General features: G+C 68.9%; 52 protein-coding genes (1 of these 52 only partly in view). 21 read left to right on the top strand and 31 right to left on the bottom strand.

What is annotated here, in order from left to right; all coding sequences use genetic code 11:
* A protein-coding gene (locus ACWGID_RS30360; RefSeq protein ID WP_452202317.1) for a S8 family serine peptidase crosses the window boundary here: on the bottom strand, positions 1 to 2,399 show its 5' portion. Its footprint begins 1,297 nt before the window's first position; only the first 2,399 of its 3,696 coding nucleotides appear in the window; it begins with the start codon at positions 2,397 to 2,399; the stop codon falls past the left edge of the window.
* 144 nt (positions 2,400 to 2,543) lie between these two features.
* On the opposite strand from ACWGID_RS30360, the gene ACWGID_RS30355 reads away from it, so the two are divergent.
* The 3 genes from ACWGID_RS30355 to ACWGID_RS30345 all read left to right on the top strand — a co-directional run bounded on the left by ACWGID_RS30355 (position 2,544) and on the right by ACWGID_RS30345 (position 5,517).
* Entirely contained in the window at positions 2,544 to 3,527 is a 984-nt protein-coding gene (locus ACWGID_RS30355; RefSeq protein ID WP_452202315.1) for a hypothetical protein, read from the top strand.
* A 55-nt stretch (positions 3,528 to 3,582) separates the two neighbouring features.
* On the top strand, positions 3,583 to 4,209 hold the full coding sequence (locus ACWGID_RS30350; protein WP_452202313.1) for a hypothetical protein: 627 nt from the start codon (positions 3,583 to 3,585) through the stop codon (positions 4,207 to 4,209).
* Between the two features lie 129 nt (positions 4,210 to 4,338).
* Positions 4,339 to 5,517 (top strand): glycosyltransferase, encoded by a 1,179-nt coding sequence (locus ACWGID_RS30345; RefSeq protein ID WP_452202311.1) that lies wholly within the window; start codon positions 4,339 to 4,341, stop codon positions 5,515 to 5,517.
* Here ACWGID_RS30345 and ACWGID_RS30340 read toward each other — a convergent pair.
* From ACWGID_RS30340 to ACWGID_RS30320, 5 genes are all read right to left on the bottom strand, one after another.
* Complete coding sequence (locus ACWGID_RS30340) at positions 5,499 to 10,496, bottom strand: AAA domain-containing protein (RefSeq protein ID WP_452202309.1); 4,998 nt, start codon at positions 10,494 to 10,496, stop codon at positions 5,499 to 5,501. The two genes, ACWGID_RS30345 and ACWGID_RS30340, sit on opposite strands and share 19 nt — an antisense overlap.
* On the bottom strand, positions 10,493 to 11,650 hold the full coding sequence (locus ACWGID_RS30335; protein WP_452202307.1) for a M48 family metalloprotease: 1,158 nt from the start codon (positions 11,648 to 11,650) through the stop codon (positions 10,493 to 10,495). The genes ACWGID_RS30340 and ACWGID_RS30335 overlap by 4 nt, the downstream gene beginning before the upstream one ends.
* Positions 11,651 to 11,726: 76 nt before the next feature.
* Complete coding sequence (locus ACWGID_RS30330) at positions 11,727 to 12,653, bottom strand: ABC transporter ATP-binding protein (RefSeq protein ID WP_452202305.1); 927 nt, start codon at positions 12,651 to 12,653, stop codon at positions 11,727 to 11,729.
* Between the two features lies 1 nt (position 12,654).
* Positions 12,655 to 13,695, bottom strand: coding sequence for a FecCD family ABC transporter permease (locus ACWGID_RS30325; RefSeq protein ID WP_452202303.1), 1,041 nt, complete (start codon positions 13,693 to 13,695; stop codon positions 12,655 to 12,657).
* The gene (locus ACWGID_RS30320; protein ID WP_452202301.1) at positions 13,695 to 14,768 is read right to left on the bottom strand and encodes a FecCD family ABC transporter permease; all 1,074 of its coding nucleotides are present in this window, start codon (positions 14,766 to 14,768) and stop codon (positions 13,695 to 13,697) included. The genes ACWGID_RS30325 and ACWGID_RS30320 overlap by 1 nt, the downstream gene beginning before the upstream one ends.
* Positions 14,769 to 14,881: 113 nt before the next feature.
* Here ACWGID_RS30320 and ACWGID_RS30315 point away from each other — a divergent pair, with 113 nt between their 5' ends.
* Complete coding sequence (locus ACWGID_RS30315) at positions 14,882 to 15,688, top strand: siderophore-interacting protein (RefSeq protein WP_452202299.1); 807 nt, start codon at positions 14,882 to 14,884, stop codon at positions 15,686 to 15,688.
* Between the two features lie 25 nt (positions 15,689 to 15,713).
* Here the strand turns inward: ACWGID_RS30315 and ACWGID_RS30310 are convergent, their stop codons facing one another.
* Together ACWGID_RS30310 and ACWGID_RS30305 are read right to left on the bottom strand one after the other, a co-directional pair.
* Positions 15,714 to 16,910, bottom strand: coding sequence for an alginate lyase family protein (locus tag ACWGID_RS30310; protein WP_452202298.1), 1,197 nt, complete (start codon positions 16,908 to 16,910; stop codon positions 15,714 to 15,716).
* A gap of 186 nt (positions 16,911 to 17,096) precedes the next feature.
* On the bottom strand, positions 17,097 to 17,681 hold the full coding sequence (locus ACWGID_RS30305; protein ID WP_452202296.1) for a TetR/AcrR family transcriptional regulator: 585 nt from the start codon (positions 17,679 to 17,681) through the stop codon (positions 17,097 to 17,099).
* A 92-nt stretch (positions 17,682 to 17,773) separates the two neighbouring features.
* Here ACWGID_RS30305 and ACWGID_RS30300 point away from each other — a divergent pair, with 92 nt between their 5' ends.
* The gene (locus ACWGID_RS30300; RefSeq protein WP_452202294.1) at positions 17,774 to 18,478 is read left to right on the top strand and encodes an SDR family oxidoreductase; all 705 of its coding nucleotides are present in this window, start codon (positions 17,774 to 17,776) and stop codon (positions 18,476 to 18,478) included.
* 71 nt (positions 18,479 to 18,549) lie between these two features.
* On the opposite strand, the gene ACWGID_RS30295 is transcribed toward ACWGID_RS30300, so the two are convergent.
* The 3 genes from ACWGID_RS30295 to ACWGID_RS30285 all read right to left on the bottom strand — a co-directional run bounded on the left by ACWGID_RS30295 (position 18,550) and on the right by ACWGID_RS30285 (position 20,529).
* A complete protein-coding gene (locus ACWGID_RS30295) occupies positions 18,550 to 19,137 on the bottom strand; it encodes a DJ-1/PfpI family protein (RefSeq protein ID WP_452202292.1) in 588 nt (195 codons plus the stop codon).
* An 88-nt stretch (positions 19,138 to 19,225) separates the two neighbouring features.
* Positions 19,226 to 20,158, bottom strand: coding sequence for a GNAT family N-acetyltransferase (locus ACWGID_RS30290; RefSeq protein ID WP_452202290.1), 933 nt, complete (start codon positions 20,156 to 20,158; stop codon positions 19,226 to 19,228).
* Positions 20,159 to 20,196: 38 nt separating this feature from the next.
* Positions 20,197 to 20,529, bottom strand: a complete 333-nt coding sequence (locus tag ACWGID_RS30285; protein WP_452202288.1) for a DUF1330 domain-containing protein — start codon at positions 20,527 to 20,529, stop codon at positions 20,197 to 20,199.
* A gap of 90 nt (positions 20,530 to 20,619) precedes the next feature.
* On the opposite strand from ACWGID_RS30285, the gene ACWGID_RS30280 reads away from it, so the two are divergent.
* Positions 20,620 to 22,539 (top strand): serine/threonine protein kinase, encoded by a 1,920-nt coding sequence (locus ACWGID_RS30280; RefSeq protein ID WP_452202286.1) that lies wholly within the window; start codon positions 20,620 to 20,622, stop codon positions 22,537 to 22,539.
* Between the two features lie 48 nt (positions 22,540 to 22,587).
* Here the strand turns inward: ACWGID_RS30280 and ACWGID_RS30275 are convergent, their stop codons facing one another.
* On the bottom strand, positions 22,588 to 23,868 hold the full coding sequence (locus ACWGID_RS30275) for an adenylosuccinate synthase (RefSeq protein ID WP_452202284.1): 1,281 nt from the start codon (positions 23,866 to 23,868) through the stop codon (positions 22,588 to 22,590).
* Positions 23,869 to 24,183: 315 nt separating this feature from the next.
* Entirely contained in the window at positions 24,184 to 24,660 is a 477-nt protein-coding gene (locus ACWGID_RS30270) for a VOC family protein (protein WP_452202282.1), read from the bottom strand.
* A gap of 58 nt (positions 24,661 to 24,718) precedes the next feature.
* On the opposite strand from ACWGID_RS30270, the gene ACWGID_RS30265 reads away from it, so the two are divergent.
* On the top strand, positions 24,719 to 25,537 hold the full coding sequence (locus tag ACWGID_RS30265; protein WP_452202280.1) for an AraC family transcriptional regulator: 819 nt from the start codon (positions 24,719 to 24,721) through the stop codon (positions 25,535 to 25,537).
* On the opposite strand, the gene ACWGID_RS30260 is transcribed toward ACWGID_RS30265, so the two are convergent.
* The 3 genes from ACWGID_RS30260 to ACWGID_RS30250 all read right to left on the bottom strand — a co-directional run bounded on the left by ACWGID_RS30260 (position 25,524) and on the right by ACWGID_RS30250 (position 28,083).
* The gene (locus ACWGID_RS30260; RefSeq protein ID WP_452202279.1) at positions 25,524 to 26,729 is read right to left on the bottom strand and encodes an MFS transporter; all 1,206 of its coding nucleotides are present in this window, start codon (positions 26,727 to 26,729) and stop codon (positions 25,524 to 25,526) included. The two genes, ACWGID_RS30265 and ACWGID_RS30260, sit on opposite strands and share 14 nt — an antisense overlap.
* Positions 26,730 to 26,882: 153 nt before the next feature.
* Positions 26,883 to 27,632, bottom strand: coding sequence for a 2-phosphosulfolactate phosphatase (locus ACWGID_RS30255; RefSeq protein WP_452202277.1), 750 nt, complete (start codon positions 27,630 to 27,632; stop codon positions 26,883 to 26,885).
* Between the two features lie 43 nt (positions 27,633 to 27,675).
* Entirely contained in the window at positions 27,676 to 28,083 is a 408-nt protein-coding gene (locus ACWGID_RS30250; RefSeq protein WP_130388010.1) for a DUF3151 domain-containing protein, read from the bottom strand.
* A 144-nt stretch (positions 28,084 to 28,227) separates the two neighbouring features.
* Here ACWGID_RS30250 and ACWGID_RS30245 point away from each other — a divergent pair, with 144 nt between their 5' ends.
* Genes ACWGID_RS30245 through ACWGID_RS30235 form a run of 3 tightly spaced genes read left to right on the top strand, consistent with a single transcriptional unit; the run spans position 28,228 to position 30,489 of the window.
* Complete coding sequence (locus ACWGID_RS30245) at positions 28,228 to 28,677, top strand: HNH endonuclease (RefSeq protein WP_452202275.1); 450 nt, start codon at positions 28,228 to 28,230, stop codon at positions 28,675 to 28,677.
* Positions 28,678 to 28,689: 12 nt separating this feature from the next.
* Entirely contained in the window at positions 28,690 to 29,472 is a 783-nt protein-coding gene (locus ACWGID_RS30240) for an N-acetyltransferase (RefSeq protein WP_452202273.1), read from the top strand.
* Positions 29,473 to 29,517: 45 nt separating this feature from the next.
* Entirely contained in the window at positions 29,518 to 30,489 is a 972-nt protein-coding gene (locus ACWGID_RS30235) for a type IV toxin-antitoxin system AbiEi family antitoxin domain-containing protein (protein WP_452202271.1), read from the top strand.
* 9 nt (positions 30,490 to 30,498) lie between these two features.
* On the opposite strand, the gene ACWGID_RS30230 is transcribed toward ACWGID_RS30235, so the two are convergent.
* The 3 genes from ACWGID_RS30230 to ACWGID_RS30220 form a co-directional block, all read right to left on the bottom strand.
* Entirely contained in the window at positions 30,499 to 31,464 is a 966-nt protein-coding gene (locus ACWGID_RS30230) for an iron-siderophore ABC transporter substrate-binding protein (RefSeq protein WP_452202269.1), read from the bottom strand.
* Between the two features lie 118 nt (positions 31,465 to 31,582).
* On the bottom strand, positions 31,583 to 32,608 hold the full coding sequence (gene fbaA / locus ACWGID_RS30225; RefSeq protein ID WP_452202267.1) for a class II fructose-bisphosphate aldolase: 1,026 nt from the start codon (positions 32,606 to 32,608) through the stop codon (positions 31,583 to 31,585).
* A gap of 201 nt (positions 32,609 to 32,809) precedes the next feature.
* Entirely contained in the window at positions 32,810 to 33,529 is a 720-nt protein-coding gene (locus ACWGID_RS30220; protein WP_184839453.1) for a GntR family transcriptional regulator, read from the bottom strand.
* Positions 33,530 to 33,668: 139 nt separating this feature from the next.
* Here ACWGID_RS30220 and ACWGID_RS30215 point away from each other — a divergent pair, with 139 nt between their 5' ends.
* Positions 33,669 to 34,688, top strand: a complete 1,020-nt coding sequence (locus ACWGID_RS30215) for an SIS domain-containing protein (protein WP_452202265.1) — start codon at positions 33,669 to 33,671, stop codon at positions 34,686 to 34,688.
* A gap of 152 nt (positions 34,689 to 34,840) precedes the next feature.
* Positions 34,841 to 35,260: a VOC family protein gene (locus ACWGID_RS30210; RefSeq protein ID WP_452202263.1), complete on the top strand. Its 420-nt coding sequence runs from the start codon at positions 34,841 to 34,843 to the stop codon at positions 35,258 to 35,260.
* Positions 35,261 to 35,263: 3 nt separating this feature from the next.
* On the opposite strand, the gene ACWGID_RS30205 is transcribed toward ACWGID_RS30210, so the two are convergent.
* Positions 35,264 to 36,058 carry an IclR family transcriptional regulator domain-containing protein gene (locus ACWGID_RS30205; RefSeq protein ID WP_452202261.1) on the bottom strand — a complete coding sequence of 265 codons (795 nt, stop codon included), beginning with the start codon at positions 36,056 to 36,058 and terminating at the stop codon, positions 35,264 to 35,266.
* A gap of 64 nt (positions 36,059 to 36,122) precedes the next feature.
* On the opposite strand from ACWGID_RS30205, the gene ACWGID_RS30200 reads away from it, so the two are divergent.
* Genes ACWGID_RS30200 through ACWGID_RS30190 form a run of 3 tightly spaced genes read left to right on the top strand, consistent with a single transcriptional unit; the run spans position 36,123 to position 39,944 of the window.
* Positions 36,123 to 37,331: a maleylacetate reductase gene (locus ACWGID_RS30200; protein WP_452202259.1), complete on the top strand. Its 1,209-nt coding sequence runs from the start codon at positions 36,123 to 36,125 to the stop codon at positions 37,329 to 37,331.
* A gap of 13 nt (positions 37,332 to 37,344) precedes the next feature.
* Positions 37,345 to 38,217, top strand: a complete 873-nt coding sequence (locus ACWGID_RS30195) for an intradiol ring-cleavage dioxygenase (RefSeq protein ID WP_452202257.1) — start codon at positions 37,345 to 37,347, stop codon at positions 38,215 to 38,217.
* Positions 38,214 to 39,944: an FAD-dependent monooxygenase gene (locus ACWGID_RS30190; RefSeq protein ID WP_452202255.1), complete on the top strand. Its 1,731-nt coding sequence runs from the start codon at positions 38,214 to 38,216 to the stop codon at positions 39,942 to 39,944. Before ACWGID_RS30195 ends, ACWGID_RS30190 begins: the two co-directional genes overlap by 4 nt.
* Here ACWGID_RS30190 and ACWGID_RS30185 read toward each other — a convergent pair.
* From ACWGID_RS30185 to ACWGID_RS30175, 3 genes are all read right to left on the bottom strand, one after another.
* A complete protein-coding gene (locus ACWGID_RS30185) occupies positions 39,933 to 40,121 on the bottom strand; it encodes a hypothetical protein (protein WP_452202253.1) in 189 nt (62 codons plus the stop codon). The two genes, ACWGID_RS30190 and ACWGID_RS30185, sit on opposite strands and share 12 nt — an antisense overlap.
* 136 nt (positions 40,122 to 40,257) lie before the next feature.
* Positions 40,258 to 41,442 carry an alpha-amylase family protein gene (locus ACWGID_RS30180; protein WP_452202251.1) on the bottom strand — a complete coding sequence of 395 codons (1,185 nt, stop codon included), beginning with the start codon at positions 41,440 to 41,442 and terminating at the stop codon, positions 40,258 to 40,260.
* Positions 41,432 to 42,430, bottom strand: coding sequence for an FUSC family protein (locus tag ACWGID_RS30175; RefSeq protein ID WP_452202249.1), 999 nt, complete (start codon positions 42,428 to 42,430; stop codon positions 41,432 to 41,434). Before ACWGID_RS30175 ends, ACWGID_RS30180 begins: the two co-directional genes overlap by 11 nt.
* A gap of 49 nt (positions 42,431 to 42,479) precedes the next feature.
* Here ACWGID_RS30175 and ACWGID_RS30170 point away from each other — a divergent pair, with 49 nt between their 5' ends.
* The gene (locus tag ACWGID_RS30170; RefSeq protein ID WP_452202247.1) at positions 42,480 to 42,902 is read left to right on the top strand and encodes a MarR family winged helix-turn-helix transcriptional regulator; all 423 of its coding nucleotides are present in this window, start codon (positions 42,480 to 42,482) and stop codon (positions 42,900 to 42,902) included.
* On the opposite strand, the gene ACWGID_RS30165 is transcribed toward ACWGID_RS30170, so the two are convergent.
* Positions 42,884 to 43,510 (bottom strand): TrmH family RNA methyltransferase, encoded by a 627-nt coding sequence (locus ACWGID_RS30165; protein WP_452202329.1) that lies wholly within the window; start codon positions 43,508 to 43,510, stop codon positions 42,884 to 42,886. The genes ACWGID_RS30170 and ACWGID_RS30165 overlap by 19 nt on opposite strands.
* Positions 43,511 to 43,570: 60 nt before the next feature.
* Between ACWGID_RS30165 and ACWGID_RS30160 the strand changes: the two genes are divergently transcribed.
* Positions 43,571 to 44,278 carry a DedA family protein gene (locus ACWGID_RS30160; protein ID WP_452202246.1) on the top strand — a complete coding sequence of 236 codons (708 nt, stop codon included), beginning with the start codon at positions 43,571 to 43,573 and terminating at the stop codon, positions 44,276 to 44,278.
* Between the two features lie 31 nt (positions 44,279 to 44,309).
* Here the strand turns inward: ACWGID_RS30160 and ACWGID_RS30155 are convergent, their stop codons facing one another.
* The 6 genes from ACWGID_RS30155 to ACWGID_RS30130 all read right to left on the bottom strand — a co-directional run bounded on the left by ACWGID_RS30155 (position 44,310) and on the right by ACWGID_RS30130 (position 50,886).
* Positions 44,310 to 44,720 carry a hypothetical protein gene (locus tag ACWGID_RS30155; RefSeq protein ID WP_452202244.1) on the bottom strand — a complete coding sequence of 137 codons (411 nt, stop codon included), beginning with the start codon at positions 44,718 to 44,720 and terminating at the stop codon, positions 44,310 to 44,312.
* 113 nt (positions 44,721 to 44,833) lie between these two features.
* Positions 44,834 to 47,815 (bottom strand): tetratricopeptide repeat protein, encoded by a 2,982-nt coding sequence (locus ACWGID_RS30150; RefSeq protein ID WP_452202242.1) that lies wholly within the window; start codon positions 47,813 to 47,815, stop codon positions 44,834 to 44,836.
* Between the two features lie 215 nt (positions 47,816 to 48,030).
* Entirely contained in the window at positions 48,031 to 48,903 is an 873-nt protein-coding gene (locus ACWGID_RS30145) for a LemA family protein (RefSeq protein ID WP_452202240.1), read from the bottom strand.
* Between the two features lie 39 nt (positions 48,904 to 48,942).
* Positions 48,943 to 49,671 carry a hypothetical protein gene (locus ACWGID_RS30140; RefSeq protein ID WP_452202238.1) on the bottom strand — a complete coding sequence of 243 codons (729 nt, stop codon included), beginning with the start codon at positions 49,669 to 49,671 and terminating at the stop codon, positions 48,943 to 48,945.
* On the bottom strand, positions 49,671 to 50,216 hold the full coding sequence (gene pyrE / locus ACWGID_RS30135) for an orotate phosphoribosyltransferase (RefSeq protein ID WP_452202237.1): 546 nt from the start codon (positions 50,214 to 50,216) through the stop codon (positions 49,671 to 49,673). Before pyrE ends, ACWGID_RS30140 begins: the two co-directional genes overlap by 1 nt.
* A gap of 31 nt (positions 50,217 to 50,247) precedes the next feature.
* Positions 50,248 to 50,886 carry a class E sortase gene (locus tag ACWGID_RS30130; RefSeq protein ID WP_452202235.1) on the bottom strand — a complete coding sequence of 213 codons (639 nt, stop codon included), beginning with the start codon at positions 50,884 to 50,886 and terminating at the stop codon, positions 50,248 to 50,250.
* Between the two features lie 109 nt (positions 50,887 to 50,995).
* Here ACWGID_RS30130 and tdh point away from each other — a divergent pair, with 109 nt between their 5' ends.
* Together tdh and ACWGID_RS30120 are read left to right on the top strand one after the other, a co-directional pair.
* Positions 50,996 to 52,045, top strand: a complete 1,050-nt coding sequence (gene tdh / locus ACWGID_RS30125; protein ID WP_452202233.1) for an L-threonine 3-dehydrogenase — start codon at positions 50,996 to 50,998, stop codon at positions 52,043 to 52,045.
* Complete coding sequence (locus tag ACWGID_RS30120; protein ID WP_452202231.1) at positions 52,045 to 53,229, top strand: glycine C-acetyltransferase; 1,185 nt, start codon at positions 52,045 to 52,047, stop codon at positions 53,227 to 53,229. Before tdh ends, ACWGID_RS30120 begins: the two co-directional genes overlap by 1 nt.
* On the opposite strand, the gene ACWGID_RS30115 is transcribed toward ACWGID_RS30120, so the two are convergent.
* Complete coding sequence (locus ACWGID_RS30115; protein ID WP_452202229.1) at positions 53,198 to 53,734, bottom strand: hypothetical protein; 537 nt, start codon at positions 53,732 to 53,734, stop codon at positions 53,198 to 53,200. The two genes, ACWGID_RS30120 and ACWGID_RS30115, sit on opposite strands and share 32 nt — an antisense overlap.
* On the opposite strand from ACWGID_RS30115, the gene ACWGID_RS30110 reads away from it, so the two are divergent.
* Positions 53,727 to 54,047, top strand: coding sequence for a hypothetical protein (locus ACWGID_RS30110; RefSeq protein ID WP_452202228.1), 321 nt, complete (start codon positions 53,727 to 53,729; stop codon positions 54,045 to 54,047). The genes ACWGID_RS30115 and ACWGID_RS30110 overlap by 8 nt on opposite strands.
* A gap of 264 nt (positions 54,048 to 54,311) precedes the next feature.
* Complete coding sequence (locus ACWGID_RS30105; protein ID WP_452202226.1) at positions 54,312 to 55,397, top strand: winged helix DNA-binding domain-containing protein; 1,086 nt, start codon at positions 54,312 to 54,314, stop codon at positions 55,395 to 55,397.
* The last annotated feature ends 7 nt before the right edge of the window (positions 55,398 to 55,404 follow it).

Below are 55,404 nucleotides of genomic sequence, written 5' to 3'. Positions count from 1 at the left end.
GTCAGCGTCGCCTTGCCGTCCCAGCGCTTCGAGCCGCGCTGGAGGAGCGGGTGCAACTGCAAGTTGTCGACGGTCATCGACACCAACGGCGCCGTACGACGCCAGCGGGTCGAGAACTCGTAGTGGCCACCCGCCACCTGACCGGTCGGAGCGGCGTACATCTTGGTCGTCAGCGGCGTCGGCACGTACTGGCTGAGGAAGGTCGCGTACTGACCGCCGATCCCCGAGTCGTGGTACCAGCCCGGTCGGCGGTAGACGTCCTCACCCGGGCGCGACGTGCTGAGCGTGATCGGGTTCGCCGTTCGGGCGTCGAGGGTGATCTCGGTGTTCTTCCCGATCACGAGGTGCGGCGTGCCGACCAGGGCAACGCCCTCGCCGCCGTCGACCTCCAGCCACGAGGTCGCGGTGTAGACGCCGGGCTCGAGGCGCTGCGTCGAGACCGTCCCGGTAGTGGGGTCGATCTCGAGAGTGCTGACGAACTGGTCGCCGTACTTGTACAGCGTCAGGAACCCACCGGCCGGCTTGCCGTCGCGACCCGTCGCATGCACCTTCAGGTCGTACCGCTCGCCCTCCATGACCAGGCCGACCGCGGTCTGCGCGACCCGCTGACCGTCCTGCTTGGCGACGACCGTCCCCGAGTACGACGAACCCGGCGTGGCCAGGTTCGGCGTCGCGGTGACGTCGACCGTGGCGGTGCCGTTCGCGGGTACGGTGACCTGCGTCGCTCCGAGCTTGAAGAGGCCGGCCGGCGCTGCCGTCGTACCGTCGCTGGTCACGTCGGTCGACAGGTCGAGCGTGGCCGCCGTGTCACCGAGGTTCGTGTACGTGATGCTCCGCTGGACCGGCGCGTCGTCACCGTGCGGCCAGGCGTGGAACCCGAAGTCGCGGGTCGCCGTCGCGATCACCTTGCCGAACGCGGCCGCCGGTACGTCGAGCCGACCGCCCCCGACCTGGTATGCCGTCTCGCCGGCGAGCGGTTTGGCCGTGCTCACCAATGCGGACTTGATCTGCTCACCGGTCCAGTCAGGGTGCTCCTGAACGAGCAGAGCCGCCGCGCCGGCGACGTGCGGCGTCGCCATCGACGTACCGCTGAGCGACTTGTAGAAGCCGGTGCCGGACGACTTGGCCGCGCGGGCCGCGAGCACGTCGACACCCGGCGCCACGATCTCCGGCTTCACCGTCGCGTCGCCGAGCCGCGGACCCATGTCCTGGAAGTACGCCCGCTGGTCGTTGCCGTCGACCGCGCCGACGGTCAACGCCGACGCCGCGGCACCCGGCGAACCGATGCCGCTCACCCGGCCGTAGTTGCCTGCGGCAATCACGAACAGGGCGCCGGTCTCGGCACTCAGCTGGTCGACCGCGAGCGCCATCGGGTCGGTGCCGTCGCTCGGTTCGGTGCTGCCGAGACTCATGCTGACGACCTTGGCGCGGTGCGCGGCCCACTCCATCCCGTCGATGATCCAGGAGGCAGCGCCGGACCCGCCGTCGCTGAGCACCTTGCCGATCGCCAGGTGAGCGGCCGGCGCGACGCCCTTCTCGAGACCGTTCGACGCCGCGCCGGTCCCGGCGACGGTGGACGCGACGTGGGTGCCGTGCCCGTTGACATCCTCGGTGGTCTCACCGGGGACGAAGCTCTTGGTCTCGACGATCTGACCCGCCACGTCGGGGTGCGTCTGGTCGATGCCGGTGTCGAGCACCGCGACCGTCGTACCGGAGCCGTCGACGCCCTTGGCCCAGGCGTCCGGAGCACCGATCTGGGCGACGCTGTCGGCCAGGCTGGCCTTGACCTTCTCGTCGAGGAACACCTTCTGGATGCCGCCGCCGAACTGGCCGGGTGCCGCCACCGAGCGCGCGGTGTTGGCGGTGATCCCCGTCCAGAACTGGGCCGCCTCGGCCTTGTGTGCAGCCAGACCCAGGCCGCCGATGCTCTCCAGCGTGGCGCCGCGGTCGGCGTGCTGCGGAGTCGCGGCGGCGGCGCGCAGGCCCGGTCGGTACTGGACGATGAGCGGGATCGACTTCACCGCGGAGTCGTCGTACCCCTGGTCGACGAGTGCGGTGACGTTGAAGAGCTCGGGGTCGAGGCGGCCCGAGGCGAGGTACGGCAGCGCAGCGTCCGGGACCACGTGCAGGTCCTTGCCGACCTCCTGGATCTGGACGCCGGCCGTGTTGCCGGGCGCCGGCTCGACGGATGCGGTCGGCTGACCGCCGGGGGTTTCGGTGAGCGTGACCACGTCACCGGTCAAGAGCGTGACGCGGTGGCTCTGGCCAGTGGCCGGCTGAGTGGGTGGGGCGGTGCCGGGTGAGGCGACACCATCTGCCTGCGACGGCGTCGTCGTCGCCGCGGCGAGAGCCACGAGGACAGCGAGGCCGCCGGCGACGGCGCGGGCGGATCTGGACATGGGCGGGACCCTTCCTGGAATGCACCTGCGGAGCGGAATGGCATGAACATGTCACGCCGCCGTACAGTGCTCAATGGCGGGATTGCGGCATGACATCTGTCCGCCACCCCGTCCGCCCCCGCAGGACCCTCGAAGGAGCGCACGATGCTCGACGTGCTGGGACTGGATACCACCGAGGAGGGCGCCTACCGGCGGCTGATCGCGCTGCCGTCGGAGTCGCTCGAGGCGCTCGCGGCCTCGATGCAGGTCGACGTCGCGGACCTCGCTGCCGCGCTCGACGGGCTCGAGGAGAAGGGCCTCGTGGCCCGTTCGACCGCGATGCCCGGCCACTTCGTCGCATCGCCGCCGACCCTCGCGCTCGGGTCGCTGATCGTGCAGCGCCAGGAGGAGATCCGCCGGGCGCAGCTCGAGCTCGGGCGCCTGGCCGAGCAGTACCGCGGCGTGATGGCCGACCGGTCGGACACCGACGTGATCGAGGTGGTGCGCGGCGCGCAGGCAGTGGCGCAGCGGTTCGGCCAGATGCAGCGCGGCGCGTCCGAGGAGGTGCTGGCGCTGGTCAAGGCGTCGGTCGCCGTGGTGTCCGCCGACGAGAACGTGGACGAGGACGCCGCCCTGGCGCGTGGCGTGACGTACCGGGTGGTCGTCGAACGGGCGGCGTTCGCCAAGCCTGGCTTCGTCGATCTCGTGGCCGCGTCGCTCAAGGCCGGCGAGCTGATCCGGGTCACCGGCGACCTCCCGCTGCGGCTGATCGTCGCCGACCGTTCACTCGCCTTGTTGCCGTTGGCCCCTACCGCGGACAACGCGGCCGGCGGTGCGCTGCTCGTGCATCCGTCAGGGTTGCTGGACGCGCTACTGCATCTCTTCGACCTCGTCTGGGCAGGCGCCAACGAAGTACTGCCCAGCGATACGGGCACCACCGAGCTCGCCGCTGACCGTCTCGACGACATCGACGCCCGCATCCTCACCCTGCTGCTGGCCGGGCTCACCGACCAAGCGATCGGCGGCCAACTGGGGATGTCGCTACGCACCGTCCAGCGTCGCGTCAGCCAGTTGATGGACCGCGCGCACGTCGTGACACGCTTCCAGCTCGGCCACGAGGCTTCCCGCCGCGGCTGGCTCGGCGTCTGATAATCCCGTAGTAGTACTCATCCGCCTCGCCCAGCGGCTCGCTTGACTGGGAGGCATGACGACCATCGCTGCGACCACCATCCCCGGCACTCGCCCGAACTGGCTGCGGTACGCCGCCGTGGCCGCGAAGGTACTGCTCCTCGGTTTGTTGCTCTCGGCCCTGATCTGGCCGGACCTCAGCGGGATGAAGGGGAAGGCCTCGACCGCCCGCCCGATCGTGTACCCGATCGGCGCCATGGTGGTCCCAATCTGGTGGTGGGCTTACGGCCGCACGCGCAGCACGCTGCACCGCAGCTTCCCCTGGCACGCCGACCTGTTGATGACACTCCCCTGGCTGCTCGACCTGATCGGCAACCGGCTGAATCTGTTCGACACCGTCGACTGGTGGGACGACGCCATGCACTTCGTCCTCTGGATCTTCCTCACCTGCGGCGTCCTGCTCGCCTTCGCCCCGCGTGACCTCTCCCGGGCGCTGACCACGTTCGTCGCCCTCGGTTTCGGCGCCACCGCGGCGGTCGTGTGGGAACTCGGCGAGTACGTCGCGTTCGTGCGCGACTCCCCCGAACTGCAGACCGCCTACACCGACACACTCGGCGATCTCGCCCTGGGAACGCTCGGGGCCTGCGTGGCCGGACTGATCGTCTACCAGGCCCGGCGAACTCCCTCTACTTCCAACGTATAGCGGCCCGGGGGACTTGCCGCAAGCCCCGGTTCGTCTCGCAGAATTGTTGGCCGATCAGCTCACGGCGAGCTGGGGGAGCGGAGATGATCTGTGCGTTGTGTGTTGGCAAGTTGGGGTTCGCGCGGAGACGTGGAGCCGTTGGCGGGTCTCGCGGTCGCGCTGCGGGAACTCGGCGCGGAGGCTACGGTGTGCGCGCCACCGGACGAGGATTTCGAGGCGTTGCTGGCGCGGGCCGGCGTACCGATGGTGCCGCTCGGGCCGTCGGTGAAGTCGGTGATCGCGGCGCCGAAGCCACCGTCGGGGCAGGCCGCGTTCGAGCTGGCTCCACGGCTGGTCGCCGCGCGGTTCGAGACACTCGGCACCGTGGCGCAGGGTGCTGATGCGATCGTCGCGACCGGCCTGATGCCGGCCGGCGCCCGGGACGTGGCGGACAAACTCGGCATCGACTACGTCCTCGCCTGCTTCCACCTGGGCGGTATTCCGTCGCAACACTTCTCGCCGGGCGCGCGTCCGGGGACGCCGTCACCGGAGGGCGAGACCGACCGGCGGGTGCTGTGGGAACACGATGCCGAACGCGTGAACGCCTTGTACGGGCCGGCGCTCAACAGTCAGCGGGCCACGATCGGTCTACCGCCGGTCGAGAACGTGCGGGACTACGTGCTGACCGATCACCCGTGGCTCGCGGCGGATCCGACGCTTTGCCCGTCGAAGGGCATGACCGAGCTCGACGTCGTACAGACCGGTGCGTGGATCCTGCCTGACGACCGCCCGCTGCCCAGGGACGTGGAGGCGTTCCTCGAGGCCGGCGCTCCACCGGTGTACGTCGGGTTCGGCAGCATGGCCGCGTACGCGCCGAAGGGGATCGCCGAGCTGGCCATCGAGGCGTGTCGCGCGCACGGCCGGCGTGTTCTGCTGAGCCGCGGCTGGGCGGGGCTGGACCTCGCGGACGAGGGCAAGGACTGCTTCGTCGTCGGCGAGATCAACCAGCAGGCGCTGTTCCCCCGGGTCGCGGCGGTGGTGCATCACGGCGGTGCGGGTACGACGACAACGACCGGGCGGGCCGGTACGCCGCAGGTCGTCGTACCGCTGATTGCTGATCAGCCGTACTGGGCGTCGCGGATCGCCGCGCTGGGGATCGGCGCCGCACACGAGCGCTCGGCGCCGACCGTTGAGTCGTTGGCTGCTGCGCTCGGGATCGCTCTGAGTCCGGAAACACGGTCGCGGGCCGAGACGGTGGGCGGCGAGATCAAGACCGACGGAGCGACCGTGGCCGCCAAGCTGTTGATCGGTCAGTCGACAGGTCGGTGAAGGGCGTCGAGGAGATGTGAGATGACGGTCTCCGGTGAGCGGGTCCAGTCCGTGGTGAGCACATGGTGGACCCGCCAGCCGGTGGTCGTCAGAACGCTCGGGTGCGTGGTGAGCCGCTCGAGCAGCGTGTCGGCGGCGACGCGATCCGGTGTGTCGACGAGGATCGCGAGCCGATAGCCGTCGTCGTCCGGCAGCTTCAGCGCGAGATCACACCGGAACACCGACTCGCCGACGGCGGCATCCACCTCGACACCGCGCGCCTCCAGCGCCGCCGCGAGCTGATCGACCACCGCGGTCGATGTCTTCGCGCGCGCCGGCGTCTTCGTGCCGTACGACTTCGTGCTGTACGACGTCAGCGCCGATTTCGCCGCCACGCTGTCGCCGCGGGAGACCGCTGCGGCGTACGTGAGGAACCGGCGCAGCGTGTTGGCCCCGTCGTTGTAGGTGTTGGTGATCGCGTCGGGCTCGATGCTGCTGACGACCACCATGTGTTCGCGCGCCCGGCTGAAGATGACGTTCAGCCGTTTCTCGCCGCCCGAGGTGTTGATCGGGCCGAAGTTCATCAGCATCCGGCCGTCCGGACCGGCGGCGTAGCAGACGCTCATCAGGATGATGTCGCGCTCGTCGCCCTGCACGTTCTCGAGGTTCTTCACGAACAACCCGGCGTCCTGCTCGCCGTGCGTCCGCACCTGCTCCGCCTCGTACGCCGCCGCGAACGCCGGATCGCCGTCCGCGAGATCGTCGAGGGCCTGCTCGATCTCCCCCTGCTGGGCCTCGGAGAACGCCACGATCCCGAGACTCTTGCCGGTCTCCCGAGCCAGGAGGTCCCGCACCAGCGCAGCGATCCACCGGGCCTCGGCCGGGTTGGTCCGCCGGTCGTAGACCCCGTCGACGAGCCGGACCGCGGTGATGCTCCCTGCCAGCACGCTGTCGCACACCTCGGACACCGGGGAATCGGACCGCAGCGTCCACGGCGGCGCGGTGTGCGGCGGCAACCGATCGGGAACCGTCGCGAGCTTGCCCTGGTAGAAGGCCGAGTTGCTGAACGAGATCAGCGCCTCCGACCGGCTCCGGTAATGCCAGGTGAGCATCGTCGACGCCAGCCGCAGCGCACTGATCGAGAGGAAACTGTCCTCGGTCAGCGCGATGCCGACCTGCTCGGCCGCCTCGTCGTCGAGGTCGACCTCCACCTGCTCGTCCCGAACCCGGAAGTACTGCGTCGGCGGCAGCTGCATCTGATCACCGACGACGATCGTCTGCGGCGCGCGATGCAGCGCCGGGATCGCTTCCTCCACGGGGATCTGACTCGCCTCGTCGTACACCACGACGTCGAAGGACGTTGTCAGCGGCAACGTGTCGGAGACCGAGGACGGGCTCATCAGCCAGACCGGGCGCAGCACCGAGACCACCTCGCCCGGCGCGCCGGACGCCAGGTCGCGGATCGACCGGTACCGCATGACCTTGCCGAACTCGTGCTCCAGTTCGCGACGCCCGGTCGCGAACGTCTTCTTCCGCTCGCGCTCCTCCGGCGACATCCCGGTCACGCTGCGCTCGGAGTGCCCGACCTCGGCGAGGAACCGCCGGCGCACCTGCGCGACCACCACCTCGGCGTTGAGCTCGGTCAGGTCGTCGTACACCATGCTCAATTCGCCCACGATCGCGTCGACCCGCTCCGAGGACAGTTGCAGAGCCGCGGCCGACCTGGCCCGCTCCCATTCCGCAGCGCAGACGGCGTACTCGAGTTGGTCAGGCGTCGCGTCGAACCGGCGCAGCGCCGACGCCACAGCCGGCGAAGTCAACTCCCGAAGCCTGGACCCCACCGCCCGTACGACGGGGCTCGCGGAGGCCAGCCGATCGGCCAGGTCACGGAGACCGTCGACGGTCAGCGTCTCCCAGTGATCGGCGAGCAGATCCCGGGTCACCTCCGTGGCGTCGTCGACGGCGTCCGCGAGACGGGCCAGCTCGGCCGCGGCGCCGTCGCGGAGCGCGAAGCGCCAGTCGGGAATGCTCTTGCGGGCGGCGGCGAGGTCGTCGATCAGTTCACGCGGGTCGTCGGTGGCCCAGTCGTGACGGGTCTGCTCGGCATGCTGCTCGACGGCCGCGGACGCGGACTGCGCGGCGACCAGGTCGGTGAGGATCTCGGTGACGGACGGCTGCACCGAACGCGACGCACTGTCGAATCGGGAGCGGACCAGACTCTTCACCCGGCGCCAGTCACCGCTGAGGAACGAGAACGTGCCACCTTCCTTGCTTTGCGCAACCTTCAGCGCGGATCGGGCATCGGCCGGCGCCAGCGGATCCTGCCAGCCCGCGGCCTCCTTCCAAGCGGCCCGCTCGGCCGCGACCAGCTTCTTCCGCTCGGCCGCGGCAGCCGCCAGCTCGCGAGCCACGTCCGACCGCGGAACGATCGCCTCCAGGCGGTCCAGGGCCGCGAGCGGCTCGAGCAACCGCCCGAGCTGGGCGTGCGCACGGACCTCACGCACGGCTGTGGTTTCCGAATCCGTTGCGTTCGCGACGGCATCCCACCGCGCCCGGAGCTCGCGGGCCGCGCCGGACAGATCGGAGTCGTCCCAGCGCGCGAGGAACGCCAGCGGGCTCCGCGCCAGCACACCACCGGTCGACGGATCAGCCGCTGCCAACGCATGCGCGACCTCCCGCACGCCATCGTGCGCCTCCCACCACTCCGCGACGCTCGGAAGGCTGGGAGCGTCGTCGGGTGGGACCCAGGTGTGGTCGTGCAGCGCGGCCAAGCGGTTGATCAGGTCGCGGAGTCGCGGCGTACCGGCAGCCAGTTGGTCCTCGAACGCATCGACCGTTGCGAGCAGCCGGTCGACGCGAGCGATCAGGTCGGCGCGGCGGGCGGTCAACGCATCCAGGTCGTCCTCGGCCGACAGCCAGGAATCGTAGGTCTCCCGGAGCCCATGTACGAAGGCCTTCTTGTCGCCGTGCGAGTCGTGGATCAGCGCGCACAACCCGTCCAGGCGCCGGCTCGCCAACCGTGCATGGACCACGTCCAGCGCCGCTCGCTTCTGGCAGACGAACAACACCCGCTTCCCACGCGCCACGAAATCGGCGATCAGGTTCGTAATCGTCTGCGACTTCCCCGTCCCCGGCGGACCCTGGATCACGAAGCTCTCGCCGCGCCGCGCCCGTGCGATCGCGGCCACCTGCGAGCCGTCCGCGGGCACGACCAGATGCCGATCGGCGGGCGGCAGCTCAGGCAGCGAACTCCCTACGGGCCGTGGCCGGTCCGAGAACAGGTGGTCGAAGGACGCCGCGGACTCACCGGTCGTCAGCAGTTCGTCGTAGTCCCGGACCAGCCCCAACGTCCGGTAGTTGAAGTTCGCCAGCGAGACCGCACACAGGTCGACGTCCCAGGAGTACGGCCCGCCCTCGGTGTCGATCGAGTACACGTCGGTCTCGAGCGCTCCCGGCCGCCGCGGCTCCGCGCCGAGCGTGATCCCGAGCGGCAGAGTCTGCTGCGCGATCTGCGTGCGGAAGATCTGTACACCCAGCGGCTGATAGTCCGACCGCCGATAGGAGTACGGGTACTGCTTCCCGCCGAACCCCGTCGCGACGTTCCCACGCCGCCGCCGGTTGTACGTCCGCAACCGTGTCATCGCCCGCTGCCGGACCAGATCGATCCGCGGCTTCTCCCGCAGGTGCAGTTGCAACCCCGGCTCGGTCGCCTGGATCTCCTTCGCCAGCCGTTCGTGCAAGTCCCGCAACGCACCTGGCGCCGACAGGTCGACCGTCTCCGGCAGCGAGATCCCGTACAGCTGCCGCAGGCTGTGCCGCAGCGTCGGATTCACCTCCGCGATCGGATCCGTGACCCGCAGCGTGTACGAGTCCCGGACGCCGCGCTTCTTCGTCAGCTCCACCTTCGCCAGCACCAGCGGCGACGCGAGCCGGGTGTCGCGGTCGTTCTTCAGGTCGTGCCAGCGCAGGAACGCCGGCACCAGCCGCAACTGGTCCTGCCCGTAGTCCGCCCGGTCTCGGCGAGCGGTCGAGATCAGCTTGTCCAAGGTGTTTGCGGCGTACGGCGCCTCGTCGTACCGGATCCACTTGCCCAGGGGTTGCGCCTTCTTCAGGAGCTGCTCGGCGAGCTCGTCCCGCCAGGTGAACAGCTGGTCCGAGCGGATCGTTCGGACGTCGAGCATCAGCGGCACCGACACCTCGGTGACGTTCAGCGTCTGCGCGGTCGGGCGGAAGTTGATCAGCCGGTTCCGCCGCGAGAGGTCGAAGAGCCGGTCGCGCAGCGCACCGAGCACCGCCGTACGCCGGTCGGCGGCGCCGCGGACGATCGCCTCGACATCGAAGTCGAGCGGCTGGTCGCGGTAGTTCTCCAGCTGCTCGATCAGCGAGTGCAGGTCCTGCGCGCGGCGGTGCCGATCCGGCTCGGCCATCTGCGCGGCGACCGAGACGATCACCGGATGCAGGTCCGGGTCCAGGCGGTACAAGTTGCCGCGGGCATCGATCAGGGTGGCGACGTCCGCCGTCCGGGACAGATCGAGACCGCAGCCCAGCGCGAGCAGCAGCTGCCCGAGGCTGAAGATGTCGGTGAGCTGGTCGTGGTGACCGACGACGTGCTCCCAGCTCTGCCAGCCGGCCACCAGCGTCGGTGCCGTGATCGCTTCCGGAACCGGCTCGGGGACGACCGTGGCCTCGCCGCCGCCACTCTCCCCCAGGTCGTACGAGGCCTGCCGGTGCGCCACCACCTCGACCGCGGTCGGACGCTTGCCCTGACGGACATCGACCTCGTGAGTGGCGAGGGTTGGTCGGCCGGCGTCCTCGGGCGCGAAGCCGAGACGGTTCTGGTCGTCGACCGCGATCCGATCCAGCCCGCGCAACGGCGCGACCAGTCCGCGCTCGTGCACAGCGGCCGTCTCGTGGAACAGCGGCAGCACCGCCGCGAGCAACGCGTCATTGCCGAGCCCGCCCTGCGAGACGGCCAGCGCGACGAGATCCTCCGCGCTCATCCGACCACCTCCGCCGCCTGCACGAACTTCGCCCGCTGCTTGTCGCTCCACCCGAGCTCGTCGTCCGCGATCTCGACGTACCCGGTCAGGCCGGAGCGTCGCGCGATCGCGAGTGAGGCGATCAACCCGTCGTCACCCGCGTCCGGGTCGGCCGTGGCGAGGTCGAGCAGGAGATAACAGAGGTACCGCGTGGTCGCCGCCGCGAGCGGACGTGGGCGCGGCATCGGCGCACCGTCCACCGGACGCACGCTCAGCGGCTCATCGAAACGCGTCGGTCTTCCTGGGGGTGTCTCTGGCTGATCGCTGAAGCCGGCGGCTGCGGTCGCCACTGCGTCGGTTCGCAGGCCTTCGGTGTGCGCGATCGCCGCAGCGAAATCTCGGCTGAGCTCCCGCAGCAACACAGCATCAAGGAGGTCCGGTGCGTCCACGTCGAGCGGCCCGGTGACCAGCGCCTCGACATCCTCGCCGTCGACCCAGTTCTTCAGCGCCCACGCGCGCCCGACCGCCTCGGGGTGCGTGGTCCCGCGACTCCCCGACCGGAGATCCAGCGACTCCGCCTGCCGCAGGTACGCCGCGGGGTCCGCAGTACTCAGCCCCGTCTCCAGCTTCAGCAGCGCACGGATCGTCGTACTCAGATCACCACACGCCGTCAGCGCCCCTCGATCCGCGAAGAGCTCCGTGGCGAGGGACCAGCGCCGGTGCGTCTCGAGGTACTGCGACGGCGTCCGCGCATCACCCACCGCCGCGTCGAGCAGTCGGTCGACAGCGAGGTACCCGCCGTCTTCCGCCTGCCAGAGCAACCGGTGCGCGAGCTCGTGCCCGATCACGGCGGTCAACTCGTCCTCGTCGAGCCGATCGAGCAGCGCCCCTTGAAAGAGGATGACCGCCTTGCCGGCCTGATGCAGGTACGCCGCGTTCGGGTCGCCGCTCACCTGGAAGTAGTCGATGTCCTCGTCGAGCTCGAGGGCCCGCGCCGCGCGCTGCCCGGCCCGGAAGACCGCCGGGTGCGCATCGGGCTCCAAGCGGTACGCGTTCCGCAACAGGACGTCGTCGAGTGAACCCTCGGGACCGCCGCGCAATGCCGCCCAGGCAGGCTCGTCCACCCGGCGGACAACCGCCAGGACGGACCGGTGATACCCGAGCTCGGACAACATGGCGGCCACGATAGCCACCCGCACCGACGAAACCGAGCCCGATCCCCAGGACCTGTGGACAACCGGCGTACGGCAGCTAGCGGTCGGTCGGGCGGCAGATCCCGTTCGCCGCCGCGCTAGCAGCCAGCGCCGCGGCGGCGGGACTGGCCGCTGCTACACCATTCACCTCGGACGACGTTTCGGCAGCGTCCTGTGAGCGGGTTGTGTGCCGCCCGATCGGGACGACCATCGGCGTACCGGCGACCGGGTCCGGCACGACCTTGACCGCCAGCCCGAACACGTCCTGGACCACGTCCTCGGTGATCACCTCCGATGGGTTGCCCTCGGCAACGATCGCGCCGTCCTTCATCGCGATCAGGTGGTCACCGAACCGGCACGCCTGGTTCAGGTCGTGCAGCACCAGCACGATCGTCCGGTCGTCGGACCTGTTCAGGCCGACCAGCAGATCCAGCACCTCGAACTGATGGGTCAGGTCGAGGAACGTCGTCGGCTCGTCGAGCAACAGGATGTCGGTCTCCTGGGCGAGCGCCATCGCGATCCACACCCGCTGCCGCTGGCCGCCGGACAGCTCGTCGATCGGCCGGTCCGCGATCGACAGCACGTCCGTCGAGGTCATCGCCTCCGCGACCGCCATGTCGTCTTCCTTGGACCACTGCCGGATCCACCGCGTCCGTGGGTACCGCCCACGACCGACCAGGTCCGCGACCGTGATCCCCTCCGGCGCCGTCGGCGACTGCGGCAGCAGCCCGAGCTTCGTCGCGACCTCCCGGGTAGGGATCTGCTGGATGCTCTTGCCGTCCAGCAGCACCGACCCGCGCGACGGCTTCAGCAACCGCGCCAGGGTCTTCAGCAGTGTCGACTTGCCACACGCGTTGGCGCCGACGATGACCGTGATCTTCCCGGTCGGGATCCGCACCGACAGGTCGTGGATGATCTCCCGCTGGTCGTATCCGACGGCAAGACCCTCGGCGGCCAGGCTGTGCTCCACAGACTTCTCCTCCATCTCAGCCACCACTCCCGACCCGGTTCGCCCGCGCCAGCAAGAACATCAGGTACGGCGCACCCACCACACCCGTCACCACCCCGACCGGCAGCTGCGTGTCTCCGAACGCGTGCTGTGCGACGAGATCCGACAGCGCCACGACGAGCGCCCCGAGCAACCCGGAGGTGATCATCGCCGGCCCCGGTGACCGGGTCAGCCGCCGCGCGATCGGCGGTGCCACGAACGCCACGAACCCGATCGGCCCGGCCGCCGCCGTCGCCACCGCGGCCAGCAGGACGGCGATCACGATCAGCCCGAGCCGCGACGCCTCCACGCGCAGCCCCAGCCCGTACGCCGTCTCGTCCCCGAGCTGCAGGATCCGCAACTGCTGCACCAGGAACACCATGAACGGCAGTAGTACGACGAACGTGATCGCGAGCGACCGCACGTTCGACCAGTCGCGCCCGTTCAGGCTCCCGGTCATCCAGATCAGCGCCTGCTGCGCGATCTCCACCCGGGCCTTGGTCAGCAGGTACGACGTGATGCTGGTCGCGATCGCCCCGATGCCGATCCCGATCAAGATCAACCGGTAACTCGACACCCCGTGCCGCCAGGCGAGCACGTACATGATGAAAGCGGTCAGCACCGCGCCGACGATCGCCATCCCGGACACCGCGACCCCGGTGAGTCCCAGGGTGACGATCGCGAACACGGCGAACGCGCTGGCGCCGTACGTGACGCCGATGATGTCGGGGCTCGCCAGCGGGTTGCGGGCGATGCTCTGGAAGATCGCGCCGGACAGGCCCAGCGCCGTACCGACCAGCAGACCGGTGAGGGCCCGGGGCAGCCGGAGCCGGTTCACGATGAACTCGGTGGCCTTGTCGCCGCCACCGAACAGGGTCTTGACCACGTCGATCACCGGGATCTTGAAGTCACCCAGCGACAGCGAGACGCAGAAAGTCGCGAACACCACCACCGCGAGAACGATGATGACGACGGCTGTACGGGCCTGCCGCGCCGCGCGGGCGCGCGCGATGACCTGGGCTGCTTCGACGGTCGTCATCAGAGATCGGCCAGCTTCCGGCGGCGTACCAGGGCGATGAAGAACGGTGCGCCCAGGACCGCGGTCACGATGCCGACCTGCAGCTCACCGGGCAGCGCGACGACCCGGCCGATCACGTCCGACCCGAGCAGCAGGATCGGCGCGAGCAGCGCGGAGTACGGAAGGATCCACCGGTAGTCGGGGCCGGTCACCAGCCGCGCGACGTGCGGGATGGTCAGGCCGATGAACCCGATCGGGCCGGCCGCCGCAGTCGCCGCGCCACACAGCAGTACGACGACCACCGCGACGAACAACCGGGCCAGTCCGACCCGTTGGCCGAGCGACTTCGCCACCTCGTCACCGAGCGACAGCGCGTTCAGCACCCGTCCGCAGAACAGCGACAGCACGATCCCGACCAGGATGAACGGCGCCACCTGCGCCGCGATGTCCGACCCGCGACCGGCGAACGACCCCACCGACCAGAACCGGAACTGGTCGAAGGTGTCGACGTCACCGATCAGCAGCGCCGTGGTCAGCGACCCGAGCATCGCGGTCAGCGCCGCACCGGCGAGCGCGAGCTTCACCGGCGTCACGCCTTCCCGACCGAGCGACCCGAGGAAGTAGACCGCGACCGACGCCGCGGCCGCACCAAGGAAGGCCAGCCAGACGTACGACGTCAGCGTCGACAACCCGAACCAGTAGATGCCCCCGACAACGAACAGCGCAGCGCCGCCGTTGACTCCGAGGATGCCCGGATCGGCGAGCGGGTTGCGGGTCACGCCCTGCATCAACGCGCCCGACAGCCCGAGGGCCGCGCCGACCAGCAGACCGATCAGCGTCCGCGGCACGCGCAGTGACCGCACGATCACGTGGTCGGTGTTGGCCTCGTTGTAGTGGCGCAGGGCATCGATCACGGTGGGCAACGGGATCTGCTTGGACCCGATCGCGATGCTCAGCAAGCACACCAGGGCCAGCAGGACCACGCAGCCGATCAGTCCTCCGACGAGCGTCGTCCGGCGGGACCGGCGCCGCGGGCGTGCGGGGGCGGACTCGAGATCAGGCGCGGCGGAAGCGACAGTGCTGGGCGGGGGCATTGGACTTTCGGGATCCTCTTAGGTAAGGCTAACCTCTAGACGCCTCAGAGTACCCCGGCCGCCCTCGGGTCCGCATCTGAGTCCCCCTGCAGAGTTTATGGAGAAACCTCAGCATGACTACCGTGCTCGAGCGGCCGATCGTTTTCGACTCGCTCCTCGCCACCGTGGCGGCCGTTGAGGACCTGAGCCCGCATCTGCGCCGCGTGACGTTCGTCGCACCGCGGATCGCGGAGTCGGTCACCGCCGGACCGGACCAGCGGATCAAGGTCCTGCTCGCCCCGCCGAACGGCACTGCGATCAGACTGCCCTCCGGACCCGAGTGGTACGCCGAGTGGTGCGCGCAGCCGGTCGAAGAGCGGTTCATCATGCGGACCTACACCGTGCGGGCGCTCCGCCCGGAGGTGGCCGAGCTGGACGTCGAGTTCGTCCTGCACGGGGTGAACGGACCCGCGTCGGCCTGGGTGAGTGAAGCGAAGCTAGGCGACGAGGTGGGCCTGCTGCTGCCGTTCGCGGTCGACACGACCAGCACGAAGGGCCTGCTGCACTCTGGCGTCGACTACGTCCCGCCGGCGACCAGCGTGCGCCGCGTCCTCGTTGCGGACGAGACGGCGCTCCCAGCACTGGCCGGGATCCTCGAGGAGCTCCCTGCGGCGGTACAGGCCACGGTGTTCATCGCCGTACCGGATGCTGCTGACATCCGGCCGCTCGGAGGCTCTGCTGATGTGACGTGGGTGACCGATGGCTCCGTGCTGGATGCGCTGAAGTCAGCCGCGCTGCCGTTCGACCCTGACTACGCGTGGGTCGCCGGCGAGTCGTCGATGATCAAGGCGGTACGCCGGCACCTGGTGAACGCGGTGGGGATGCCGAAGGCGGCCATCTCGTTCCAGGGGTACTGGAAGCGCGGCGAGGCGCACTGCTGATCCCGGACCAGCAGTGCGCCTGCTGTCACGACGGGTTCTCTGCGTGCGTGAGCGTCTCCCACGCGACGAACAGGTTGTTGGACCCGGCCGGCCGCTTGGACTCGGTCAGCGCCTGGGTGTTCGCCATCGCGATCCCCAAGCGGGTGTGCAGCGCGTTGTAGCCGACCTCGGTGATCGGTCCGAGTCCGCGGTTCACCGAGCCCTTGCACAGCCAGGACGGCACCGGCTCCAGATTGCGTTCCCAGCGCGACTGGAAGCCCAGAGCCTGGCGGAGTCGCTCACCGAACTCGGGGTACATGTCGACGCCCTGGATGCGTGCCGTCTCCAGCACATGTGAGATCGACGAGATGCCGTAGCCGGTGTGGGTGAAGTCGCGGCAGGTCTCCTGGGTCAGACCGGATACGAACGTCCCCTGACCCTGCCAGTAGCTGACGATCTTGTCGCGGGTGTTGAGGTTCTGACTCGGCACCGTCTTCGGCAGCGCACCGTCGGACTCCAGGTACACGTACGCCGGGACGCGCAGGCGGTACAGCGCGATCGCCTTGTCGTACACGGTCTTGTCCTCGAGGAACACACCGATGCCCTGGATCGCCTCGGTCATGCTCAACTCCCAGTTCCCGTTGGAGTTCGAGCCGTTGATGATCTTCGGCAGGTAGACGGTACGGAGCATCGTGGCGAAGCGGCCGGCGTTCGGCCAGTTGCCGTACTTGTACTTGATGATCTCCGCGGCCTTCGGCCACGACGACGCGGCCCACGCGGTCTGCAGCGGGGCGTTGCTGTTGGTGTGGTCGCGGACGGTGGCCGACCACGCGTCCATCAGCTCGATGGACTTCTGTGCGTAGCGGTCGTCACGGGTGAGGTACCAGAGCAGTGCGTCCGTGTACGCCGCGATCGCGTCCTCACGCTCGTCGGTACAGCCGTAGTTCGGGTTCGAGTACGGACCGCACTCCACGGTCGCGCGGGGTTTCGGCGTACGGGAGAGCGAGGCGTACGTGCTGTTCTTCGCCTGGTTGAACGCGTTGGTCCAGGGCTGCGCGCGGGCCTGCACCTTGGCGCGCACGAAGTCGAGCTGGGCGGTGCTCACGCCGACGCCAGGATGGGTGAACGTCGCCGGCGCATCGACGGCCGCCGGCGCGTTAGGGGCGGCGAGTGCTGGACTGCCGAGTGTCCCGGCAACCAACGCAGCACATGCTGCGGCCAGGACGAGAGGGTTCTTTCGCATGGGCGGTGTCCTGTCTTCGGGGGCGGTAGGACAACTGCGCGACCCCACTAGCGCAGGGTCTTTGCGAAAGTCTGGACACGGCCGCCGAAGCCCGTCAACAGTTCATCGAGGCTTATTTCACATCGGAACAAAAGTCACTGTTGTCCCAGGTCAGTGGAACAAAGTGAGGACCTTTCCCACGGAGGCTCAGCGCAGGGCGAGCTCGCCCGACCGCACGCCGGCTGCGTCCAGCAGGGCGGCTGCGGTGGCGGCACCGATACCGCCGAGCGGCTGCGCGCGGACGACCGCCCGCGCACTCGCGCCGTCGAAGATCATCGTCAGCTGGATCGCCAGCGTCGACGGATCCTCCGCGCCGGCCGCGACCAGTTCACGGTGGAAGAAGTCGGTGAGCTGCTGCTTGAAGTGCCGCGCCACCACCGATCCCGGGTGCTCCGGGTTCTTCAGCTCCACCGCCGTACTCACGTACGGGCACCCGAGGTAGTTGCCGTCAGCCACCATCGCGTCCTGCCGCTCGAACACGGTGATGATCCGCTCGCGCGGCGACCGCTCGTCCTCCACCCCCGGCCGCAGCAACGTCTGGTACGACGGCCCGCGGCTCGCCAGGCTCTCCGCGATCAGCTCGTCCTTCGACCGGAACAACTGGTACATGGACTTCTTCGACACCCCGGCCGCCTTGCAGAGCGCGTCCACTCCGATGTTCACGCCGTCGCGGTAGAAGAGCTCGCCCGCGGCGTCCAGAAGCCGCTCACGGGGAGTTGCCGAAGTACTCATGCATCGAGAGTACCGGCTGGATTTGAAATCGGAAACCGATCGGTTTACGGTGATTGGAAACGGATCGGTTTCCATCTCAAGGAGAGTCCCCCATGACTGCACTCGAAGGCGCGGTCGTCCTGGTCACCGGTGGCCAGCGCGGCATCGGCCAGGCGATCGTCGACGACCTGCTGACCCGCGGCGTCGCGAAGGTCTACGCGACCGCCCGCAACCCACGGCCCAGCGACGACCCGCGCGTGGTCCCGCTGCCGCTGGAGATCACCGACCAGGCCTCGATCGACGCGCTGGCGAAGGCCGCGCCGGACGTCACGGTCCTGATCAACAACGCCGGCGCCGGCTCGCCGGACACCTACCTCGACGCCCCGATCGGGGAGATCCGCGCGGTGTTCGACGCGAACTTCTTCGGCCCGCTGCAACTCACCCGGGCCTTCGTCCCGATCATCGAGCGGAACGGCGGCGGCCACATCCTGAACGCCCACTCGGCGCTGTCCTGGATCGCCCGCCACGGCGCGTACTCCGCGACCAAGGCGGCGTTCTGGCTGCAGACCAACGCGATCCGCCTCGAACTGCTCGACCGCGGCATCGGCGTCACCGGCCTGCACATGGGGTACGTCGACACCGACATGACGACCGCGGTGACCGCACCGAAGTCCCGCCCCGAGGACATCGCCAAGGCCGCGCTAGACGGCATCGAGGCCGGCGCGTACGAGGTACTCGCCGACGAGACCGCCCGCGGCGCCAAGGCCGCGACCGCGCTCGACCTGACGGCGGCGTACCCGGAGCTTCGCGGACTCTAGCCACTCACCAACCCCGGGCAACGCCCGCGATGCACGCTCGGCCACGCGTGCGTCGCGGGCGTTGCCCGGGGTTAGTGAGTGCCGGCGGTCCACACGTCGCGGTCGCGGGCGTACTCCATGGCGCCCGCGATCCCGTCGGCGATGTCGGCACCGAGCTCACGCTCGACCACGTGCAGCGCCAGGTCGATCCCGCCCGCCGTGATCAGCGTCCCGTCGTCCACGACCCGGTTCGTCTTCAGGTCGGCGCCGAACGCTTCGAGCTCGGTCCAGGCGCCCCGATTCGTCGTGGCCGGACGGCCCTTCACCAGCCCGGCCTCGGCGAGCAGCATCGAGCCGGTGCAGACCGAGCCGATCCACTGCAGCGACGGCGCGAGCTCGGCGATCCGGGCCGGCATCACTCCACGCCGCGCTTCCGCCCAGGCGCCTTGCTCAGCGCGGTTCATCCAGCCACCACCGGGGACGAAGAGCGCGTCCGGCGACCCGAGACCCTCGGGTGCCTTGAACTGCAACCCGTGCAGACCGGTCACCTCGGCCGGCCCGTCCAGACCCACCAGCGCCAGGTCGAACTCCGGCCGGCGCGCCGCGTGACTCCAGACCTCGAACGGCCCCATCACGTCCATCTCGTCCACACCGTCGAACACCAAGATCTCGATTCGCATACCCCCACCCAACCTGGGCGAGCGAGAGGCAGCCAGTGGCCACAAAGCCGCTGTTCGCCAAGATCTGGCCACGGGACCAACGTGTTGATCAGAAGTCAATACGCAGTACGGCGCGGCGCTTGCCTGGTCGGCTGACCTCTACGAAACCCGCGTCGGCGAACATCGCGAGTGTGCCGACCGAGCCGCCGACGACGAAGTCCGGGTAGCCCTCGATCGCGCCGGCGCCTTGTCCAGCAGCGAAATCGGCGGACGCGCGAGCGAGCGCACTGCCGATCCCTCGTCGCCGATAACCGGCTCGGGTGACGAAGCACGTCACGGCCCAGACTGTGGGGTCGGTCTTGTCCTCGGTGCGGTCGAGCCACGGGATGCGGACGTCGCGGAGCAACCTCGCATGGTCCGCGCGCGGCGCGACGGCGCACCATCCGACAGGCTCGCCGTCGAGGTACGCGACCAGGCCGCTCGTGGCCCGTGCACTTCCGTCGCCGCAGGCCGTCTGGTCCCGGAGCCGGGCGGCGAGTTCCTCGGGACCTTCGGAGGCCCACGACTCCTTGGGCAGCATCCGGAACCGCTGGCACCAGCACCGCACGGTGTCGCCGCTCGCGCTGAACACCGCCTGCAGGTCCTGCCAAGTCGCCTGGTTGGCCGGAACGATCGTCAACTGCTCGGCGCTGACCGGCTCCCGCGATCCCCGCGGAACGGGTGCCCGTCTGGTCGGCGCCTTCCGCTCGCGAGGCGGTGCGTCGAAGGTGACCCGAACCTCGACAGGGTCGCCCTCGCCCAGTCCCGCGGGCGTACGGACCGCATCCTTCAGCGGAAGCAGGTAGCCGCCGTCCTTCGTCCAGAGCGACGTCTTCCACTCGGTGCCGTCCATCCGGGCACGGATCGGGATCGAGCCCCACCCGTAGTTGGCGGCCGCGGCCGCCTCCCGCAGCGCAAGCCCTTCCTGCTCGGGCACGGCGACGAAATAGTACGGCGCCGGACCGCGCCACTCGACGATCTCACCACCGAACTCGACATCCATGGCCCGATGCTAGAGCCCGCCCCGGACAACTTCTGGAATCACGGCAATACGTCGGTCGCCTTGTGCGTCCGATCGACGCCCTCGACGAAGATCACCACACCGTCGGAGTTCTCGGTGCGCAGCGGCAGGATCTCGCGGTAGTCCGGGGAGTCGTACCAATCCCGGAGGTGGTCGTAGTCGGGGAACTCGATCACGATCGGTGTCCCGTCCCACTCGCCCTCGACCTGTTCCGGCGTCGCGCCGTGCACGATGAAGTGACCGTCGTACGGCGCGAGTGTCTCGTCGATGCGTTCGAGGTACTCGACGATGGCGGCGCCCTTTCGGACGTGGCGTAGGGAGGCGATCGCGTAGGCCTTCGCTGGCTGGTTCATGGGTTCAGCTTCGGCGCTGCGAGGAAGTCCGGCGATTACCTCCGAGGTCATCGCGAGACGTTGGTCTGGTGCCGACGTACCGTAGATGGCATGTCAGTCACAGGGGGACCGCCTTCCACTCGCGAGGAGGAGGTGGAGGAGCGGATCGGCCCGTACCGGTTGATCCGGCGGCTCGGACAGGGTGGCATGGGGGTCGTCTACCTGGCCGAAGGACCCGAGCGCCAGGAGGTCGCGCTGAAGGTACTGCGGCCGCACGTGGCCCACGACCCGATCGCGCGGGCGCGGTTGCAGCGCGAAGCGACCACACTGCAGAAGGTGAGCCACCCTGGCGTGGCAGGCATCCTCTCTCACGACCTGGAGGGCGAACGGCCCTACCTGGTCACGCGCTTCGTCCCGGGCCGGCCGCTGGACGAGCAGGTGGACGACCGCGGCCCGCTGACCCCTCGCAAGTGGCTGCCGCTCGCCGGCTGCCTGGCCGAGTCGCTGCAGGCGATCCACGCGGCCGGAGTGATCCACCGCGACCTGAAGCCCGGCAACGTGATGATGTGCAACGGCAAGCCGGTGATGATCGACTTCGGCATCGCCCAGGCCGCCGACGACCTGCGACTCACCCAGACCGGCCTGGTGATCGGTACGCCGGGTTACCTCGCGCCTGAGCTCATCGAGGGCGAGATGGTGTCGGAGTCCGCGGACTGGTGGGGCTGGGCGGCCACTGTGGCGTTCGCCGCGACCGGACGGCGCCCGTTCGGCAAGGGACCGTTCGAGGCGGTGCTGGCCCGAGTCCACTCCGGTCAGGCCGACCTGGACGGGCTGGACCCGCGACTGAAGTCACTGCTCGCCGCAGCGCTGGCGCCGAACAAGGCGAACCGTCCGACGCAGGACGAGATCATGACGGGCCTCACCAGGTACTCCGAGGGTCGCGATGCGCTCCCGCCGCGCGAACCCGAGTCCAACGCTGAGTCCGAAGCCGATGGCGCGACCGTGGCCGCCGTACCCCCGACCAGGTTGGTGACGAAGCTCATGCCGACGGAGGCCGCTGCCGCTGGCCCCTCGCCGGCCGAGGTGGCGCAGCTGGTGCCTCCGGTGATTCCACCGCTGTCGGCGTTCGCCCCGATGCGGGACAAGATCCGGAACGCAGCGGCGAAGAAGCCGGTCGCGGAGATGCCGCCGCACCCGGCGACGTACAGCCCGGCTCCGAACGCGGCCGCACCGGCTGGGATGCCGTTGCCGTACCAGAGCGGTCCGCCGGCCCCTTACCAACCGCAGTACCCGCAGCCGTATCAGCAGGCTAGTCCGCCGGCGCCGGTACAGCCGTCGCACCCGGTCCAGCCTTCGCCGGCTCAGCCCGTCAAGGCTCCCCCGACTGGCCGCCGTACTGCGGTCATTGTCGGCTTCATGTTCGCGCTGACCGGACTGATCGCGCTGACTCCCCTGATCGGCTCAGCTGTCGCAGTAGTACTGCTGGTCCTCGCTCGGACCGTCGACCGGTCGAGCACCGCCCTGATGCGCCGCCGTCAGGTCCGTGGTCGATCCGGAAAGTCCGACGGCGTCGTGGCCGCGGCGGCCAGCCCGCTGCGGCTCGTCACGTCGGCACTCGTCACGTTGCCCTGCCTGATCCTGCCGCTGCTCACAGCGGTCGTCGTCGGGGGCATCGTCACCGCCGTGGCCGCCACGACGTACGACCTGAACTGGCAGCCACTGTCCGCCGTCGGCTTCGCGAGCGCCGCGCTGACCGCGCTCTTCTGTTGCTGGTGGGGCCCCGGCGGGAGTTCGCTGCGTCGCGGCGCGCACATCGCGGCCCGGAACACCTTCCGTCCGCACTGGCTCTCCGCCCTCGTCGCCGTCGCCCTGCTGGCGATCGGCGGCATCACGTTCTACGAGGCCACGAAGGGCGCCGGAGCGGACTGGGCGCGGACACCGATCCAGACGCCGAACATCCAGCGCCCGACGTTCGGCGACCTGCGGAACGCGCCGTTCATCCGCAACCTCCCCGTCATCGGGAACGGATGACGGGGAGGCCGGACGGCCTCAAAGCTGGACCACTCAGAGCGGGACGACTCAGAGCTGGACGATCTGGCTGCGCTCGGGACCGACGCCGATGGCGGAGATCCGCGCGCCGCTGAGCGACTCGACGGCGCGGACGTAGGTCTGCGCCTCCTTCGGCAGGTCGTCGAAGGAACGGCAGCCGGAGATGTCGTCTGACCAGCCGTCGAACTCCTCGTACACCGGGACTGCGTGGTGGAACTCGGTCTGCGTCATCGGCATCTCGTCGTGCCGGACACCGTGCACGTCGTACGCGACGCAGACCGGGATCTTCTCGCGGCCCGTCAGGGTGTCGACCTTGGTCAGCACGAAGTCGGAGACGCCGTTGACGCGCGCGGCGTACCGGGCGATGACCGAGTCGTACCAGCCACAGCGACGCGGGCGACCGGTGGTCACGCCGAACTCGCCGCCCTGGGTGCGCAGCCACTCGCCGTCGGCGTCCAGCAGCTCGGTCGGGAACGGGCCCTCACCGACGCGGGTGGTGTAAGCCTTCACGACGGCGATCACGCGGTCGATCCGGGTCGGCGGGATGCCGGTGCCGGTGCAGGCGCCGGCCGAGACCGCGTTCGACGAGGTGACGAACGGGTACGTGCCGTGGTCGACGTCGAGCAGCGTGGCCTGACCGGCCTCCATCAGCACGGTCTTGCCGCCGTCCAGGGCCTTGTTCAGCAGCAGGCTGGTGTCCGCGACCATCGGCTTCAGCCGGTCGGCGTACCCGAGCAGCTCGTCGAGGACCTCGCGGATCTCGACCGCCCGCCGGTTGTAGACCTTCACCAGCAGCTGGTTCTTCTGCTCCAGCGCGCCGGTGACCTTCTGCTCGAGGATCTTCTCGTCGTAGAGGTCCTGGACCCGGATCCCGACGCGGTTCATCTTGTCCGCGTACGTCGGTCCGATCCCGCGCCCCGTCGTACCGATCTTGCGGCTGCCGAGGAACCGCTCGGTGACCTTGTCGAGGGTCCGGTTGTACGGCGGGATCACGTGCGCGCTCGCACTGACCACCAGCCGCGACGTGTCCAACCCGCGCGCCTGCAGCGCCTCGAGCTCCTCGAACAGGACGCTGAGGTCGACCACGACCCCGTTGCCGATCACCGGTGTCACACCCGGTGTGAGGATGCCGCTCGGGAGCAGGTGCAGCGCGTACTTCTCGGACCCGATCACCACCGTGTGGCCGGCGTTGTTACCGCCGTTGAACTTCACCACGTAGTCGATGACCTCGCCCGTGTTGCCGAGCAGATCGGTCGCCTTGCCTTTGCCCTCATCGCCCCACTGGGCGCCGACGAGCACGATTGCGGGCATCTCAGCCCTCCTCTTCACGCGCCGGCCGCAGGGTGATGGCCGTCCTCACACCCCGTAGCTGCCGACGCTGGAAACGGTGAAGCCCGGAGACGTTCACCGGACATTCATCCGGCGGCGCATCCAGGCTCTTGCGACCAAAGCCTACCGGACCTGGCCGCTCACGTTTCGGGCCTGTCCACAATCACCAAGCAGTCGTTTCAACTATCTGTTTCATCAGGTGACGGGTTGCCATTTTGCGTGATCGCGTGCACACTCTTAGTCAGCGGCCCGCCGAAACTGCCGCAGGGGACGGTTCCGGCGGGCCGCTTCCTCTTGTCACACACCGCCGCTGGCGATCCATTCGTTGATCCGCCGCTCGGCCTCCTCGCGGGAGACGTCCTCGACCCGGGTCATGATCGCCCAGCGATGACCGAACGGGTCGATGATCGTGCCGAACCGGTCACCGGTCATGAACGTCTGCACCTCCTCGACCGAGGTCGCGCCCGCCTCGAGCGCCTTCGCGTACGTCGCGTCGACATCCGGCACGTAGTGCACCAGCGACGAGTGCACCCAGCCGTCGGCCGGCGCGCGCAGCCCGATCTGCGGCATCGCGTCACTCATCTGCAGCATCGAGTGACCGAACTTCAGCTCGGCGTGGGCGACCTTGCCGTCGGGCATGTCCTGCCGGCTGATCACCTCCGCCCCGAAGACCGAGGTGTAGAACTCGACGGCCTTGGGCCCGTCCGAGACGGCGAGGAACGGGGTCAGCGAGTGATAACCGTCGGGGATGGGGTTTACCGTGTTCGTCGTCATGACACCCATTCAATCCGCCGGCCGCCGACCGGTCTTGTAAGAAAGCGACAGCGGGCTTTTGAGCCACCCAGCAGACAGCGAGAAGGGCATCCTGCACCCGCGAGAGCAGGCCCGGCACCGCTCGCTCAACCGTCTCCAGCCGGGCCCCCAGGCCGGCCGGTTCGTCGAGTGGTACTGGATCGTGGAGTGGGACCTGGACGAGCCGTACACGGCCGAGGTGCTGCCGTTCCCGTCGGTGAACGTCACCTTCGAGCAGCCGGGCGGCGCCTTCGTGAACGGGGTCTGCACGCGGAAGTTCGAACGCGAGCTGTCCGGGCGTGGGTGGGCGTTCGGCGTGAAGTTCTGGGCCGGTGGCTTCGGTGCGATCACCGGCCTTGACGTGGGTTCGCTCTGCGACCGGGTGCTGCCGTTGACGGACGTGTTCCCCGACGGCGACCGGCTGGCGGACCTGATGTTCGAGGCCGAGTCCGACGTCCGCCGCCGCGCGGTCTTCGAGGCGTTCCTGCGTGACCACCTCGCGCCGCCCGATCCGTCGTACGAGCTGGTCCGGGAGATCGTCTCCACCATGGCGGCCGATCGCTCGGTGGCCCGCGTCGACGAGATCACCGCGCGCTTCGGCGTACCGATCCGGACGTTGCAACGCCTGTTCCGCCGGTACGTCGGTGTGGGTCCGAAGTGGGTGTTGCGGCGCTACCGGTTGCACGACGGTGCCGAGCTGCTGGCCCGGGGCGAAGTGGCCGAGTTGGCGGAACTGTCCGCAGCACTCGGCTACTTCGACCAGGCGCATTTCTCCAAGGAGTTCAAGCAGCAGATCGGCCTGACGCCGGCCGAGTACGCGAGCCGAGCCGCTGCCGAACGCCAGGTCACCTACCGCTGAACTTCACGTTCACCGCCATCACCAGTGCTGTCAGCGCCGCTCCGAGCGCTACAGCGAAGCCGTACTGCGCACTGTGTCCGTCGACGACCCAGCCTGCGAACGCGGAACCCAGCGCGATGCCTGCTGCGCCACCGGAGTTCAGCCAGGTGAACGCCTGGGTCAGGACAGCGGGCTCGACCGCTGACTCCGCCAAGACGGACGACAGGGTCTGGAACGGGGCAATCGCCAAGCCAGGCAGGGTTAACGCGAGCGCTGCCGCCAACGGGGTGTGCACGGCGATCAGGGGCACGCAACTCACGACAAGCCAGATGAACGCGATGACGAACTGCGTTTCCGGTGCGGTCCGCCACCGTCTGGCGCCGTACGCGAGTCCGGCGAAGAGACTGACCAGGCTGGTGATGCTGTAGAGCGGTCCGGCCAAACCCGGCGTACCTCGCGATACCGCGAACGCGGTGACAGACACCTGCATGCTGCCGAAGAACAGACCGACTCCCACGTTCGTACCGGCGAGACCCACGAATCGCTTGTGCAGCAGGCGTTTCGCGCCACCATGCTCACCGGCCATCTGAGGCGGCGGCGCCGTACCGCGTTGCATCGCCAACAGGAAACCGCCTGTCAGCACGAGACTCGTCGCGAGCACCGAACCTGCCGCTGGGGTGCCGAACGAGCTCACGACTCCAACCAGGCCGGGGCCGACCATGAAGGCCACGCCGACGCTCAGCGCCTCGAGCGCGAACGCCGACGAGAGCAGCGGCGTATCGCGCAATGCTTGGGACCAGCGCGCTGCGGTCTGTGCACCGATCTGGGGCAGCGAGCCGCCGGCCAGGACTCCGGTCCCGATGAGCACCGGCAGCGGAGCGTCCGACAGGGTCAAGGCGATCAGCAATGCCACTGCGGTCGCGTGGGCGAGCAAGGTGATCGGCAACATGCGGGTCTGACCGAAACGGTCGATCAGCCGGGCGACCTGGGGTCCGGCGACCGCTTCGGCGACGGCGAAACCGCCGGTGACGCTGCCCGCGGCGGCGTACGATCCGGTCGATCCGTGGACCAGCCAGACGATGCCGAGGCCGGTCATGGCGATCCCGATCCGGGCCGGGGCCGCCGCTAAGTAGAACTTCCACGCGCCGGGAGTACGCAGTACCTCTGCGTAGTGGTTGCTGGGCGCGCCGATCCGTCCGGTGAGAGCCGGCACGGTAGACCTTCCGCTGCCCGATGGGGCGGGGACCCGACCGTGGGCGTCCAGCTTCGCCGGTCTGTCCGTCCGCCTAGAACCGTCCATGTTCGGCAGGAAACGGGGACGCTCGTCCCCTGCCGGCACTGTCAACGGGCAGAAACCTCGAGTGCTTCAGGTTGACCCGAACAGTCTACCGTCCACCAGCACCGGCACCGATTCACTGCTGTCCACCTCCGCCGCGATCGCCACGTCCTCCGGATAGCCGTACTGCGTGAGCTCGCGTCCGCCGGCGCATTCGTGCAGAAGCCGGGGCAGGTTGTCCGCAACCGCGTCGTACGCCGCCACCGCCGCTCGCGCCTCGGGCGAGAGACTGTCGCTCCGCAGCGCACTCAGGAACCCGCCAGCACCGCAGAGATCCTCGACCGCGGGTCGCAGCGAGCCGTCCTGCCATCGCTCCCCTGCCGCAATCGCAACCACCTTGGGCCCGTTGCTCCCGACCTGCGTCTGCTTCCTGACCCAATCGGCCGCAGCACGTCGGTTACGCAACGACACCGCGATCACGGTCGCGCCGCTGTCACTGAGTTGCTTGGCGATCGTCGACCCGTTCGGCGACGGCAGCACCAGCCGGCTCACACCCTCAGCCCGCCGGATGGTCACCGGCGACAAGCTCACGTCCCCAGGGCCGGCCTCGGACCGCCCAACGGCCAACGTCGCACCGACCTGTTCGGCGTAGGCGACCGCGGTTTCATCGCGCCAGCGGTACGGATAGACGTCAATGCCACGATCCACCGCCACCGTCACGGCAGTTGTGAAGGACAAGACATCCACCACCGCGACGATGTCCCCGGCAACGATGCCGGCGCCGACCGGGCCCCACTCGAACCCGGCACTGAACCCGTCCTGCGCGTAAGGGCTGGTCACCCGGCAGATCATCCCGCCGGGCGATCAGTCCCACCAACAGTTTTCAGCTCAGTGCGTCGGCGGCAGCCGGCGACGAGTCCCGCAGGAAGGTGACGCAGCGTTCGGCCTCGTCCTTCTCGTCGATCAGCGCCGCGGCCTTGCCCAGCGCGGCCAGTGCCCGGAGGAAGCCACGGTTCGGTTCGTGCTCCCACGGGACCGGTCCGTGACCCTTCCAGCCGTTCCGCCGCAGCAGGTCCAGCGCGCGGTGGTACCCGGTGCGCGCGTACGCGTATCCCTCGATGGTCCGGCCGTCCGCGAGGGCACCCTCGGCGAGCACGGCCCAGGCCAGCGACGACGTCGGGTGCTTGGCCGCTACGTCCGCCGGAGCGGCCCCGTCGGCGAGTTCCGCCGCGGCCGGGTCGACCGGTAGTAGTGTCTCGGGTGGGCCGGAGAGCAGATTGTTCAATTCCATAAGCACATCTTCGCCGATCACGCAGCCGTACCGGCACGTGACCGTCTGACGAAATCCGTTGACCGTTCACCCACCGGCCACGGATGCTTGAGACCCTTGCTCAAACCGCCGTGGTTCCCAGCTACGGCCGGAAGGAGGCACCGGATGAGCGTCATCGTCCTGAACGCGTCGTACGAACCGCTGCACACCGTCTCGATCCAGCACGCCATCCGGATGCTGGTTCGCGAGGTCGCCGTGGTCGAAGAGGCGCACGGAGAGCGAACCATCGGCCCATTCCCGGTCCCTCGCGTCCTCCGCCTGGTTCGGTACGTCGTCACGCACTGGCGTTACGCGGCGGGCCGGATGAAGTACAGCAAACACGGCGTCCTGCGGCGGGACAGGTTCCGGTGCGCGTACTGCGGCCTGGACAACGCCGACACCATGGACCACGTCCAACCCAGATCCAGGGGCGGCCGCACCGAGTGGCTGAACGCCGTGGCCGCCCATGCCTCCTGCAACGAGCGGAAAGGCAACCGCACCCCGTCCGAGGCCGACATGCCGCTCCTCTGGCAACCCTGGGTACCAACCCGCGCAGAGCTCGTCATAGACAGATGACGGGCCTTTTTTATGCCCTTTTCCAGGCGCTGGACCCACCAGCTGCCGTCCGGGCGCACCGTCGAGATCACCACTGTCGCTGACCGGCCAGAGCTCGCCAACGCCGATATCGAGGTAGGCGAGTGGCCGGCCTTCATGCGCCACAACCGGATCTCCGAGGCGTACTTCCCACAGACAGCCGACGCCTTCGCTTCGACCTGCCTGATCGCCACATCAGAGGGCAGGCCGATCGGCGACGCCCACGCCGTTCAGCTGTTGCGTGGTGACCGTCCGGAGTTTCCGTCCGGTGGCTGGGAGCAGTCGGTCGTCTGGGCCTTCTCTGACGCACGTCGCGGCATCCGCCCGGACACGGCCTGCGCCTTGAACATCAGCGTCGCTCGAGACTTCCAGGGTGAAGGCGTCGCAGCGCTCCTCCTGGCGGCACTCCGCGACGCATCCGCCGGCCTCGGCCTAGACGTACTCGACGCGCCGGTCCGCCCGACCCACAAACACCTTGAGCCCACGAGCTCGATCCACGACTACGCGTCCCGCATGCGCCCGGACGGTCTGCCTTTCGACCCATGGCTCCGCACCCACGTCCGCGGCGGCGGCCAGATCACCGGCATCGCACCAACCTCCTGGGTAATCGCCGGATCGCTCGCCGAGTGGCGATCGTGGACCGGATTGCCCTTCGATCGCAGTGGACCCGTCGAGGTCCCGGGCGCCCTCGTGCCCGTCGAGTGTGACGTCGCCGCCGATCGCGCGGTCTACGTCGAGCCGAACGTCTGGGTGCGGCACCAGTTCTCCACAGATTGAAAAATGTGCGTCCGGACAAGGGCCGATCGCGGCACATTCTCGGGCATGAATCCTCAACTTGCTGTGATGGCGTCGATCCGTGGCGGTGTATTCACCCGAGCGGACGCGCGAGCCTGTGGTTACCCCGACGCTGACATCGACTCCTTGCTCGGCTCCGGCAGCTGGCGCCGGATCCGGCGCGGAACCTATGCCGCCCACCGTTCACTCCGCCTCGTCACCGACGAGATCCTGCACCTCCGCCGGGTGTACGCCGTCCTGCGCGCCAGCGGCCCCGGTGTCTACGCCAGCCACCAGTCCGCCGCGGCCCTACATGCCTTACCTGTCTGGGGTCTCGACCTCAGCCGAGTCCACGTCACCGCTCCCGACGGCGGCTCCGGCCGGCTCCGCGGCGTCCACCGGCACATCCGCGACCCGGTCGGGTCAGACCTCCAACTGTGGAACAAGATGCACCTGGTCTCGCCTGCCCGCGCGATCGCCGAGGTGGCCGCTTCGGCGCCGCAGGCTGCGGCGACTGTGCTCGCCGACGCCGCGTTGTACGCCGGGCTGGTCGACCACGACGCCTTGATCCACGCTGTCGGCCAACTCGACCAAGGAACGAAACGGGCCGGAAAAGTCCTCGACCACGTCACCGGCGCAGCTTCGATCGCCGAGTCCCGGCTGCGCTTCATCCTGGCCACCGCGGGCCTGCCGGCTCCCAGCCCGTCACCACCACCAGACCCCGAGCTCACCGACCCGGACGACGGTGCGGTGGAGGTCTTGTGGTTCCCGGACGAACGCACCGTGCTCGAGTTCGAGCCGCGTTTTCCCTTCTGGTGCGAGGAATTCGAGCCCTCCCCCGAGGAGCCGCTGCCCGAATCAGCCTTCGACCTCGACGGACCACAGCCCGTCGAGCACTGCTGGATCTCCTGGACCGACCTCGACGACCCGGTGACCGTGGCCGACCGCATCCGAACCACGTTCACCCGAGCAGCCCGACGGACCGGCATCCGTCACTTCGACCTTGCCCGAGTCCGGTGACGAAAGGAGTTACCCCATGCTCTTCAACGCGTTGGCGAACAGTGGGACGACCTTCTCCAAGGCGTATCCGACGGACAGCACTGTGTCCGTGGCGAACGCCGAGCTGATGGTCTTGTCGTCGAAGACCACCGCGCGACCGGCCTTCACCGACGGCACCGCGCGGTACAGCGGATCGCCGGTGATCTGGCTCGCCGGGATGCCGATCGGCGTGAGGACCGTGAGATCGGCGTTCAGCAGGCCGAGGTTCTCGCGCGAGATCGGCACCGAGAAGTCACCGGTCGCCTTCGCCTGGACGGCCGGGTTGTTGCGGAAGCCGAGGCGCTCCACGAAGTCGACCCGCCCGGTGCCGGAGACGTACGCGCCGTACCCCTCGCTGGTCCGGGCTCCGAGCGTGATGGTCTTCCCGTCGAACTCCGGGTGCTGCGACTTCACCTCGGCGAACTTGCCCTCGGTGTCGGCGATCAGCTTGCGCCCCTGCTCCACCCGCCCGAGCGCGGTGGCGATCATCTCGGTCTGCTGCTTCCAGTTGGTCTTGTACGCGTCGCCGCCGGCCGGGACGCCCACGGTCGGCGCGATCGCCTTCAACGTGTCGTACCGGTCCTGCTTGCCGCTCGACTTCACGTCGAGGATCAGGTCCGGCTTCAGCGCGGCGATCTGCTCGTACTGCGGCTCGAGCGTGTTGATCAACTGCGGCGCCTGCTGGTACTTGCCCTTCGCCCAGGGGCCGACGCCCTCGCCGCCGAACGCGAGCCAGTCGCTGGCCCCCACCGGCTGCACCCCGAGCGCCAGCGCCGTCTCCGCGTCGCCCCAGCCCAGCGCGACAACCCGCTTCGGCTCGGCCGGCACTGCCACCTCACCGAACTTGGTCGCCACCTTGATGGCCGACGGCGAGGCCTTCTCTTCGGAGCCGGATCCACAAGCGGCGAGCACCGTCAGCAACAGACAGGAGGCCGCCAGAGCGAAAGGTTTGCGCATGCGACTAAGGATAGGCTTCCCTAATCAACTCCGCGCACCGACCCACACAAATGAACAGGCCCGCCCCGGGAAACTCTCCGGAACGGGCCTGCTCGCAACAGCTCTTCGACGCGGAAGGTCAGCCGTTCAGCGAAGTACCGGTCGAGCGCAGGCTCTCGCAGGCCTCGCCGACACGCTTCGCCATACCCTCTTCGGCCGCCTTGCCCCAGGCACGCGGGTCGTAGGCCTTCTTGTTGCCGACCTCGCCGTCCACCTTCAGCACACCGTCGTAGTTGGTGAACATGTGCGCGGCCGCCGGCCGGGTGAACGCGTACTGCGTGTCGGTGTCGACGTTCATCTTGATGACGCCGTTGTCGACCGCGGCCCGGATCTCCTCGAGCGTCGAGCCGGAGCCACCGTGGAACACCAGGTCGAACGGGCGGTCCTTGCCGAGCTTCGCGCCGACCTGGTCCTGGATCTCCTTCAGGATCTCCGGACGCAGCTTGACCGCACCCGGCTTGTAGACGCCGTGCACGTTGCCGAAGGTCAGCGCGGTGATGTAGCGGCCGTTCTCACCGGTGCCGAGCGCCTCGACCGTGGCCAGGCCGTCCTCGACGGTGGTGTAGAGCTTCTCGTTGATCTCGTTCGCGACGCCGTCCTCCTCGCCACCGACGACGCCGACCTCGATCTCCAGGACGATCTTCGCCGCGGCCGTCTTGGCCAGCAGGTCCTTGGCGATCTCCAGGTTCTCGGTCAGCGGCACCGCCGAGCCGTCCCACATGTGCGACTGGAACAGCGGGTTCTCACCGCGCGCGACGCGCTCGGCCGAGATCTCCAGCAGCGGCCGGACGAAGCCGTCCAGCTTGTTCTTCGGGCAGTGGTCGGTGTGCAGCGCGATGTTCACCGGGAAGTTCTTGGCGACCTCGTGCGCGTAGGCCGCCAGCGCGACCGAGCCGGACACCATGTTCTTCACGGTGGACCCGGACAGGTACTCCGCACCGCCGGTGGAGACCTGGACGATGCCGTCCGAGCCGGCCTCGGCGAAACCGCGGATGGCTGCGATCAGCGTCTGCGAGGAGCTGACGTTGATGGCCGGGTAGGCGAAGCGGTTCTGCTTGGCCTTGTCCAGCATCTCGGCGTAGATCTCAGGGGTTGCAATAGGCATGTCTCGCGGTACTCCTCACAACACAGTTCTTGTGGGTTCGGCTCCAGTATTGCCGCCGGGTACTTCGTCGGATCCGGCGGCCCGCCTGCCGAGCCGGCCCGGTGGCCGGGGAGCGATCGGCAGGGATGCAGACCAGTTGATGAACAGGACCGATCCAGTTCGTTACGTCCGGATGTCCTCCGGACGGTGTGGTGCAGCCGGTCAGGCGGACCCGGATCGCGGGCCACGCGGAGTCAGGGCCATGTGCAGCCGGTAGCGGTCGGCGCGGTAGGCCGACCAGGACAGTTCGACGACCTTGCGGCCGGCGAAGGTGGTGCGCTCGAGGACCAGCAGGGGTGCCCGCCTGGCCACGCCGAGCACCCGGGCGACATGACCGTCGGCGTTGTCCGCCCGGACTGTCTGCTCACCGGAGGTGACGACAACGTCGTACTCACTGGCGAAAACGTCGTACAGCGTGCCGAGCTCACGGCCGAGCAGGCCGGGGAAGAGCGCGGACGGGTAGTAGCCGACCTCGTAGGCCATCGGCGAGGCGTCGGCCGTGCGGAGCCGCTCGACGCGGATCACCTTGGTGCCCTTGGCGACCCGCAGCCCCTTCGCGGTCTCGTCGGAGGCCTCGATCTCGCTGGCCGACAGCACCACGGTCCCGGGCTCGAGACCACGGGCCCGCATCTCCCGGGAGAACGAGGTGAGGTGCAGCTGCGAGTCGACCTGGGGACCGGTGACGAAGGTCCCCTTGCCGTGCACCCGCTCGAGGGCACCGGACTCGACCAGATCGCTGATCGCCTGCCGGACGGTCACCCGGGAGACGTTCAGCTTGTCCACCAGGGCACGTTCGGAAGGGATCGGGTCCCCGGGATGCAGCTCGACGTCGATCAGCCGTTCCAGCACCGATCGGACCTGGGCCCGCTTCGTCGCCACCATGGAATCTCGATCCTCCAGACCTGGGCGGGCCTCGGGGGTGCCCCGGGGCGCCGCTCACTGCTATCGTGCGCAGCATACCTGTTAAGACCAGATAGGACCAGTGATCGCAGTGGTGTCTGTCCCCGCTCAGGAAACCCGGATGGCGCGCGAGATCGCCGAGCAGCCGGCCGCGCTCGCGGCGACGTTCGAGCACGTTCTGCCGCTGCGGCACGACATCACCAGGCTGGCCGCCGGCCGCCGGCACGTAATCTTCGTGGCCCGCGGATCGTCGGACAACGCCGGTGTGTACGGCCGCTATCTGACCGAGATCCACGCCGGCCGGCAGGCGTCCCTGGCCGCACCGTCCGTGGCCACGCTGTACGGCGCCAACCTCGACCTGTCGAACTCGCTGGTCGTCGCGGTCAGCCAGTCCGGCGCCACCCAGGAGATCGTCGACACGGCCGAGTGGGCCAAGCGCAACGGCGCCGCGATCGTCGGCATCACGAACGACGGCAACAGCCCGCTGGCGTCGACCGCCGACGTCGCGCTCATCACCCAGGCCGGTCAGGAGCTCGCCGTACCGGCCACCAAGACCTACACGACCCAACTGGCGGCGATCACGGTCGCTGTAGACGCGCTCGCCCAGCGGCCTGGCACGCTCGACGCGGACATCGCGCGAGTTCCCGAAGCGGCGGCGAAGATGCTGTCGGGGTCGGTCGAAGCGGCGGCGGACCTGCTCGCCGGTGCACACGACGTCCTCGCGAGCGGTCGCGGGCTGACGTTCGGCACGACACTGGAGGTCGCGCTGAAGCTCGAGGAAACCTGCCTGCAGCCCGTTCGCGGTCTCTCGTACGCCGACCTGAAGCACGGCCCGATCGCGGTCGTCGACGCGGACCTGGTGACGATCCTGGTCTCCGCCGGCGACGGCCCCGCGCTCCCGGGGATGACCGAGCTGGCCGGCATCGTCCGCGAGAAGGGCAGCAAGATCCTCGGCATCGGCGGCGACCCGACGTTCGCCTCCCGCTGCGACGTGAACCTGGCCGGGCCCGACCTCCCGGAAACCCTCGCTCCGCTGGCGCTGGTCATCCCGGCCCAGCGCGCGATCGAGCTCCTGGCCCGCAAGCTCGGCCTCGACCCCGACGCACCGCGCGGCCTCCGCAAAGTCACCCAGACCGACTGACCAGACGCCTCGCCGACCCGGCCGTCGGGCGAACTCTCCCGCGCGACGGCCTAGTCGATGCAGTTGGTCATCAAAGTGCTCATTCGGTGAGCACTTTGAGTGGAATCGTGGTGGTCATCGCAAGGGGAACAACCCAGGAGAGGACCACCGAGATGTTGCGAGGACTTGCCACCGTCAGCTTCTACGCCACGGACGTGAAGGCGGCGCGGGACTGGTACGAGAAGCTGCTCGGGATCGAGGCGTACTACGCGGTCCCGACGGTCGAGGCGCCGGCGTACGTGGAGTTCCGGTTCGGGGACTTCCAGTGCGAGCTCGGGATCATCGACGCGAAGTACGCGGGCCATGAGGTCGCCGGAGGTCCCGCGGGAGCGATCGTTCACTGGCACGTGGACGACCTCGAGGGGACGCTGGCGCGGATGCTCGAGCTCGGGGCGACGCTGAACGAAGGGATCGTCGAGCGCGGTAACAACACCGGGTTCCGTACGGCGTCGGTCGTGGACCCGTTCGGCAACCTGATCGGGATCATGAACAACCCGCACTACTTGCAGATCCTTCAGGAACTGCAGGCGTGAACGCTACAGATGGCCGCGATGGGTCAGCGCAGTAGTGATCTGCTGGGCCGCCTGCCGTAGATGCGGGAGGAACTCCTCGCAGAGCGACGTCGGCGTGGAGCGGGATGCATGCGCGGAGACGTTGAGCGCCGCGATGACCCGACCGCGGGAGTTGTGGATCGGGGCTGCGATGGAGCGGAGGCCCAGTTCGAGCTCCTGGTCGACGAGCGCGTAACCGTCCTTGCGGGTCTGGTCGATCGCGGTGCGGAGGTCGGCGGGAGTGGTGAGCGTACGGTCAGTCAGCGGGTCGGCGGGCAACGAGTCCGCGAGAGTGCCGAGGTACGTCGTGAGTTCGTCGTCCGGCAGTCCCGCGAGCAGCACGCGGCCCATCGAGGTCGGGTACGCCGGGAGTCGCGCGCCGACCCCGAGCGCGACAGTCATGATTCGGCTGGTCGGTACGCGGGCGACGTACACGATGTCGGGCAGGTCGAGGGTGGCGATGGAGCAGGACTCGCGGGTCTTGGCGCTCAGCTCCTCCATGAACGGGCCGGCGAGTTCGCCGAGGTCCAGCGAGGACAGGTAGGCCCAGCCCAGGGCGAGGACCCGCGGCGTGAGGGAGAAGCGGCGGTTGGTGCTGCGGACGTAGCCGAGCTCTTCCAGGGTGAGCAGGATCCGGCGGGCTGTCGCGGGCGTGATCCCGACGGCTCGCGCGACCTCGCTGAGGGTCAGCGAGGGCGCGTCGGCAGAGAACGCGCGGATCACCGCGAGCCCACGGTCCAGACCCTGCAGAAACGTACCTGTAGACGCGTCACCCGCCATCAGCTAGCCTGCTTTTCGTTGAAAGAAGAACTATTCGCTCAGCGAAATCCTATCGGAGTCGCCGATGCCACGTCCAGGTGAGCCCGCGCGGTCGACGTTCGTGCACACGTTCTTCCCGGGGCGGGTGGTGTTCGGGGCCGGCACGCTCGATCGGGTGGCGGCCGAGGCCGTGGCGGTCGGGGTACGGCGGGCGCTCGTGGTGGCGACGAACTCCGCGCGGGACGCGGCCGACGTGGTCGAGATGGCGTTGGGCGACCGCTTCGCGGGACGGATCGACGGCGTCGCCCAGCACGTACCGACCGAAGTGGCGGCCGCTGCCCGGGCGAAGGCGCGCGAGATCGGTGCCGACGGCATCATCGCCATCGGCGGCGGCTCCGCAATCGGCCTCGCGAAAGCAATCGCCCTCACAAACAGTCCCGAGCCAGCAGCTGGGATGGCTGGCGGAGTCCCCACCGTCGGGGCGGTCGGCGGAGCCGCTGGCGCGACAGGTGGCGAGACGCCCCACGGCGGAGCGGGTGATGGGCCGGTTGGCGATGGGGTGGTGATTGTGGCGGTGCCTACTACCTATGCGGGGTCGGAGATGACTCCGGTGTGGGGTGAGACGGCGGGTGGGAGCAAGACGACCGGGACGGACCTGCGGGTGTTGCCGCGGGTTGTCGTGTACGACCCGGTGCTGAGTCAGCACCTGCCGAAGAAGGTCACCGCGGCGAGTGTGGCGAATGCGATCGCACATTGCGTGGAGGCGGTGTGGACGCCAAAAGCGGACCCGATCACCGAGACGACCGCGGTGGAAGGTCTGCGAGCGTTGAGCGCCGGACTGCGCAACGTGTTGGCCGAACCCACGGATATAGATGCTCGCAGCAACCTTCTGTACGGCGCCTGTCTCGCAGGCTCGGCGTTGGCAACGGCCGGCACCGGACTGCATCACAAGTTGTGTCATCTACTGGGTGGCACCTACAACCTTCCACACGCGGAGACGCATGCCGCGGTCCTCCCCCAGGTCGTGCGCGTCAACGCCCCCGCCGTACCGCAAGCAACAGCCCGCCTAGCAGCAGCCCTCGCAACCGACCCGCAAGAGCCTGACCTGGCGACCGGCCTGTTCGATCTGTTCCAGGCAGCAGGCGTACCGACCAGTCTCCGGGAGTTGGGCTTGACCGAGGCCCAGGTGGCCGAGGCCGCGAAAGCGTTCCACCCGACCGACAACCCGGTCCCGGTGACCGAGGACCTGGTGCGCGAGGTTCTCGGCCGCGCCTGGGCAGGTACGCGACCTTGACGAAGGAGACCGGATGGATCTGCAAGGCGATGACCTGACCGAGGCCGTGGTGGCCAGCTTCGACGGCAGCACGAGCAGTCGCTACCGGGACGTGATGGCCGCGCTCGTCCGCCACTTGCACGCGTTCGCGCGGGAGGTGGATCTCACCGAGGACGAGTACTTCACCGCGATCGATTTCCTGACCCGCACCGGTCAGATCTCCACCGGCACGCGACAGGAGTTCGTGCTGCTGGCCGACGTACTCGGGCTGTCGATGCTGACCGTCGGGCTGGGGAACCGGAAGCCGCTGCCGGCTACGCAGTCGACTGTGTTCGGCCCGTTCTTCGTCGAGGGGTCGCCGGAGGTGCAGCTCGGTGGCGACATCGCCAACGGAGCGCCGGGGCAGCCGTGCCTGGTGAGCGGGCGGGTCCTCAACACCAACGGCGATCCGGTCCCGCGCGCGCTGGTCGAGACCTGGCAGGCCGACGAGGACGGGTTCTACGACGTCCAGAAGGAGCTCGACGGTCCACAGAACCGCGCCCACCTGATGACCGATGCTGAAGGCAACTACCGGTTCTGGGCGGTGAAGCCGGTCGCCTACCCGATCCCCGACGACGGCCCGGTCGGCGAGCTGCTGCGCGCCGGTGGCCGCGGCCCGATGCGCCCGGCGCACATCCACTTCATGGTCACCGCGCCCGGCTACGCCCGCCTCATCACGCACGTTTTCGCCGCAGGCGATCCCTATCTCGACACCGACGCGGTCTTCGGCGTCAAGCAGTCGCTGATCGTCGACTTCACCGAGCACGCGGCCGGCACGACGGCACCGGACGGCATGACGCCCGAGCGGACCTATTACACCGTCGACTACGACCTCGTACTCGCCACGACCGAGGAGACGCAGCAGTGATCACCACGGATGTCCTGATCGTCGGCAGTGGCCCGGCCGGTGGCGCCGCCTCGCTCTTCCTGTCCACGTACGGCGTCGACACCATCGTCCTCACCCGCTACGGCTGGACCGCCAACACGCCCCGCGCACACATCACCAACCAGCGCACGATCGAGCTGATGCGCGACATGGGCATCGAGGACGAGGTCACAGACAAGGGCACCGCCCACCATCTGATGGGTGAGACCGCGTTCTGCACCAGCCTGGCCGGCGAGGAGATCGGTCGCATTCGCACCTGGGGCACGCATCCACGCCGCCTCGCCGACTACACCGAGGCGAGCCCGTGTCTCCCGATCGATCTGCCGCAGACGCTCTTCGAGCCAATTCTCCTCAGTACGGCGGCGAGCCGCGGTGCCCGGCTGCGCTTCAACACCGAGTACCTGTCCCTCGAACAGGACGCCGACGGTGTGACCGCGACGGTACGGGACCGGCTGAGCGGTTCGACGTACCAGATCCGGGCGAAGTACCTCATCGGTGCGGATGGTGGGCGGAGCAAGGTTGCCCAGGACATCGAGTTGCCGATGGCCGGGGCGATGGATATCGAGGGCTCGATGAACATCGTGTTCGAGGCCGACCTGAGCCGGTACGTCGCCCACCGCCCGAGCGTCCTGTACTGGGTCCTGCAGCCCGGTGCGCAGATCGGCGGGATCGGCGCCGGCCTGGTCCGGATGGTGCGGCCGTGGAACGAGTGGCTGATCGTCTGGGGGTACGACATCAACCAGCCCCCGCCCGTGGTCGACGAGGCGATGGCGACCGAGATCGTGCACAACCTGGTCGGTGACGACACGATCGACGTGAAGCTGAAGAGTACGTCGGTGTGGAGCGTCAACCACATGTACGCCGAGAAGACCTCGCAGGGCCGCGTGTTCTGCATGGGTGACGCGATCCACCGGCACCCGCCGAGCAACGGCCTCGGCTCGAACACCTCGATCCAGGACGCGTACAACCTGGCCTGGAAACTCGCGCTGGTCCTCGAGGGTCACGCCGCGCCCGAGCTGCTCGACAGCTACAACGACGAGCGGGCGCCGATCGCGCGGCAGATCGTTGACCGCGCCAACAAGAGCCGAAACCAGTTCGGCCAGATCTTCCACGCGCTCGGGATGACGCCGGACGCGCCGCCCGGGCGGACGATCGAGTCGCGCAAGGACGACACACCCGCCGCGGCGGCCCAGCGTGCGGAGCTGCGGAAGGCGATCGAGCTGAAGGACTACGAGTTCAACGCGCACGGCGTCGAGCTCGGTCAGCGCTACCGGTCGTCGGCCGTGATCGCGGACGGTACGCCGGAGCCGCCGTACGAGCGGGATCACGAGCTCTACTACCACCCGACGACGTGGCCGGGCGCTCGCATCCCGCACTGCTGGCTGACCCGTGGATCGGAGACCGTCAGCACCTTGGACGTGGTCGGCAAGGGCCGGTTCACGCTGCTCACCGGGATCGGCGGTGAGGCGTGGGTGAAGGCGGCGCAGTCCGTGTCCGAGCAGCTCGGCGTACCGATCGAGGCGTTCGTGATCGGGCCGGGCCGCGAGCTGGACGACCTGTACGGCGACTGGGCGCGGGTGCGCGAGATCCCGGACGCGGGCTGTCTGTTCGTCCGGCCGGACGCCCACATCGCGTACCGCGCGTTCGACCAGCCCGACGACCCGACGGAAACGCTCCGCCAGGCGGTCGGCTCGCTCCTAGGCCGCTGACGTCTCGGCGGCTTCGCGGAGGATCCGGTCGAGGATCGCCGAGATCTCCGCGGTCTCGGCATCCAGCAGGGTGATCAGCGCGACCCGCGAGGTCTCCGAGCGCGCCTCCAGAGCTGCCGCGCTCAGGGCGCGCACGGTACCCAGCTCGTGTAGCAGTTCGTCCCACAGAGCGTTCATCAACAAACCCCATGTTTCCCGTCACAAACCCAGTACGACGTGCTTGATGCGCGTCGAGCCCCCCGAGTTGGGGCTGACTTTGGTCGAGAAGGCCTCACTTCTGTCAATCAGGACAACGCGGGAGCCCGGCCGAAGGTTACGGTCGTGTCAAGAATCTCCAACTGTGCGGCGGTACGACAACCGCGTCGTCGACCGGGAACACGGCCTCCTGATCGGAGACGTTGAGCAGGAGCAGCACCCAGGCGTCGTCCTGACGGGCCCGCAGCGCGATCGTCTCGTTGGTGACGTGCTCGACCTCCGTCCGCGCGCGGGTCAGCCACGCATTGCGCCGCCGCAGACCGATCAGCTCCTGGTGCAACCGATAGGTGTCCCAGCCGTACGGCGCCAGCTCGGCGGGCTCCTCGGGGAACGCCGGCCGGATCGCATCGTCGCCGCCGGCTCGGTCCTCCTTCAGACCGCGGAACGCCTGCTCGTCGCCGGAGTACACACTCGGTACGCCGGCGACCGCGAACAGGATCGCCAGCGCATGACCGAGGTACCGCTCGTCCTCGAGCCGGGTCGCGATGCGGGTCACGTCGTGGTTCCCGACGAACGTCTGCGGGACGAACGTGTCCAGGAGTGCGTTGTGCCGACCGAGCGCGTACGACAGCTCGAAGAAGTTGCGGTCGTTGAGCGAACTCCAGATCGCCTTCCACAGCTCGTACTGCGTGACGGAATCGAGCCCGCTCTTCGCGACGTACCCGGCGTAATCGCCGTGGATGACCTCACCGAAGTACCAGGCGTCGCGGTCGCGTGGCAGGACGTCGCGCCAGAACTCGGGCGGGACGGCGTACGCCGCGTCCAGGCGCCAGGCGTCGACGCCGCGGTCGAGCCAGTGCCTGAGGACGTCGCCGACGTACTGCGCCACCTCGGGGTTGCTGTGGTCGAGGGCGACGAGCTGTTCGTGGCCCTCGAAAGTGGCGAGCCCACCGTCGGAGCGGCGGAACCACTCGGGGTGCGGGAACGAGCGCGCGACGTGGTTGAACACACCGTCGAGGGCGATCCGCAGGCCACGGTCGTGGGCCTGCGCGACGAGCGAGTCGAAATCGGCGTCGTCGCCGAGGCGCGGGTCGATGCGCAAGTGGTCGACGGTGTCGTAGCCGTGCGTCTCGGACGCGAACACCGGGCCCAGCAGGAGTCCCGAACAGCCGAGATCGATGGCGTAATCGAGCCAGCTCTCCAAGTGGCGCAGACGGTGCACGACCGTTGTCTGCGCGGTTGACTCCGCGGCGGTGAAGCCGAGCGGGTAGATCTGCCACCAGATCACGTGATCAGGCCACATGGCGCCTCCTCAGGACCAGAGTAGGAAGGATCGCGATCAGGCAGCCGATCACGGTGTCGATCAAGCGGTACCCGACGGTCGAGAGCTCCGGAGTACGGCCGAGATCCATCAGCAGCACGACGAGCGGGGTCATGAGGATGGCGTACGCCGCGTAGTTGCGTTCCTTGAGCAACGGCCGCAGACCGGCGAGAACGGTGACGACCGCCACGATTGCCCAAGACGGCGGCACCCAGAGCACGAGAGCTCCGCCGATCAGTACGCCGACGCAGGTGCCGACGCAGCGCTGTGTTGCCCGGAGCAACGATCCGCCACGGCGACGGACGACGATCACCACGGCCAGCGCGATCCAGTAGCCCTTCTCCTGATGCCACCACACCTCGATCGCCTCAGCGATCGCGAGCGCCGGCACCAGCTGCACCGCGTACCGCCACGCGTCAAAACTGCGCAGCCTCCGTCGCCACACCTTCCAGTACGTCGGCCGCGCGGCCACCTCGCCACTTCCCCAAAGACCCAACACGATCGCCCACGCGACCCCCAGCGCGAACCACTGAGCAACCTCCCAGGCACTCACCGAACTCAGCCCGGTCGACATCACCAGAAACGTGATGAACCGCCTCGTCACATCGGCCATCCACCGGCTGAGCCCACCCACCACAGCAGCAACCGCCGCCAGCCCAACCACACCGACCGCGGTCCACCAGCCACGGCCCCCGAGCGACACCCCAACCCAAGCCCCCGCCGTCACCACCACTCCCACTGCCACTCTTTGTGCCCCGGCCAACCACGAAAGCGGCCTCCGGATGGTTGGTGCGGACACAAGGTGGGCGAGTGCACCGAGGGCGGCGTACGACGCTTGGGCGAGGTGATCGGTGGCGACGCCGTACGCGATCGGGGCGGCCATCGCCAGGGCGGCGACGATCAACTGCGGGAGGACGACCGGTGTCTCGCGGTGCCAGTGGATGAGGTGACGCGGATCCGCGATCGTCATAGTAAGCTCAGCTTAGCATTCTCAAGCGGTCGCTAGAGAGGAATAGTAAGTGGAAGCGTATGACACGGCCGTAGCGCTTCGGCGAGCCAGCACTCGACTGGCGTTGCGACTGCGGGCCGAGCGGACGGGGGACGGTCTGGGGAGCACCGGCGTGGCCGTGCTGGGCCAGCTGCACCGGCGTGGGCCACTGACGGCGAGCGAGATCGCCGCGGCGGAGCGCGTGCAGCCGCAGTCGTTGACGCGTGTGCTCGCCGGTCTCGAGGAGCAGGACCTGATCACCAGGCAGCAGGACACCCAGGACCGCCGCCGGCACACGATCGAGCTGACCGACAGCGGCCGTCAACTACTGAAAGACCACGTGCAGAGTTCGGACGACTGGCTCGCCGAGGCCATCACCGAACGGCTCAATCCCACTGAACGCGCAGTACTACAACTGGCGGCGGGACTCCTCGATCAGCTGCTCGACGGCTGACCGAAGGTGTGCCGCCGGATCCACGCGTGCATGGCGATCGCGGCCGCGGCGCTCGCGTTGATCGAGCGGGTCGAGCCGAACTGGGCGATCGACAGCACCGCGGAGCAGATCGCGTGGGCCTCGGGAGTCAGCCCAGGGCCCTCCTGACCGAAGAGCAGGACGCATTCGCGCGGCAGGTCGAACGTCTCCAGCGGTACGGACCCCGGCAGGTTGTCGATCCCGATCACCGGCAGCGCCCGAGCAGCGGCGTACTCGGCGAGGTCCGCAAGGGTCGGCTGGTGACGGACGTGCTGGTAGCGATCGGTGACCATCGCACCACGGCGGTTCCATTTCCGGAGGCCGACGATGTGCACCTCGGTCGCCAGGAATGCGTTCGCCGTCCGCACCACCGAGCCGATGTTCAGGTCGTGCTGCCAGTTCTCGATCGCGACGTGGAACGGGTTCCGCTGCTGGTCGAGGTCCTCGACGATCGCCTCGAGCTTCCAGTACCGGTACTTGTCGACGACGTTGCGTCGATCGCCGGCCGCGAGGAGTTCCGGGTCCAGCCGCGGGTCGTCGGGCCATTCCCCCTGCCACGGGCCGACCCCGACCTCGTTCGGCCCCACCATGTCCGCTCCCCGCAGGTCGCTGCTCAGCTCACGCACAGGTCGGGACGCTACCCTGTCCGCGTGCTTCCTCTTGTCGCGATGCTGATGCCCAACTGGATGGACCCGGAGTACCTGCTGCACTGGCTGGGTGACTGGGCGCTGTGGGGCACGCTGATTGTGGTGTTCATCGAGTGCGGGGTGCTGTTCCCGATCCTGCCCGGTGACTCGCTGCTGTTCGCGGTCGGCCTGTTCATCGCGCAGGGCACCATCGGCGTACCGCTCTGGCTGGCCTGCGTGCTGCTGACCATCGCCGCGTTCCTCGGGAACGTGTCCGGCTACTACATCGGCCGGTTCCTCGGTACGTCGCTGTTCCAGAACCCGAACGCCCGGTTCCTGAAACCGAAGTACATCGAGCAGACGCACGACTTCTTCGAGCGGTACGGTCCGCGGGCGCTGGTGATGGCCCGGTTCGTGCCGATCGTGCGGACCTTCATCACGATCGTGGCCGGCGCCGGAAGGATGGACCCGAAGAAGTTCTTCCTGTGGACGGGCGTCGGCGCGGTGATCTGGGCGCCGGGCATCACGCTGCTCGGTCACGCGCTCGGTAACGTGCAGTTCATCCACGCCCACCTGGAGTCGGCGCTGATCCTGCTGGTGCTGGTCTCGCTGATCCCGATGGTCGTCGAGTACTTCCTCGCCCGGCGCCGCAACCGCAACAACAACAACAACACCGACGGCGGCGCGAAGCACGCCGCCCCGAAGCACCCGGTCAACAACCCGACCGACTGACCCCGCTTGGCTCAGTCTGGCCCCGTCTGGCTCAGTGGCCGAACGGGAAGTGCGGTTCTGACCACACCCAGTCGGAGCTGAGCCGGCCGAGGTCGGTGACCTCGACCAGACCGGTCGGGAGTGGGCCGACCACCTGACCGGAACCGAGTGCGCAAGCCACCCGGATCCGGTCTGCCGCCTGGTACCAGACCAGCGCCCCCCGTGGCGCCGCCCCTTCACGGAGCAGGGCGTGGTGGTCGAGCCAGCTCACCGCGTCGGCCGCGTCGTGCCAGCCGCTGTCGTGCGCGTAACCGAACGCCATCCGCTGGAACTTCAACGGCCAGTCCAGCCAGGCCGCCGAACCGGCGCGTTCCAGCTGCCAGTTCAGCGCCGCCTCGGTGTCCCGCGGGTTCGCCACCCGCGGGACGTTCCGGCGCTCCACGACAACCTCCCCCCAGGCCATAGGTAATCCTCCCCGATCCCCCGTCCTCGGCCGGTGTGCCGTGGCATGACCGAAATCCTGCCGGGCGCGGATACAGCCGCCGTACATTGCCCTGCGAGCGTTGCCCGGCGGGCTCAGCCGGCTGCGACCCCTGCTTCGGAGCCGGCCAGCAACCGGCGGCAGTCGGCCGCGGCGCCGTCGTTCCCTGCCTGCTGCCAGACCCGCGCGGCGCGCTCGAGGGTACGGCGGGCGTTGTCGATGCTGCCCGTCGTCAGATAGAGCTCGCCGAGATGCTGCGCCGCTTGACCCTCGACGCTGCGGTCGCCCAGCCGGTGGCCGATGTCCATCGCGTCCAGCAGGGTCTTCCGGGCCGCGGCGACCTCGCCGCGCTCCATCAGCGCCTGCCCGAGCAGCGACCGCGTGTACGCCGCGCAGTGGTCGTCGCCCATCCCGTCGAAGATCGCCAGCGCCTTGCGCAGCTGCCGGACCGCCTCGTCGTGCCGGCCCTGAACGACCCGGAGCGCCGCGATGCGTCGCCGTACCTTGGCCTCGCGGTGGGCGTCGGCACGGCGTACGGCGATCTGGAACGCCCTCGCCAGCAGGCTCCGGGCGGTGTCCAGGTCGCCGCGGACCAGGTAGACGTTCGCGGCCGCGGTCCGCGCCAGGGCCTCGGCGTTCGCGTTGCCGTCCTCGACGAACGCCTCGATCGCCTTCTCGTACTGCTCCAGTCCCTTGTCCCGCTCGCCGCGCTCCCGCAGCCAGGTGCCGAGCCCGACGGCGGCGACGCCCTCACCGAGCCGGTCGCCGACCTCGGCGAACACCTGCGCGGCCGCGTCGAAGTGCCGGCGCGCGGTCTCCCAGTCGTCCTGGTAGACCGCCAGCTGACCGAGGTTGCGGTGCATGATCGCCTCGCCGCGCCGGTCACCGCAGGCGACCGCGCTCAGCAAACCCTGCTGGTGCGAGCCGTTCCAGTCCTCGAAGCCGGCTCGCAGGTCGAGGTACGGGCCCCAGGCGGCAGCGATCCGCCACGCGTGCTCGTGCAGCCCGTTCTGCGCCGCGGCCCGGATGGCCGGCACGAACGTACTGCGCTCACTGTCGAACCACGCGATCGCGTCGGTCTCGGTGAACGGCGACGGGTCGGGCGCGGTCAACGGGCCGGTGTGTTCGAGAACGCCGAAGTACTCGAAGGACAGCGCTTCGTTGGCCCGGCGGATCTTGTTCAGGATCTCGTCGACGACGGTCTCCACGTCCCGGATCGCCTGCGACTGCTGCTCCTCGGTGCCGACCGCGAGCGCGTGCAGCCGCAGCAGGTCGTGCACCCGGTAACGCGCCGTACCGCGGTGGTCGACTGAGCTGATCCGGACCAGGTTGACCTCGATCAGCCGGTCCAGACTGCGCCGTACGGCGGCCGGCGACGCGATCGCTTCCAATGCGCGGGCCGAGAACACCCCGACGGCGAAGTGGCCGATCAGGCGGTACAACCGGGCCTCTTCGGGGCTGAGCGCGTCGTAACTGAGGTCCGCACTGGTCCGGACGGCGAGCTCACCGATGCTCAGCTCGTCCAGGCGCGAGGTCTCGTCCCGCAGCCGCCGGGCCAGCTCGCGGGCGCTCAGGTCCGGACGCTGCGCCAGCCGGCTGCCGACGATCCGGATCGCGAGCGGCAGGTTCGCGCACGCGGACAGGATCTCCTCGGCCTCGGGCGACGACGGATCGATCCGCCCGGCACCGGCCACCGACGACAGCAGTACGGCGGCCTCGCGGTCGTCGAACGTGTCGAGGGGCAGGCTGTCCGCCCCGGCCAGGTCCATCAACCGGTTCCGGCTGGTCACCACGACCGCGGACGCCCCCGTCCCCGGCATCAACGGTGTCACCTGACCGGCGGTCGCCACGTCGTCGAGGATGATCAGCACCCGTCGGCTCGCCAGCTCGGACCGCAGCATCGCGGACCGCCGCTCCGGGTCCGTCGGGATCGCGTAGTCCGGAAGGTTCAGGCTGAGCAGCAGATCGGTCAGCGCGGCTGCCGGATCGCGCGGGTGCGTCGCACCGTGCATGTCCAGGTAGATCTGCCCGTCCGGGAAGTACTCACGGACCTGATGGCCGAGTCGCACGGCCAGTGAGGTCTTACCCGTTCCCGGTGCGCCCGAGATGACCGCGATCGGCGGCCGCACCGGGTCACGGCCGCAGACCAGGTCCCGCAGTTGCTCCAGGTTGTGCTGCCGGCCGTTGAAGTCGGCCAGGTCGAGCGGCAGCTGACTCGGTGGCCGCAGCGGGTCGGTCAGTTCCGGGGCCGCCATCGGTCCGGCGGGCGGAGGCGGTACGGGACGGTCCGCCGTATGGTCCGCTGGGATCCCCGGATTGGGCCAGTTGGCCGAGGGGCCGTTCTCGGCGCGGGCGCCGGCGGCTTCCAGTTCGGGACCGGGCTTGATGTCGAGCTCGTCGGCCAGCGTCTGCACAGCCTTCGCGTACGCCGCTCGCGCCTCACCACCACGTCCCGCAGCGAGCAGAGCGTCGACCAGGCGGCGCCAGAGCTGCTCGTCGTACGGGTCGTCCACGAGGCGGGCACTCAGCAGTACTGCGGCGCCACTCGCGTCGCCGTACTCGAGCCGGAGGTCGAGCAGTGTGTCGACCAGACCGCGGTGCTGCGCTTCCAGGCGGCCGATGGAGCCCTCCCAGGCCGCGGGCATCGGGAGGTCCTCGAGCGGACGGCCGCGCCAGAGCGCGTACGCGCGGGACAGCACCTGCATAGCCTGCCGGTCGTCACCGGCGTCTCGCAGGTGACCGCCTTCGGCAAGGAGCGACTCGAACAGGCTGGCGTCGAGCTCGTCGACACCGACCTCGATGCTGTAGCCGGCCGCCGAGGTGTCGATCGGCGCGGGAAGTCCGGCGTCCTGCAGCACCCCGCGGAGCGCACGGACGTAGGTCCGGATGTTCGCGGTGGCCGACCGCGGCGGGTTGTTCTCCCAGAGCGCGTCAGCGATCAGATCGGTGGAGACGAAGCGGTTCGGGTGCAGGAGCAACGTGGCCAGCAGCTGGCGCGGTTTCGCGGCCTTGAGCGGCTGGCCCTGGACGTGGACGAGGCGCAGAGGTCCGAGGATCGCGTACCTCAGACTGTCCACTCGTCCGACCTCTCCACTCTGGAACCGACCTATCGTGGCATCCGTCCACACCCGGCGGGAAGCCCGATGTACGCCGGATGTATCTCAGTGCGGCACTGTTGTCGTCAGGTACCGGGGGGAGGGCAGGCCCGGGTGGCGACTTGACCGCCGTCACGCCGGGCCTGGCACTGGGAGTGAGTCCGGGGTCGGGGGACCTGGATCACGGGGACCGGTGCCTACTGGCCACCGGTGAAAGGCGGCTGTCCGTCCTGTGGCGCGGGGGAACCCGCAGGCGGGCCGCCCACCGGTGGCTCTCCCTGGTACCCCTGCGCGGGGTATTGGCCCTGCTGACCCGGCTGCCGCTGCTGACCCTGGTACGGAGGCTGCTGGGGCGGTTGCTGGTAGCTGCCCGGGATCTGCTGCTGCGGGTAGCCCTGCTGGTAGTTGCCCTGGTCCCCCGGCATCTGCGGGTGGATCTGACCGGACGACGGCGCTCCCGGCTGCATCTGCGGCGGCGCCTGCTCCCCCGCGACCGAGCCGATGGTGCCGAACGACACCTGCGGGACCGCGCGGACCTGCTCGTCCTTGACCTCGAAGTACCCGGCCTTCTCGAACTTGAAGCCGTTCGCGATCACGTTCGACGGGAACGCCTCGATGCGGGTGTTGTAGTCGCCGACGTTCGCGTTGTAGAACCGGCGGCCGGCCGCGATCCGGTCCTCGGTGTCGGTCAGCTCGCGCTGCAGGCCGAGGAAGTTCTGGTTCGACTGCAGCTGCGGGTACTGCTCGACCGAGATCATCATCTGACGCAGCGCGCCGGACAGTTCACCCTCCGCAGCAGCTCGCTGCTCCGGGTTCGAGCCCTGCACGTTCACCGCCTGGGTACGCAGCCGGGCGACCTCCTCGAACACGTGCCGCTCGTGGGCCGCGTACGCGCGCACGGTCTCGACCAGGTTCGGGATCAGGTCGTACCGGCGGTGCAGCTCGACGTCGATCTGCCGCCACGACTCCTGGATCAGGTTCCGCTGCTTGACGAACCGGTTGTACGACGTGATCAGCATGATCGCCAGAATGACGACGACCGCGACGATCGCGATGATGACCCAGACCATTTCCCAGCTCCCGAGGTATTGGCAGTGCTGGGATCGACTCTACGGGTAGGTAGGTCCGCCCGGTGGCTGCTGCGCACGGGGGTCGACGCCCGCGTAGTCACGCCAGACGTAGGGCGGAACGTTCTCCAGAACCTGCTGCAGCAGCATCAGCCGGTTCATCATCTCGGTCGGGTTGTGACTGCCCTTGTCCCAGCCGACCAGCGAGTTTCCCTCGATCCGCCAGCCGATCTCGCCGCGGGCGAGCAGCAGCTCCATCATCCGCGGCGTCACCACCGCGTGCCCGAACCGCTCGTCGTCGGCCTTCACCCGGAACGCCCGGTTGAACTGGTCGCTCTCGAACTGGATGTCGCGGAACCCGAACGCGTTCGCGACCGCGCCGCCGAAGATCCCCTCGTGCGTCACCTCGAGGTGCGGCAGTGCGCCCGGCAGCTGCATCACCACGACGCCGTAGCGGTGCGTGGTGGTCCGCCGCTGGCCGCGGCTGTTGGTGGTGTGCGTCTGGTAGCTGTAGTCGAAGGCAACCATCGGATGCCCGTTGTACTGCCCGGACAGCACGTTCTGCGCCCGTCGATGGTCACCGGAGTCGAACGGCGTACCCCGCCATTGGCCGGCCAGCGACGGGTTCGACGGTACGTAGGACCAGCCCTGCTGGGCGGCGAACCCGGCGAACAACTCACGGCGCTTCTTCGCGCGGTAGTAGTTGAAGTAGAAGATTCCGAGCCCGAGCAGGACGGCTACCAGGACGAACGCGACGGTACTGCTCTGCATCAGCTGAGACCCAGGTCCTCGAGTCCGAACACGGTCCGATACTCCAAGCCCTCTGCTTCCACCCGCTCCTGCGCGCCGGTCGACCGGTCCACGATCACCGCGACCGCGACCACCTCGGCCCCGGCCTCCCGCAGCGCCTCGACCGCGGTCAGCACCGAACCACCGGTCGTCGAGGTGTCCTCGACCGCCAGCACCCGGCGGCCCTTGACGTCCGGACCCTCGATCCGCCGCTGCAGACCGTGCGTCTTCTCGGCCTTGCGTACGACGAACGCGTCCAGCGTCCGGCCCTGCTGCGCGGCGGCGTGCAGCATCGACATCGCGACCGGGTCCGCACCGAGCGTGAGGCCACCGACGGCGTCGTACTCCAGGTCCTTGGTCAGCTCGAGCATCGCCGGGCCGATCAGCGGCGCGGCGGCCGCGTCCAGCGTGATCCGGCGCAGGTCGACGTAGTAGTCGGCTTCCTTGCCGGATGCCAGCGTCACCCGGCCGTGCACGATCGCCTTGTTCTTGACCTGCTCCAGCAGTCCGTCCCGGTCGTAGCTCATGAGCGTTGAGCTTAGAACACTGCTCAGTCCACTACTTCTTGCCGACCTTGACCAAGTGACCGAAGGCAACCGAGCGATCCGGTGAGTGGAACAGGTCCTGGCAGGTGGTCAGCGTGATGACCGCCTTGGTGGGCGTCTGGTTCTTGCCGGGAACGGGGTCGAGGACCCAGGTGTCGGTCGGCTGGACGGTCAGATCACGGGGCGAGCCGTCCAGCTCGTAGGTGTAGATGGCGTCCTGGGTCTCCACGACGACCTGGTCGCCCTTCCGCAGATCGAGCAGCTTGCGGAACGGGGAACCGTGGGTGACCCGGTGGCCGGCGATCGCGAAGTTGCCCGGCTGGCCCGGCATCTGGGTCTGTGGATAGTGGCCGATCCCACGCTCCAGATCGCTCGCGTCGACGCCCTCGACGATCGGCTTCTCCCAGTCGGCGCCGAACTTCGGGATCCGGAGCAAGAAGATCGGCTTCCCGGGCGCCGGCCGAGCCGTGGCCGTGGCCGTCGCTGTCGCCGGGGCCGGCTTCTTCCACTGCTGCCGCAGCGAGCTCTCGCCCTGACCCATCGCGTGGTTCGAGGTGATGCCGGTGCCGAAGTACTGCCAGCCGACCCAGCCGAGCAACCCGACGCCGGCCACCAGGAGCAGGATCCCCAGGACTCTGACTACTCCCCGCATGGGTCCCAGTATGCAGTTCGGCTGCAAAGCCTGTGCACGACCTGTCGATGGACGCCGATGGTTGCCCGGCACGACGATGTGGACGATCGTCGTAGACGGAGGTGTGCGGGTGAAGGCGCTGGTCAAGGCCGAGGCAAAGCAGGGTCTGTGGTTGCAGGACGTCCCGGAACCGAAGATCGAGGCCGACGAGGTCCTGATCAAGGTGCTCCGGACCGGGTTGTGCGGAACTGATCTGCACATCCAGAGCTGGGACCACTGGGCGCAGAAGAACGTGCCGGTGCCGATGGTCACCGGGCACGAGTTCTGCGGTGAGGTGGTCGAGATCGGCGTCGGTGTTCGCGACGTCGCGGTCGGTGACCTGGTCAGCGGCGAAGGGCACCTGGTCTGCGGCCGTTGCCGCAACTGCCGCGCCGGTCGCCGCCACCTGTGCATCAAGACGCGCGGTCTCGGTGTCCACGTCCCGGGCGCGTTCGCGGAGTACGTCGCCCTGCCCGCGAGCAACGCGTGGGTACACAAGGACCCGGTCGACCTGGATGTCGCAGCGATCTTCGACCCGTTCGGCAACGCGGTCCACACGGCGCTGTCGTTCCCGCTGGTCGGTGAGGACGTCCTGATCACCGGTGCCGGCCCGATCGGGGTGATGGCCGCGGCGGTCGCACTGCACGCCGGTGCGCGGAACGTGGTGATCACCGACCTCTCGGAGTACCGGCTGGACCTGGCCCGGAAGATCGGCGTCACCCGCGCGGTGAACGTCGGCGAGGAGACGATCGCGCAGGCGCAGCAGAGCCTGGGGATGCGCGAGGGGTTCGACGTCGGGATGGAGATGTCCGGGCAGCCGGCCGCGCTGCGGGACATGCTCGCGAACATGACGCACGGCGGGAAGGTCGCGATGCTCGGCCTGCCGTCGGACGAGATCGCGATCGACTGGGGCACCGTGGTGCTCAACATGCTGACCATCAAGGGCATCTACGGCCGGGAGATGTTCGAGACCTGGTACTCGATGTCGGTGATGCTGGAACGCGGCCTGGACCTGACCCCGGTGATCACCCACCGGTTCGGGTACGGCGACTTCGCGCGCGCCTTCGACGTCGCGCGGCAGGGGCACTGCGGCAAGGTGATCATGGACTGGACGGCTGAGACCCTGGAGGAGAAGCACTGATGTTCGGGCGGATGCGGGACGACCTGAAAACGACCGTCGGCGAGATCCGGGACGCGGGGCTGTACAAGTCCGAGCGGGTGATCACGTCGCCCCAGCAGTCCCTGATCTCGGTTGCTACTGGCAACGAAGTACTGAACTTCTGCGCGAACAACTACCTCGGGCTGTCCGATCACCCCGACGTTGTCGCGGCGGCCAAACAAGCCCTTGACCGGTGGGGATTCGGGCTGTCCTCGGTGCGCTTCATCTGCGGCACCCAGCAGATCCACAAGGACCTGGAAGGTGCCCTGAGCACCTTCCTCGGGACCGAGGACACGATCCTCTACAGCTCCTGCTTCGACGCCAACGGCGGCCTCTTCGAGACGCTGCTCGGTGCCGACGACGCGATCATCTCCGACGAGCTGAACCACGCCAGCATCATCGACGGCATCCGGCTGTCGAAGGCGAAGCGGTACCGGTACAAGAACCGCGACATGGCCGACCTCGAGGCCCAGCTGAAGGACGCCGCCGGCGCGCGCTACCGGCTGATCGCCACCGACGGCGTGTTCTCGATGGACGGGTACGTCGCCCCGCTCGACGAGATCTGCGACCTCGCGGAGCGGTACGACGCCCTGGTGATGGTGGACGACTCGCACGCGGTCGGGTTCGTCGGCCCGGACGGCGCCGGCACCCCGTCGCTGTTCGGCGTCAAGGACCGCGTCGACATCGTCACCGGCACCCTCGGCAAGGCGCTCGGCGGTGCCTCCGGTGGTTACGTCTCCGCCCGCCGCGAGATCGTCGAGCTGCTCCGCCAGCGCTCTCGCCCGTACCTGTTCTCGAACTCGCTGGCGCCGTCCGTCACCGCGGCGTCCCTGAAGGCCCTCGAGATGATCGGCGGCTCCAGCGACCTGCGCGACAAGCTCAGCGCTAACACCGCGCTGTTCCGCACCAAGATGACCGATGCCGGCTTCGACGTACTGCCCGGCGACCACCCGATCTCCCCGGTGATGATCGGTGACGCGGCCGAGGCGGGCCGGCTGGCCGACAAGCTTCTCGACCTGGGGATCTACGTCATCGGCTTCTCGTACCCCGTCGTACCGCAGGGCAAGGCGCGGATCCGCGTCCAGCTCTCGGCGGCGCACTCGACCGAGGATGTGGAGCGCGCGATCGCGGCGTTCATCGAGGCTCGGGCCGCCCTGGCGGCGTAGCCGAACCGGTGGTCGGTGCTCCGAGCGCTTGCTCGAGCCGGGCACCGACCGCGTCCAGGTCTCGCGGCAGGGTCGCCGGGGTGGCGGTCGTCAGCAGGTTCTGGATATCGGTCCGGGCCCCTCGGACGGCGTTGCGGAGCGTGCGGGCGCGGGTTCCGTCGGCGTCGTTCGGTGCTTTCGACGCGAGGGCGGTCAGCTTGTCCTCGACGGCGACGACCCGGCTCGACTCGACGTTCCAGGCGCCGGCGGCCGCCATCGGCGAGGGCTGCCGGCGGAGGTCGGCGATCAGGGTGCGGGCGAACCACGTCACCTCGCCCTCGGCGGCGGAGAGGTCGTCCCGCCAGGCGCTGCGCCGGCGCGACCTGATGAGCAGCGGTATCCCGATTGCCAGCACGAGCACTATCGCGGCCAGCACCCACCACAGCCAGGTGGGTGCGCCGCCGCTGTTGGCCGAGGTGGGTTGCACCGTCGTCGCGGTTGTTGGTGTCGGGGCCGAGGTGAACACCGTCTTGGTCTGCGACGTGGTCGTCGTCTGCGTCGGCGAGACGGTCGCCGTCCTGGTGCGTTCGGTCGTCGTGGTGACGGTCGGCGGTGCGGTTGGCGGGGCAGTCGGCGGGGCGGTCCGTGTCGGTCCGGTGGGGACCGACGACTCGGCGGGACTCGATGCGGCCGCCGGCGCGGTCGGATTCGCCGAGGCCTCCGGCGAGCGGGTGCGACTGGTCACCGGCGCGGCGCTCTCCTGGGGCGCGGACTCCTGGGGCGCGGACGAGCGGGCCGGCAGCGTCGCGGTCACGGACGGCACCGATGGCACCGCCTGAGGAGTACGCGTTGATGATCCTGACGGGAGCTCGACGGACCCGTTTTCTCCACAGGAGACGAGGAGCAGCGCCGCCAGCGCAAGACCAACCGCTCGCAGCATCTGTGCCCACCCCCGGGTCCCTCGTCGGTGCTCGCGAATCCGGCTCGCAGGACGAAGATCGCATCTGGGACACCGAGTCCGACTCATCCACCTAGGGCGATATTCGCCGGCGCCGGGACGCCTGGTTCGCCGATTTGTCGGTGTTCGCGGGCAGGATGTGGGCATGTCGGTTCTGAGTGCGAAGGCGGTCAACCGGGCAACGCTCGCGCGGCAACTGTTGCTCGAGCGCGAGTCCACGTCCGCGGTCCAGGTGGTCGAGCGGCTCGCCGGGATGCAAGGGCAGGAGCCCAAACACCCGTACGTCGGGTTGTGGACGCGGATCGACGGGTTCACGGAGACCCAGCTGGATCAGGCCGTCGAGGCGCGGGACGTCGTACGCGCGACGATGTTCCGCGGGACCTTGCATCTGGTGACCGCGGCGGACTACCTGCGGTTCCGGGTGACGGTGGCGCCGGTGCTCGAGGCCGGGTTGAAGGTGCTCGGTGACCGGGGCGCGGGGCTGCAGCCGGACAAGGTCGTTGCCGCCGCGGAGAAGCTGCTCGCGAAGGAACCGTTGACGTTCACCGAAGTGCGGGACGCGCTCCAGCAGCAGTTCCCGGAGGTGAACGAGCGCGCGCTCGGGTTCTGCACGCGGATGCTCGTGCCGCTGGTGATGTACCCGACGGACGTGCGCTGGTCCTGGACGGCGAACTCCCGGTTCACCCCGGCCGAGGAGTGGATCGGTAAGAAGCTGCACCGACGCGCCGAGGCCAAGGAGCTGGTCATTCGCTACCTCCAGGCGTTCGGTCCGGCGACTCCCGCGGACTTCCAGACCTGGTCCGGATTGCAGAAGGCGAAGCCGTTGTTCGACGCGCTGGAGCTGGTGACCTTCACCGACGACGCCGGCAAAACGCTGTACGACGTACCCGATGGCCCTCGGCCGGATCCGGAGACACCGGCGCCGGTGCGGTTCCTGCCGGAGTTCGACAACGTGCTGCTGTCACACGCGAAACGGGAGCGGATCATCGCGGACGAGCACAAACCCGCTGTGTACACGAAGAATCTCCGGGTCAAGGCGACGTACACCGTCGACGGGGTGGTCGCCGGGCTGTGGACGAGCGAGAAGAAACGCGGTGTGGCCACTCTCACCCTGACCCCGTTCGGGAAGTTGCTGAAGAAGACACAGGCCGAGCTGGAGCGCGAAGGCAGCGGGCTGCTCCGCTTCCTGGAGCCGGATGCCAAGTCCTTCGCGGTGGTTACGAACGGTTAATGAGGTT

It is taken from the genome of Kribbella sp. NPDC054772 (assembly GCF_053611945.1).
Note: the sequence above shows the minus strand (reverse complement) of the source record. Positions and strands in the feature narration are given on the sequence as shown.

What these genes read in the sequence shown, in the direction of transcription:
- ACWGID_RS30355 (WP_452202315.1), top strand. Translation starts at nt 2,544, where the DNA reads ATGCTCGACGTGCTGGGACTGGATACCACCGAGGAGGGCGCCTACCGG.
- ACWGID_RS30350 (WP_452202313.1), top strand. Translation starts at nt 3,583, where the DNA reads ATGACGACCATCGCTGCGACCACCATCCCCGGCACTCGCCCGAACTGG.
- ACWGID_RS30340 (WP_452202309.1), bottom strand. Translation starts at nt 10,496, where the DNA reads ATGAGCGCGGAGGATCTCGTCGCGCTGGCCGTCTCGCAGGGCGGGCTC.
- ACWGID_RS30335 (WP_452202307.1), bottom strand. Translation starts at nt 11,650, where the DNA reads ATGTTGTCCGAGCTCGGGTATCACCGGTCCGTCCTGGCGGTTGTCCGC.
- ACWGID_RS30330 (WP_452202305.1), bottom strand. Translation starts at nt 12,653, where the DNA reads ATGGAGGAGAAGTCTGTGGAGCACAGCCTGGCCGCCGAGGGTCTTGCC.
- ACWGID_RS30325 (WP_452202303.1), bottom strand. Translation starts at nt 13,695, where the DNA reads ATGACGACCGTCGAAGCAGCCCAGGTCATCGCGCGCGCCCGCGCGGCG.
- ACWGID_RS30320 (WP_452202301.1), bottom strand. Translation starts at nt 14,768, where the DNA reads ATGCCCCCGCCCAGCACTGTCGCTTCCGCCGCGCCTGATCTCGAGTCC.
- ACWGID_RS30315 (WP_452202299.1), top strand. Translation starts at nt 14,882, where the DNA reads ATGACTACCGTGCTCGAGCGGCCGATCGTTTTCGACTCGCTCCTCGCC.
- ACWGID_RS30310 (WP_452202298.1), bottom strand. Translation starts at nt 16,910, where the DNA reads ATGCGAAAGAACCCTCTCGTCCTGGCCGCAGCATGTGCTGCGTTGGTT.
- ACWGID_RS30305 (WP_452202296.1), bottom strand. Translation starts at nt 17,681, where the DNA reads ATGAGTACTTCGGCAACTCCCCGTGAGCGGCTTCTGGACGCCGCGGGC.
- ACWGID_RS30300 (WP_452202294.1), top strand. Translation starts at nt 17,774, where the DNA reads ATGACTGCACTCGAAGGCGCGGTCGTCCTGGTCACCGGTGGCCAGCGC.
- ACWGID_RS30295 (WP_452202292.1), bottom strand. Translation starts at nt 19,137, where the DNA reads ATGCGAATCGAGATCTTGGTGTTCGACGGTGTGGACGAGATGGACGTG.
- ACWGID_RS30290 (WP_452202290.1), bottom strand. Translation starts at nt 20,158, where the DNA reads ATGGATGTCGAGTTCGGTGGTGAGATCGTCGAGTGGCGCGGTCCGGCG.
- ACWGID_RS30285 (WP_452202288.1), bottom strand. Translation starts at nt 20,529, where the DNA reads ATGAACCAGCCAGCGAAGGCCTACGCGATCGCCTCCCTACGCCACGTC.
- ACWGID_RS30280 (WP_452202286.1), top strand. Translation starts at nt 20,620, where the DNA reads ATGTCAGTCACAGGGGGACCGCCTTCCACTCGCGAGGAGGAGGTGGAG.
- ACWGID_RS30275 (WP_452202284.1), bottom strand. Translation starts at nt 23,868, where the DNA reads ATGCCCGCAATCGTGCTCGTCGGCGCCCAGTGGGGCGATGAGGGCAAA.
- ACWGID_RS30270 (WP_452202282.1), bottom strand. Translation starts at nt 24,660, where the DNA reads ATGACGACGAACACGGTAAACCCCATCCCCGACGGTTATCACTCGCTG.
- ACWGID_RS30250 (WP_130388010.1), bottom strand. Translation starts at nt 28,083, where the DNA reads ATGGAATTGAACAATCTGCTCTCCGGCCCACCCGAGACACTACTACCG.
- ACWGID_RS30245 (WP_452202275.1), top strand. Translation starts at nt 28,228, where the DNA reads ATGAGCGTCATCGTCCTGAACGCGTCGTACGAACCGCTGCACACCGTC.
- ACWGID_RS30240 (WP_452202273.1), top strand. Translation starts at nt 28,690, where the DNA reads ATGCCCTTTTCCAGGCGCTGGACCCACCAGCTGCCGTCCGGGCGCACC.
- ACWGID_RS30235 (WP_452202271.1), top strand. Translation starts at nt 29,518, where the DNA reads ATGAATCCTCAACTTGCTGTGATGGCGTCGATCCGTGGCGGTGTATTC.
- ACWGID_RS30230 (WP_452202269.1), bottom strand. Translation starts at nt 31,464, where the DNA reads ATGCGCAAACCTTTCGCTCTGGCGGCCTCCTGTCTGTTGCTGACGGTG.
- fbaA (WP_452202267.1), bottom strand. Translation starts at nt 32,608, where the DNA reads ATGCCTATTGCAACCCCTGAGATCTACGCCGAGATGCTGGACAAGGCC.
- ACWGID_RS30220 (WP_184839453.1), bottom strand. Translation starts at nt 33,529, where the DNA reads ATGGTGGCGACGAAGCGGGCCCAGGTCCGATCGGTGCTGGAACGGCTG.
- ACWGID_RS30215 (WP_452202265.1), top strand. Translation starts at nt 33,669, where the DNA reads ATGGCGCGCGAGATCGCCGAGCAGCCGGCCGCGCTCGCGGCGACGTTC.
- ACWGID_RS30210 (WP_452202263.1), top strand. Translation starts at nt 34,841, where the DNA reads ATGTTGCGAGGACTTGCCACCGTCAGCTTCTACGCCACGGACGTGAAG.
- ACWGID_RS30205 (WP_452202261.1), bottom strand. Translation starts at nt 36,058, where the DNA reads ATGGCGGGTGACGCGTCTACAGGTACGTTTCTGCAGGGTCTGGACCGT.
- ACWGID_RS30200 (WP_452202259.1), top strand. Translation starts at nt 36,123, where the DNA reads ATGCCACGTCCAGGTGAGCCCGCGCGGTCGACGTTCGTGCACACGTTC.
- ACWGID_RS30195 (WP_452202257.1), top strand. Translation starts at nt 37,345, where the DNA reads ATGGATCTGCAAGGCGATGACCTGACCGAGGCCGTGGTGGCCAGCTTC.
- ACWGID_RS30185 (WP_452202253.1), bottom strand. Translation starts at nt 40,121, where the DNA reads ATGAACGCTCTGTGGGACGAACTGCTACACGAGCTGGGTACCGTGCGC.
- ACWGID_RS30180 (WP_452202251.1), bottom strand. Translation starts at nt 41,442, where the DNA reads ATGTGGCCTGATCACGTGATCTGGTGGCAGATCTACCCGCTCGGCTTC.
- ACWGID_RS30175 (WP_452202249.1), bottom strand. Translation starts at nt 42,430, where the DNA reads ATGACGATCGCGGATCCGCGTCACCTCATCCACTGGCACCGCGAGACA.
- ACWGID_RS30165 (WP_452202329.1), bottom strand. Translation starts at nt 43,510, where the DNA reads ATGGTGGGGCCGAACGAGGTCGGGGTCGGCCCGTGGCAGGGGGAATGG.
- ACWGID_RS30155 (WP_452202244.1), bottom strand. Translation starts at nt 44,720, where the DNA reads ATGGCCTGGGGGGAGGTTGTCGTGGAGCGCCGGAACGTCCCGCGGGTG.
- ACWGID_RS30145 (WP_452202240.1), bottom strand. Translation starts at nt 48,903, where the DNA reads ATGGTCTGGGTCATCATCGCGATCGTCGCGGTCGTCGTCATTCTGGCG.
- ACWGID_RS30140 (WP_452202238.1), bottom strand. Translation starts at nt 49,671, where the DNA reads ATGCAGAGCAGTACCGTCGCGTTCGTCCTGGTAGCCGTCCTGCTCGGG.
- pyrE (WP_452202237.1), bottom strand. Translation starts at nt 50,216, where the DNA reads ATGAGCTACGACCGGGACGGACTGCTGGAGCAGGTCAAGAACAAGGCG.
- ACWGID_RS30130 (WP_452202235.1), bottom strand. Translation starts at nt 50,886, where the DNA reads ATGCGGGGAGTAGTCAGAGTCCTGGGGATCCTGCTCCTGGTGGCCGGC.
- ACWGID_RS30120 (WP_452202231.1), top strand. Translation starts at nt 52,045, where the DNA reads ATGTTCGGGCGGATGCGGGACGACCTGAAAACGACCGTCGGCGAGATC.
- ACWGID_RS30105 (WP_452202226.1), top strand. Translation starts at nt 54,312, where the DNA reads ATGTCGGTTCTGAGTGCGAAGGCGGTCAACCGGGCAACGCTCGCGCGG.